Here is a 57671-nt window from a genome sequence, read left to right on the forward strand (position 1 = left end):
CGAGTGCGGGGTGTTCCTGGTCGGTCGCGAGCGCGGTCAAGGCGTCGAGGGCTTGGTCGCGGTCGTCCGCCAGCACCACCCCACGATGCTCAAGACCTGCCCGCCCCCGGTACAACGCCGAAGCGACCTGGGCGGGTTCGACTTCCGGGTGGTCCACGACATACGCACGCAGCCGCTCGGCCTGCTCGCGCAATGAACGGGTGTTCTGAGCGGACAGCGGCCACAACACCGGCTCGCTGTCGTCGGATTCGGGCACGGCCGGGGCTGACTCCCGGGATTCAGGGGCCTGTTCCAGGATGACGTGGGCGTTGGTCCCGCTGATCCCGAAGGAGGACACCGCTGCCCGGCGCGGCCGGTCGTGCTCCGGCCAGGGCGCGTCCTCGGTCAGCAGGCGCACCGCGCCCGCCTCCCAGTCCACATGCGGGGACGGGGCGTCCACGTGCAGGGTGCGGGGCAGGACGCCGTGGCGCATCGCCTCGACCATCTTGATGATGCCGCCCACCCCGGCCGCCGCCTGGGCATGCCCGATGTTCGACTTCAACGAGCCCAGCAGCAGTGGCTGTTCGGCAGGGCGGTTCTGTCCGTACGTGGCCAGCAGGGCATCGGCCTCGATCGGGTCGCCGAGACGTGTGCCCGTCCCGTGTGCCTCCATGGCGTCCACATCGGAGGTGCCGAGGCCGGCATGGGCGAGTGCCTGGCGGATGACCCGCTCCTGCGAGGGGCCGTTCGGCGCGGTGAGGCCGTTGCTCGCCCCGTCCTGGTTGACGGCGGAGCCGCGCACGACCGCGAGCACCTGGTGGCCGTTGCGCCGGGCGTCCGACAGCCGCTCCACGAGCAGCAGTCCCACTCCCTCCGACCACGCGGTGCCGTCTGCGCCAGCGGCAAAGGCCTTGCAGCGCGCGTCCGACGCCAGGCCCCGCTGCCGGCTGAACTCCAGGAACATGCCCGGGGTCGGCATCACGGTCACACCACCGGCGAGTGCCAGATTGCATTCGCCCTGCCGCAGCGCCTGGGCCGCCAGATGCAGCGCCACCAGGGACGAGGAGCACGCCGTGTCCACGGTCACCGCAGGCCCCTCAAGACCGAAGGTGTACGCGACACGCCCCGAGGCGACACTTGCCGTGCTGCCGGTGAGCAGATAGCCGTCCAGCCCCTCGGCCGGTTCGTGCAGGCGGGGCCCGTAGTCCTGGGCGGTCGCGCCGATGAACACACCGGACGCGCTGCCGCGCAGACTGTCGGGTGCGATCCCGGCCCGCTCGAAGGCCTCCCAAGCCGTGGTGAGCAGCAGCCTCTGCTGCGGGTCCATGGCCGCAGCCTCGCGCGGACTGATCCCGAACAACGCGGCATCGAACTCGCCCGCCCCGTAAAGGAATCCACCCTCCCGCACATAGGAGGTTCCGGGCCGGTCCGGGTCGGGGTCGTACAGCGAGGCCAGGTCCCAGCCCCGGTCCGTGGGAAACGGGCCGATGGCATCCGTGCCCCCGGAGACCAGATTCCACAAGTCGTCGGGCGAGGCCACACCACCGGGGTAGCGGCACGCCATGCCCACGATGGCGATCGGCTCGTCCATTTGGCCCGCCGCACCCGTGCGGGCTACTGGCAGACCGGCCGTCGCCCGCCCGGAGGGCCCGTCGAGCCGTTCGCGCAGCAGCCGGACGACGGCCTCCGGCGTCGGGTGGTTGTAGACCAGGGCCGACGGCAGGGAGAGGCCGGTCGCGGTCTGGAGCCGGTCGCGCAGCTCCACCCCGGCCAGCGAGTCGAAGCCGAGGTCCTTGAACGCATGGCCCGGATCGATCGCGTCGCCCGTGACATGGCCCAGCACGATCGCGACCTGCGTACGGACGAGATCCAGCAGGTCCGTGTCCGAGGCCGCCTCAGGAGTGTCCTCGGGTGCGGGGGCGGGATCAGCCACCCGCACCGGCACCGCCGCGTCGGGCGCCTCGACCGGACCGTCCAGCCAGTGGCGGTCCCGCTGGAAGGCGTACGTCGGCAGCGGTACGGCCCTGCCGCCCCACCCCGCCAGCGTGTCCGCCCAGCCCACCCGGGCACCCCGCGCCTGCGCCTGCGCCAGTGCGGCTGTCAGGGTCTGCGGTTCGGGGCGGCCGCGCCGCAGGACCGACAGCAGCGCGGACTCGCCGTCGGCGAGCGTTGCCCGGGCCAGGGCGGTGAGGACGGCGTCCGGGCCCAGCTCGACGAAGACGCTCACACCGTCGTCCCGCAGCGTGCGCAGTCCGTCGTGGAAGCGGACGGCGTCGCGGATGTGCCGCGTCCAGTAGTCGGGTGAGGCGAGATCCTCGGCGGTCGCGAAGTCACCCGTGACGTTGGAGACGACCGGGATCCTCGGCGCACGGAACTCCAGCTCCCCGGCGATCCGCCGGAACGCGTCGAGGACCGGTTCCATCAGCGGCGAGTGGAAGGCATGACTGACGGTCAGCTGCCGGGTGCGGCGGCCCTGGGAGGCGAAGGAATCCTTGATCCGGAGGACATCGGCCTCGTCGCCCGAGACGACGACGGCGCGCGGTCCGTTGACGGCCGCGATCGAGACCCGGTCGGTGAGGAGAGGGGTCACTTCCTGCTCGGTCGCCTCCACCGCGGCCATCGCTCCGCCGGCCGGAAGCTCCTGCATCAGCAGGCCCCGGGCGGCCACGAGGCGAGCGGCGTCGTCGAGCGAGAGCACACCGGACACATGGGCCGCGGTCAGCTCACCGATCGAATGCCCGGCGAGCCGGTCCGGCCTCAGGCCCAGGTGCTCCACCAGCCGGAAGAGCGCCGTCTCGACGGCGAAGAGCGCGGGCTGCGTATAGCGCGTCTCGTCCAGCAGCGCGGCCTCCGGCGACCCCTCCGCCGCGAGGACGAGCGCTTCGAGCGGGCGGTCCAGGTGCGGGGCGAAGGCGGCGCAGACGCGGTCGAAGGCGTCGGCGAACTCCCCGTACACGGCGTACAGTTCGCGCCCCATTCCGGCGCGCTGACTGCCCTGCCCGGTGAAGAGGAACGCCGTGAGGGACTGCGTGCCTGCCCTGCCGCGTACGAGAGCGGGGTCGTCCCGGCCCTCGGCCAGGGCCTCGACCGCGCGCAGGAGCCCGTCCCGGTCGGCGGCCACCGCGACGGCCCGTTCGTCGAAGAGGGTGCGGGTGGTGGCGAGGGAGTAGGCGGTGTCGAGCGGCGAGGTCGCGGGGCCGGCGGCCGTCAGGTGGTCGCGGAGCCGGGCGGCCTGTCCGCGCAGGGCCCGGCCGTCGCGGGCGCTCAGCAGCCAGGGGACCGGCCGCGGCGCATCGGCGGCCGGCGCGTCCACGGCCTCCCGGGAATCCCTGGAGCCCCCGGCCGCGTCGACGGCCTCGCCGGCATCCGCATCCACCGCATCGACCACCACCACATGGCAGTTGGTGCCGCCCATGCCGAACGAGCTGACCCCCGCGATCAGCGGGAGTTCCTCGCTCGGCCAGGGGCCGTCCTCGGTCCGGACCCGCAGGCCCAGGTCCGCCAGCGGGATCGCCGGGTTGGGCTCGTCGAAGTTCAGGCTGGCCGGGATCCGGCGCCGGTCGATGGACAGCGCGGCCTTCAGCAGACCCACCAGACCCGCTGCACCCTCCAGATGACCCACGTTCGTCTTCGCGGAACCCACCTGGAGCGGCGAGCCCGCGGGCCGGCCCGTACCGAGGGCGGCACCGAGCGCGGCGGCCTCCACCGGGTCGCCCACGGGCGTGCCCGTGCCGTGCAGCTCGACGTACTGGACATCACTGGCCGTGACACCCGCACGGGCACAGGCCTCGCGCAGCACCGCCTCCTGCGCACCCTGGTCGGGGACCGTGAGTCCGTCGGACGCGCCGTCGTTGTTGACCGCGCTGCCCAGGATCACGCAGTGCACCCGGTTGCCGTCTGCCCGGGCCCTGTCCAGCGGCTTGAGCACGACGGCGACGCCGCCCTCGCCTCGTACATAGCCATTGGCCCGCGCGTCGAACGTGAAGCAGCGGCCGTCGGGCGACAGCGCCCCGAACTTCGCGCTGTCCGCGCTGCTGCCGGGGGAGAGGATCAGATTCGCACCGCCGACCACGGCGAGATCGGACTCACCGCTGCGCAGGCTCTCGCAGGCGAGATGGACCGCGACCAGCGACGAGGACTGGGCCGCGTCCACGGTCAGACTCGGACCGGTGAGGCCGAGCACGTACGACAGCCGGTTGGCGAGGATGCCCCGGTGCAGCCCCGTCACCGAATAGCGGTCCCCGCCCGTCCCGCCCCTGCGGTGGTGGAGCGCCGCGTAGTCGTCCCAGATGGCGCTGGCGAAGACGGCGGTACGGCTTCCGGCGAGCACACCGGGGACGATCCCGGCCTCCTCCAGCGCCTCCCAGCCCAGTTCCAGCAGCAGCCGCTGCTGGGGGTCCATCGCCGCCGCCTCACGGGGCGGGATGCCGAAGAAGCCGGCGTCGAACCGGTCCACCTCGTCGAGGAAGGCGCCGTGGGCGGGGGCGCCGGCGGACCGACGGCCGGCGGGCGCCTCACCGACGGCGTCCTCACCGCGGCTGAGCAACTCCCAGAAAGCGGCGGGATCGGGTGCCCCGGGGAGGCGGCAGGCGAGACCGATGACGGCGATAGGTGCGGAGTGGGCGCTACGCATGATCTGTGACGTACTCCCTCGTCGAGAACGACCCGGCGAGACCCACCCTCCCCAGCCGCGCTAACGGCGGCCTTTGCGCGTTCTAAATCGTCCCGGAGCCGTCGGGGGCCACCTCCGCCGCGTGCAGCCCGCGCCGCAACGCCGTCAGGTGCTCCAGCGCGATGCGATGCTGCTCCTCCGGGTCCGGCGGGCCCTCCGACCCGCCGAACGCGTGGTACGCCCCAGGGAAGTTGTGCAGCTCCACCGGCACCCCGGCCTGCGCCAGGCGGAGCCCGTACAGCAGCCCCTCGTCGCGCAGCGGATCGAGACCCGCGGTCGAGATGTACGCCGGGGGCAGCCCGCCCAGGTCCCCGGCGCGGGCCGGGGACGCGTGCACGGGGGCCTCGCCCCCGCCCGCGCCCAGATAGAGCTCCCAGCTCTCCTGCGCCAGCCGGCGGTTCCAGATGGGCGTGTCCAGGAACGCCGTCATCGACCCCGTCTCCAGCCGGTCGTCCAGCACCGGAGTGCTCAGGTGCTGGAAGACCAGCCCGGGCCCGCCCCGGTCCCGGGCGAGCAGGGTGAGCCCGGCGGCGAGACAGCCCCCGGAACTGGCACCCGCCACCGCGAGCCGTGCCGGATCCGCCCCGATCTCCTTCGCGTTCCCGGCGGTCCACTCGAGCGCGGCCCAGCAGTCGTCGAGCCCGGCCGGAAACGGATCCTCCGGCGCCAGCCGGTACGCCACCGCGACGACCACCGCCGAGGCGAACGACGCCGCCCGGGCCGCGGAGTGGTGGACCGAGTCCACATTGCCGAGGACGAAGCCCCCGCCATGGATCCACAGCACGGCGGGCAGCGCGGACCCAGCCCCGGCCGGGCGGTACACCCGCACCTGGACCTCCGGGGACCCGGGCGGCCCCGGAATCCACCGCTCCGTCGCCTCGACCCCCGGGACCGCCGGAAGTTCACGCAGCGGCCGCGGACCCGCCCGATGGTCCGCGACCGCGTCGGCCAGCCGTCCCGTCACCGGCATGCTCAGGCCTCCAGAGCGATGGCCTGCGAGGGGCAGAGCGCCACGGTGTCCCGCAGCCTCGCCTCCTCGGCCGCGCCGTCCACCCGGTCCTCCAGGACGAGGACCGTGCCCTCGTCCGACTGGTCGAAGCGGTCGGGGGCGGACAGGACGCACTGACCCGCGCCCAGACACCGCTGTGTATCGGCCTTGATGTGCATGGCTCCGGTTCCCTTCTGATCACCATGTGACGGGCAGGCGCCAGATGCCCTGGACACCGCCCGGTTCCTTGACCGGCAGCTGCCCGGGGGGTTCGGCGAGGCGCAGCCCCGGCAGCCGGCGGAAGAGTGTGGACAGCGCGATCTCCATCTCGGCCCTGGCCAGGTTCTGGCCGATGCACTGATGGACACCGTGTCCGAAGGAGATGTGGTGGCGTGCGCCGCGCCCGACGTCGAAGGCGTCGGCGGCGGGGAACGCCTCGTCGTCCCGGTTGGCCGACGCGATGACGACGATCACCCCGTCGCCCGCCCTGACCCGGTGCCCGCCGAGCTCCGTGTCGACCGTCGCGAACCGGGCGACGCCGTCCGCGATCGCCATGTACCGCAGCAGCTCCTCGACCGCGCCCGGCAGCAGCGACTCGTCGGCGCGCAGGGCCGCCAGCTGCTCCGGGTTCTCCAGCAGGGTGAGGACGCCGAGCGCGATCGCGCTCGCCGTGGTCTCGTGCCCGGCGACCAGCAGCAGCAGGGCGATGTCGACCAGATCGCGGCGGGTGAGCGCGCCGGTGGACAGCTGCTCGGCGATCAGGGTGTCGAGCAGCCCGTCGCCCGGCTCCTCCTCCTTGCGCTGGATCAGCCCGTCGAGGTACGAGGCGAGCTGTGCGAACGCGTCGGCGCTGTCCTCCAGGCTCGTCGTCCCGGTGACCACCCGGCGTGACTGCTGTTCGAAGAACCCGTGGTCGGCGTACGGGACGCCGAGGAGTTCGCAGATGACGACGGACGGCACCGGCAGGGCGAAGTCCGGAACCAGATCGGCGACCGGGCCCTTGGCCTCGATCGCGTCGATCAGTTCGTCCACCAGCCGCTGGATGCCGGGCCGCAGGGCCTGCACCTTGCGGACGGTGAAGTTGGTGAGCAGCATGCGCCGCTGCACGGTGTGCTCCGGCGGGTCCATGCCGATGAAGTTGCGGACCTTGCGCGCCGACTCGAAGCGCGGCGCGGTGGCGGGGTAGTGCGGATGGACGCGGTCCGAGGAGTACGTGGCCGCGTCGAGCAGGACCTGACGCGCCTCCGCGTGCCCGCTCACCGCCCAGACCCGGCGCCCGTTGTACAGCTCGACCAGGGACACCGGACCCTGCTCGCGGTACTCGTCGTAGCCGGCGGGCGGCTGGAAGGGGCAGCCGCGTGCCTGCGGATACGCGGGCAGCTCCTGCCCGTTCGTCGGAGCGGTGATGCTGGTCTCGGTCATTCCCCGGCCTCCAGGACAGTGTGCGGGACGACGGCAGGTGCCGGTGCGGCCGGGGGAGCCGCTTCGGGCGCTGCCGGATTCTTCGCGCGCGGAGCACTGAACCGCTGTACGGCGGGGGCCTCGACCCAGGTGAACAGGGCGTGGGCCAGGGCCAGGGCGGCCAGCAGTGCGGCGAGCAGCAGGGCGGCCGCCGCGGCACCGGACAGGTCCTTGCCGGCGACGAGCCACTTGTGGCCGTATGTCACCACCAGCCCGTGCACCATGTAGAACGCGAACGAGAGCTCGCCGAGCCGCACCAGCACCCGCCCCCGGAACGGCGAGGCGGTCTGCCGGACATCGGCCTGCGCGGCGGCGACCACCAGCGGGGTGAGCCACAGGGCGCCGGTGCCCGCGACACCGTACAGATACGGCACCGACGAGTTGAGGACGTAACCGCCGACCGCGATCGCGGCGGCGGGCAGCAGCCCGATGCGCGGGAGCGCACCGGTCAGCACCAGCCGGGCGGCGATCATGCCGAGGACGAACTCGATGGCCCGGACCGGCGGGAAGAAGTAGACGGACCAGATCTGCTCGAAGGACAGCGAGCCGTCGGCGATGAAGGGCAGTGGGGTGCCGGCCACCGTCCAGCTGCTGACGGCAGGCACCAGGACGGTGAGTGCGGCGAGCACACCGGCGACCGTCCACAGCCGGCGAGCCGTCAGCCGCTCCAGGACCGGCAGCAGGAACGGGAAGGCGAGATAGAAGAACAGCTCGCACGACAGCGACCAGCTGACGGCGTTCATCGTGTTCGGCACCTGGATCTCGGGTATCCACGCCTGCACGAGGAAGAGGTTGGCCAGCACACCCTTGGTGGTGAACACCTCGGACGCGGTCACCATCAGGACGGCGGCGGCCACGAAGGTGACCAGGTGGTTGGGGAAGATCTTCACCAGTCTGCGCCGCCAGACGCGGGGCGCCCCCTCGGCGGGCCGCGCCGACCAGGTCAGGACGAAACCGCTGAGGACGAAGAAGAACGTCACCCCGTAGAAACCGGCGTTGGCGAAGATGTCGCCCAGCGTGTCGCCCACCCCGCCCCCGAAGAACCGGGTCTGGAAGGTGGTGTGGAACGCGAAGACCAGCAGGGCCGCCAGGAAGCGCATCCCGGTGAGGGACGGCAGTCTGGCGGCCCGCGGCAGGTCCGGGGCGGACGGTGACGCGGTGGACGGTGCTGGTGAGCCTGGCATGACTGATGACCTCCGGCTTGTCCGAAACTGGCCCGTCGAGGCTCGCAGTCGCGTGTTGGCCGGTTCTAAAGCCGCTCTTGTGCGGTACGCGCACGCCGTGGCACCGCCTCCAGCAGGGCGCGGGTGTAGGGATCCGCGGGCTTGGCGAACACCTCCTCCACGGGTCCGGACTCCACGATCCGGCCGTCCTTCATCACCAGCACCCGTGCGCAGATCTCCCGGACGACCGCGAGGTCGTGCGAGATGAAGAGCGTCGCCAAGCCCAGGTCCTCCTGTAACTGCCGCAGCAGATCCAGCACTTGCGCCTGGACGGACACGTCCAGCGCCGAGACCGGCTCGTCGCACACCAGCAGCCGGGGCGAGGGGGCCAGGGCGCGTGCGATGGCGACCCGCTGGCGCTGACCACCGGACAGGGCCGGCGGCCGCCGCTCCAGGTGCTGCGCCGACAGACCGACCTGCTCCAGCAGTTGTACGGTGCGGGCCTGCCGCTGGCCGCGCCCGACGCCGGCCGTGGCCAGGGCCTCTCCCACGATCCGGGCCACGCTCCAGCGCGGATCGAAGGCGCTGAGCGGGTCCTGCGGCACAAGTTGCAGGGTGTGCCGCAATTGCCTGCGTTCGCGCTCCCGCAGGGTGTTCCACGGGGTTCCGGCCAGCCGCACCGCGCCGCTGTCCGGGGCCACCAGGCCAAGGACCATGCGGGCCAGGGTGGACTTGCCGGAGCCGGACTCGCCGACCAGGCCGAGCGTCTCACCCGGCCGCAGCTCGAAGGACACGTCGTCGACCGCGGTCCGCCGGCTGCCGCGCGCACCCTTGAACACCTTGGCGGCACGGCGGACCTCAAGAAGAGGCTCGGCACCGGCCGTGTCCACCGCCGGACGGGCCGCCCGGGGGCTGCTGCCCGGAATGGCCGCCAACAGGGCTTTGGTGTACGGGTGTTCAGGTGACTCCAGTACCCGGCCGGCCGGGCCCGACTCGACGATCCTGCCGCCCTTCATCACGGCCACCTCGTCGGCCAGCGCCTCCACGACGGCCAGATCGTGGCTGATCAGGAGGAGTCCGGTGCCACCCCTCTTCAGTTCGCCGAGGAGCGCGAGGATCCGCGACTGGACCGAGGCGTCCAGCGCGGTCGTCGGCTCGTCCGCGATCAGGAGGTCAGGCTCGGCCGCGATCGCCGAGGCGATCAGGGCCCGCTGCCGCAGTCCGCCCGACAGCTGGTGGACATGGGCCCGAGCCCGTTCGGCGGGTTCGGGCACACCGACCCGTTCCAGCAGGGCGAGGACGCGTGCCCCGGCCTCCTTGCGGGAGACGATCCTGTGCGTCAGCAGCGGTTCGGCGATCTCCTTGCCGACGGGGCGCAACGGGTCCAGGGCGACGAGCGCGTCCTGGGCGACCAGACCGACGCGTCGGCCCCGGACCGCACGCCACTGGCGGGGGCCGAACTCCCGGGCCTCCCGGTCCGTGATGCGCAGCCGGTCCGCTGACACCTCTGCGGTCGGCCCGGCGAGCCCGAGCAGACTGCGGGCCAGCGCGCTCTTGCCCGAGCCCGACTCACCGACGACGGCGAGGCACCGTCCGCCGGCGAGGGAGAGCGATGCGTCCCGCACGGCGTGCACCTGACCTGGACCGGTGCCGAACCGTACGTTCAGCCCGGCGACATCGAGCAGCGGGGCCTCCGGCCTGGCGGGGGCCCCGTCCGGTGCTCCCGTGGAGGTCTCGGCCGGGGCCGTGCCCCGGGACGATGCGGTGGTCATGAGGCGGCCCGTCCTTCGGCTCGTGCCTGTGCGTGGCGGCCCACGACGGTGAACGCGAGAACCGTGCCGACCAGCAGCAGGCCCGGAAAGAGCGCGATCCACCAGGCCTGGTCGAGGAAGCCCTGGCCCTCCGTGAGCATCGCGCCCCACTCGGGGGTCGGCGGCTGGGCGCCGAGCCCCAGATAACTCAGCGCCGCCCCGGTCGAGATGGACGCCCCGAGCGTGACGGTCGCCAGCACCAGGAGCGGCCCCAGCGTGTTGGGCAGGACATGGCGCAGCACGATCAGCGGACGCGGCACGCCCAGCGCCACCGCGGACTCGACATAGCCGGACCGTCTGACCACCAGCGCCTGGGCCCGCACGACCCGGGCGAACCCGGGCGCGGTCCCCACCGCGACGGCGATCGTGGTGCCCAGCACCCCCTTGCCCGCGATGAGGACCACCATCAGGGCCAGCAGCAGCCCCGGCAGCGCCAGCAGCGCGTCGGCGGCGCGCATCAGCACGGCGTCGCCGAACCGGCCGGACAGCGCGGCGGCCAGCCCCCACACCACCGCGAGCCCGACTCCGGCACCCGTCGCCGCCGCCCCGATGGCCAGCGAGTAACGGGTGCCGTGCACCACCCGGGTGAAGACATCACGGCCCAGCTGATCCGTACCGAACCAGTGCGTCCCGCCCGGCGGTTGCAGCGCGTGCACCGGATCGGTGTCTGTCGGACTGCCGCCCGCCAGGAGCGACGGCACCAGCGCGGCCAGCAGGATCAGCCCCAGCAGCACGGCGGCGGCCAGCACCCCCGGCCGCACCCGTCCCCTGCGGAGCCTGCCGACCGCCGCGACCGGTGCCCCGGCCCGTACGTCCTGTTGCACGCTCATGCGGCGGCCACCCCCGTTCCCTTGCGCAGCCGGGGATCCACAACCGCGTACAGCACTTCCACCAGCGCGCCGACCAGCACGAACACCACGGCCGACAGCGCCACCACGCCCTGCACCACGGGCAGATCGCGATCGCTCACCGCCTGCAGGGTGATCCGTCCGATGCCCGAGCGGGCGAACACGTTCTCCACCACCACGGCCCCGCCGAGCAGGGTTCCGGTGAACCAGCCGGCGAGCGTGAGCGCCGGCAGCGCGGCATGGCGCAGCGCGTGGCGCGAGCGCACCGTGTGCTCGGCGAGCCCCCGTGACCGCGCGGTCAGGATGAAGGGCTGCTCCAGCGCGCCGAGCAGCCCTTCCCGCATCACCTGCGTGAGCACCGCCGCGATCGGCAGCGCCAGCGTGATCACCGGAAGGACCAGCGAGCGGGCGTCGCCGCTGTCGGAGACCGGCAGCCATCCCAGACGGAACGAGAACACCGTCAGCAGCATGATGCCGAGCCAGAACGACGGCGTGGACACCACGATCAGCTCCACCGCCGTCGACACCCGGCGCGGCCACCGGGCGCGCCCGGAGGTCAGCACGGTCACGGCGGCGGCCAGCACCACGGCCACCAGCGAGGACCACAGGGCGAGTTGGGCGGTCGATCCGATCTGGTCGGCGAGCAGCGAGGAGACCGACTGCTGCAACTGGTAGGAGTCGCCCAGCTCGCCCGAGACCAGCTTCTTCAGATATGAGCCGTACTGCACGGCCAGCGGCCGGTCCAGCCCATAGTGGTGGCGTATCTCCTCGCGCTGCTCCGCGCCGACCAGCGCGTTGGAACCGACGATCGCGCTGACTGGATCGCCGGGAATGAGCTGCAGCGCCAGGAAGGCACAGGTGGCGGCCCCCCAGACAACGAGGACGGCCGCCCCGACCCGGGCCGTGACGGCCCGGATCGCGGCGGGTACGGCGGGTATGCGCGGGACCGTCATCAGCCGGCCTCGACCCAGGCGCCGTAGAACTCGGGCCACGCCGACAGCGAGAGCCGCAGCCCGTGCACCTTCTTGTTCACACCGACCGACGCCGTCTGGACATAGGCGGGCACCACCACGGCCCGGTCGATCGTCCACTTCTGCACCTGCGCGTAGTACGCGGCACGCTGGTCCGGGGCCGTGGCGCCCTGTGCCTTCTTCAGCCAGGTGTCGACCTGTGGGTCGGCGACCTTCGCGAAGTTGTGCCCGCCGCCCTCGGACGACTCGGTGGAGAGGAAGAAGCTGCTGAGGATGTCGCCGTCGCCGCGCGCCCAGGACGTCTCGACCACGTCGTAGCGGCCCTCGTCCAGCTGGGCGGAGACCGCGGTGGCGTCGGTGGACGCGGCGAGGTTCAGATAGATCCCGGCCTTCTTCAGAGCACCCTGCACGGCCTGGGAGAACACCGAGGCCTTGCCGTAGACCGGGGCGACCACGGTGAGCCGCTTGCCGTTCTTCGTCCGGTAGCCCGCGGCGTCACGGCCCGTCCAGCCCGCCTGGTCAAGCAGCCGGCCGGCGAGCGCCCGGTCGTAGGGCCAGCTCTTCTCCAGCGCGGAGTCGTAGCTGTGCGGGGTGGCGGGGGACAGGGTGCTCCAGGCCCGGGTTCCGGTGCCCTGGAACACCGACTTCACCAGGGCGTCCAGATCGATGGACCGCTGGAACGCCTTGCGCACCCGGGCGTCCGAGAACAGCGGGCTCTTGGTGTTCAGATAGAACGTGTCGACCGCGCCGGGGACATCCTTGCTGGTGACGCCCAGCCGCGCGTTCCGGCGTACCGCCGCTATCTGGTTGGCCGGGACGGCGGCCGCCCCGTCGACCTGACCCGAGGTCAGTGCGCCCACCCGGGTGGCGTCCTCGGTGATGAAACGGACGGTGAAGGAGTCCAGGCGGGCGGGCCCGCTGTGACCGGCCCCCTTCGGCGCCCACGCGTAGGCGGCGTTCTTCGTGTAGCCGCGCTTCTGGCCCCGGGTGTAGGAACCCGCCTTGAAGGGGCCGGAGCCGACGGAGTCCGTACCCGCGCAGAGCTTGTCGGCCCCCGCCTTCAGCGACGCGGGCGAGGCTATCCCCAGATAGGTGGTGCTCGCCGCCTGGAGGAACGGCGCGTACGGTCGGCTGAAGCGGACCTCGACCTCGTACTTCCCCTTCACGGTGGTGCCGGAGTAGGGACCGAGCAGCCCGGCCGCGTACTGCGACTGGGTCGCCTTCGCCGTGACGTGGTCGAAGTTGGCCTTCACCGCCGCCGCGTCCAGGTGCTTCCCGTCGTGGAAGGTGACGTCCTCGCGCAGGTCGAAGGTGTACGTCCGGCCCCCCTCCGAAGTCTTCCATGACTTCGCCAGCCACGGCTCCAGTTCACCGTCCGGGGTCTGGTAGACGAGCGAGTCGAAGACCGGCCGCTGGACGAAGGCGGTCACGTCCTGCGCGCTGGTGTGCGGGTCCCAGCAGTCCGGCTCCTGCTGCGCCGCGTAGGTGAGGCTGCCGCCGGACCGGGGCTTCGCCTGCGCGGCGGAGGCGGAGCCGCCGTCGGAGCTGCAGGCGGAGACGGCGGCGAGCAGCAGGACGGACAGCAGAGCGGCTCTTCGAGGTGTACGGCGCGGGTGCATATGGTGACTCCGGGGCATGGAAACGAGGTGAGGGGGGCCAGACGTACTGTCGCGAGTGCGTCTAAAGCCGGGCTGAAACGCCCTCGGGGGAGCCGGGACGTACGTCCTGGGCCGCCAGCGCCAGCAGTTCGAACGAGCGCAGCCGCTCCTCCTGGTCCGGGACGACGGTCAGCGCCATCAGCTCGTCGGCCCCGGTGCGCTCCACCAGCTCGGCCAGCTTGTCGCGGACGGTGTCCGGTGCGCCGATCAGCTGGCGCTCCGCCAGTTCCTCCAGGAACTGCAGCTCGGCCTCGGAGTACGTGTAGCCGGACGCCGTCCGCGCGGACGGGAACGCGTCGAAGCGCCGCACCGTACGCATCTTTATCTTGCCGAGCAGATAGGGCGCGGCGACCTCGCGGGCGGCCCGGTCCGTGTCGGCGACGGTGGTCAGCGCGGAGATCAGGGTGCGCGGCCGGTCCAGGTGGGGCGAGGGCCGGAATGCCTCGCGGTAGCGGTCCAGCGCGTAGGCCGTGGCATGCGGGTTGATCTGGTGGGCGAAGGCGTACGGGAGTCCCAGCGAGCCGGCGAGTTCGGCGCTGGCCGGGCTGGAGCCGAGCATCCACAGGTCCGGCCTGCCGTCGGCGGCGGGCACGGCGGTGATCGGGGAGGAGGTGTCGCCGGGCGCGAAGTAGCCGCTCAGCTCCGCGACCTGGTGGAAGAAGTCGTCCTCGCCCCGCTCGGGCGCCCGGCGCAGGGCGCGTGCGGTGTGCGGGTCGGTTCCGGGGGCGCGGCCGAGACCGAGGTCGACGCGTCCGGGGTGCAGCGCCTCCAGGGTGCCGAACTGCTCGGCGACCACCAGCGGGGCGTGGTTGGGCAGCAGCACGCCGCCGGAGCCGACCCGCAGGGTGGTCGTGGCGGCGGCCAGGCGTCCGGCGAGGATGGCGGGCGCGGAGGTGGCGAGGCTCGGGGTGCTGTGGTGTTCGGCCACCCAGTAGCGCAGATAGCCGAGTTCCTCGACGCGCGGGGCCAGGGCCACGGTGTCACGCAGCGCCTGGGTCGCGGAGCCGCCCTCGAAGACGGGCACCACGTCGAGAACGGACAGGGGAACGCCGAGGGGTCGGCTCATGGGGACCTCCGGAAGGAGCGCGCCGCCGGATGGGCGTCCGGCGGCGCGGGCTGGACGGACATGCACATGCGGGAGGAGCAGAGGAGCACCGGGCGCCCCGTACCGGGACGGGCGGCTCAGGCGTGGTCGGTGACCGGTTCCGACTCGGCCGGCGTCTCGGGCGAGGCCTCGTCCGCGGCCGGTTCGGGCTTGGGCCTGCCCGGCAGCAGCAGACCCGCGGCGAAGACCACGACGGCCGCGGCGACCGGCCACCAGAAGGCGTTGCCGAAGGAGTCGGCGGTGGGGGCCGCGTGGGAGCCGCCGCCCTGCAGGATCAGCGCCACCACCGCGATGCCCAGCGAGGCGCCGATCTGGTTGAGGATGAAGACCGCACCGGTGGCGCCCGCGACCGCCTCGCCCGGCACCGTCTTGTAGACCGAGCCCATGGTGGGCGCGCCCACCAGGCCCATGCCGAAGCCGGCGGCGAACTGGGCGGCCGTGAGAGCGACCTGCGAGGTGCCGGTGTCCGAGCCGGTGAAGACCAGGGCGCCGGCGCCGATGAGCAGGGCACCGGTGGGCACCAGTCGGCGGGCGCCGAGCTTGTCCGCGAGGTTGCCCGCGATCGGCATGCCGATCAGCGTGCCGAGGCCCAGCGGGGCGAGCAGCAGACCGGACTCGAGGACGCTGTGGCCGTGGACCTGCTGGTAGTACAGCGGCAGCAGGAAGAGCAGCGAGAAGAGTCCGCCGCCGAGCAGGAACATCGTGGTCACACTCGCGCTGAAGCCCTTGCTGCTGAACAGCCGCAGATCGAGCAGCGGGGTGACGGTGGTGCGCAGGGCGTGCACGGCGTAGGCGACGAACAGGGCGACACCGACGGCAAGACCGGTGATCACCTTGGTGCTGCCGAAGCCGTCGCCGCCCGCCTGCGACAGGGCGTAGACGAGCGCGGCGAAGCCGGGGGAGAGCAGCGCGACACCAAGGGCGTCGAGCGGCACGGGGTCACCGCTCGGCGGCGGGTCAGCCGGCAGCACCCGGATCGCCAGCACGATCGCGGCGAGCGCGAAGGGGATGTTGACCAGGAACATCCACTCCCAGGAGAAGTTGTCCAGCAGCAGCCCGCCGATGACGGGGCCGACCACCGGGCCGAGCGTGATCGGTACGGAGACCAGGCCCATGACCCGGCCGATCCTGGCGGGCCCTGCGGCGCCCGCGACGACGGTCATCATGATCGGGTCGACCATGCCGCCGCCGAAGCCCTGGACGATGCGGAAGGCGATCAGGCTCTCCGCGTTCCAGGCGAAGGCGCAGAGTGTCGAGCCGATCAGGAAGACCGAGAGGCCCAGCAGCCACATGCGCTTGGCGCCGAACCGGACCACCGCCCACCCGGCCAGCGGAATCGCCAGGGCGACCGCCAGCAGATAGCCGGTGGTGACCCACTCGATGGTGGCCAGCGTCGCGTGGAACTCGCCGCCCAGCGTGCTGATCCCGACGTTGACGATCGTCGCGTCCAGGTAGGACATCATCCCGCCGAGCACCATGACGCCGACGAGCGTGAGCAGAGCGGCATCGAGCCGGGCAGGCCCGCTCCCCGCCGCCTTTGTTTCAGACACGGCAACTCCTTTTAACCACTCTACCCAGAAGATTTTACTGGGTAGTTAAATTCTGTGGCTGGCACGGTAGCATGGCCGCATGAGCGTTGGCGAGAACGAACAGACGGCCGGGAGCCCGGTGGACCGAGGGCGGCTGGACAAGCGCCGGGCGATCGTGGAGGCCGCTCTGCGGGTCTTCGCGCAGGTCGGATACGCACAGGCGAGCCTGGACGTGATCGCCGCCGAGGCCGGGGTGTCCAAGCCGACGATCTACAACCACCTGGGGTCGAAGGAGAAGCTGTTCCGGCACGTGATGACGGAGACCGCCGCCCGGTCCAACGCCAAGACCCTCGACGTCCTCACCGCCTTCCCGACCGACCCGGACGAGCTGCGCCCGGGCCTGGAGGATGTCGCCACCAAGCTCGTCGACTGCTACTGCGACGAGCAGTCCGAGTCCGTGCGCCGGCTGCTGTACGCGGAGGCCGTGCGCTTCCCGGACCTCTTCGACGCGGTGCGGGCCAGCGGGCCCAACCAGTTCACCGAGGCACTCGCGGGCCGGCTCGCCCGGCTGGCGAACGCCGGGCACCTGCGGGTCGAGGACCCGGTCAGGGCGGCCAACCAGTTCATCGCGCTGGTCTACGAGGAGCTGCCGGGGATGAGCGCGCTGGGCACCCGGCCCCTCGACCCGGCAGACGTCGCGAAGGTCGTCACCGCCGGAGTCGACACCTTCCTGCGCGCCTTCGGTAGGGAGCCGTCCGCCGACGCTGCCCCCGGGCGGGCGGCGTCGACGGGCCCGGGGGGTGTCAGCGGCTGAGCCGCCCGTACGCACCGCGGAAGAACAGCAGTGGGTCCCCGTCCTCCACCGCGTCGAGCCGGCGCACCCGGGCGACCACGATCACATGGTCGCCCGCCGGGTGCTCGGCCTCGACCGAGCACTCCAGCCAGGCCAGCGCACCCTCCAGGACCGGCGCCCCGTCCGGCGACGAGCGCCAGGGCATGCCGTGGAACTTGTCGCCGCCGGTCACCGCCAGCCGCGCCGCGGCCTCCCGCTGCCCGACCCCCAGGATGCTGATCCCCAGCAGCCCGCCTGTGCGGATGCGCGGCCAGCTGGTGCTGGTGTCCGCGACACAGAACGAGACCAGTGGCGGATCGAGGGAGACCGAGCAGAAGGAGTTCGCCGCGAGCCCCGACCGGCTCCCGGTCGCGGGATCCTTCGAAGCAACGGCGACCACTCCCGTCGCGAACCGTCCGAGCACATTGCGCAGACATCGGGTGCCGCCCTCAAGGGCTCTCGTCCCGGTCATCCCTGCTTCCCCCTGCCGTACCGCAGACGTGCGAATTCCCTCGTCAGCGCTGCCCGCTGGTCGCCGTACCCGCCGCGCATCCGGAGCACCGACAGCAGCGTCCACAGCCGGGTCTGTGCGAAGTACAGGGGCGATCCGTGCACATCGTCGTGGGCCAGCAGCCGCACCCCGCGCACCCGCTCCCGCAGCAGCCGGGCATCACCCGGCGGAATGATCTCGTCCCGCAGGCTCGTCACATGCGCCACCGGTATCCGCAGCACGGCCAGCTCCTCGGGCGAGAGCGCCCAGTCCCGGATCAGCCCGTAGACCTCGTCGGGTTTCGTCCGGGTGAGATGGGCCAGCGTGTCCGTCGTCACCCGGGGCACCGTGCGCTGCCACTCCGCGTCGGTGAAGAAGTCGTGCAGCGGCGCCCCCGCACCGACGACGCCGCTGATCCGCGAGTCGTGAAGAGCGGCCCGCAGCGCGAGATGACCGCTGAAGCTGAGCGCCAGGGCATACGTACGGGAGGTGTCGGCCCGGTCGCCGACCGCGTCCAGGACGGCGGAGAACATCTGCCAGCTGTCGGCCCCGTAGGGCAGGGAGTTCTCGCCCACGCCCGGCATCTCGGTGACCACCCCGGCGAATCCCAGCGCCCCGAGCTGGAGCAGCACCGGCGCCCACTGCTCCTTGACGGAGACGATGCCGCCCGTCATCACCAGCAGCGGTTTGGGATCCGCGGCGTCCAGCCCCGCCGTCCAGCAGCGGATCCGGCCGCCTGCGAGTGTGACGTCCAGCCGCTGCACGGCCGGGAAGTCCGACCGCCAGGTATCGAAGGACGCGGTGCACCGGTCCAGCGCCTCCTGCCTCGCCGAACCGTTCACGAAGGGGAACCGGGCCATGTTGTAGTGCACACAGGCGTCCAGCGGCTTGCCGTCGGCCTCCAGCCGCGCACCTTCGGCGCTCCACTCGTGCACCCAGGACCCAGGGGTGCCGTTCTCGTCGTCGCCGATCCGGGCGAGCAGCGGATCGTAGTGCTCGGGCGGCAGCCCCTGCGAACGGGTGTGGGCGACGACGAAGTTCTTCAGTTCCGCGATGTCGTTCATACGCTCTCCAGCGCCTCCTTGACCTCGGTCAGTACGTCCGCCGCCTCCGCCCCGTCGATGACCCGGTGGTCGAAGGCGAGACTGAGCCGCAGCACAGGTGCCACCACGATCCGGCCCTCCCGCACGACGGGCCGCTCCAGCACCCGGCCGACCCCGAACGTGGTCGTGGTGCCGCCCACCGAATGGAAGGAGTCGACCGCGCGGTGACCCAGCGAGGTGACCGCGAAGGTGCCGTTGAGATGGGGCCGCAGGGCGAGCGAGTCCGCCGCGCTGCGGAAGATCTTGCGGCCCTCGGCCAAGGAGGACCGGTGCAGCTTCCGTACCCCTTCGAATTCGGGCAGCTTCTCCGGGTCGCCGTCCCTGACGCGCGCCAGGTGCTCCTGGATGGCGGGCAGTTCGGCCTCGTGGACATCGGGCACGATCGTGCCGAGCACCACCCGGCGCCCGTCCAGCGTGCGGTCGAGGGCGACCTTGCCATTGACGAACGGATAGTGCGCGATCCTCAGGCGGTGGGGCCCGCCGCGCACCGCAGCGTTGGCGTCCGGGTGCTTGGCCAGCACCCGGCCGGCGGCCCGCAGCACATACGTGGTGGTCGCATAGCGCACCCCCTCGCTCTCCAGCGCCGCCGCGCGGTGGGCGAGCACCCCGCTCATGTCGACCTCGGTGTCGAGGAACACGGGCGAGAAGTCCCGGGTCACCTCCAGGAAGAACAGCGTGTGCCGGCGCTGGCGGGGGAGCGGCTCACCGGCCTCGGCAGCGGTCACGGCGCGACCGCCAGCAGGTACACGTCCTTCAGACGGGTCGCCTCCAGGACATCCGCCAGCGGCAGCGAACGCCCGGTCTCCCGCTCCAGGACCGTGCACAGCGCCAGCAGATGCACCGAGTCCCAGGACTCCACGGTGTCCAGCCCGCGCTCGAGGTCATCGGCGGTGACGGGCAGGGCGAGTTCGTCCCGCAGCAGTGTGACGAAGTCATCGACGGTCTTCACGGGAGGTCCCTTCGAAACGCGCGGTCAGTCGGATGTGATCGACGGCTGCGGCGGACGGCCGGGACGCGAGCCGGAAGTCGGCCGAGGCCGCGTCGGCGCGGACCGTCTCGAACCCGGACCGCGGATAGAAGTCCGCCACCTTGCCGTTGCGGGCGGTACGCAGATACGCGGCCCGCACCTCGGTGGCACCGCTGTCGAAGGCGTGCTCCAGCACGGCGCCGAGCACGGCATGCTCGATGCCGCGCGAGAAGACCCGGCAGCTCAGCAGGAAGTTCTCGATGTGCAGCACCCCGGCCTCGCGCCGCAGCAGCACCACGCCGACCAGGCCGTTGTCCCCGAACCGGTCGGCGGACTCGATCGCGAGCACCTGCGCCGCCGGGTCGTCGTGCAGCGCCCGCACCTCGGCGGGCTGCAGCCGCCGCGTGGTGAGATTGAACTGATTGGTACGCAGGGTGAGCTGGGAGACCCGGTCGAGCCGGCCCGCGTCTACGGGCGCGAGCGTCACGGAGATGTCCAGCTCCCGCAGATAGCCGTCGAGCGACTCGAAGGTGTGCAGGAAGTCCTGCCGGGCCCGCTCCTCGCGGTAGCGGGCCGGGCGGGCCCGGTCCTCGGAGGTGAGGGCACGCACATCGAACCAGCCGTCCCGCAGCAGCCGTTCGACATGGAGCGCGGGCTCCTCGCCCACCTGGAGAACCGAGACGCCGGGCAGCTCACGGCGGACGAGGCCGCATTCGAAGGCGCTGTCGTCGACGAAGACGAAGCTGTCCGGGGCGAGATTGAGGTCGGCCGCCAGATCGGCGAGATTCTCGTGCTTCGGCCGCCAGTTGGCCCGCACCTGTACGAAGTCCTCTTCGCGCAGGGTCAGTTCGGGGTGCTCGCGCAGGGTCTTCAGGACCGGTTCCCGGTCGTTCTTGCTGACCGCGGCCAGGAGCACCCCCTGGGAGCCCAGTTGCTTCGCCACCGCCTGGAAGCGCCGGAACGCCTCCCCGCGATGACTTCCTGCGACCTCGATGCCCTCAGGCCCGGCCTCACCGAGCACACCGCCCCACACGGTGTCGTCCAGGTCCAGGGCGAGCACCTTCTTCGCACCGCCCGTCGACTGGCGCGCCAGATGGCCGACCTCGCGGGCGTAGCCGGCCAGCAGCCTGTCGGACAGATGTGCCTTGGCGTACACGCTCTGCCGTACGTCGTGGGCGGCGATCCCCTCGGCGAGCAGCGGGTCGAGATCCACGGTCACCACCTCGGGCCGCGTCTCCACCAGGCGCAGCAGGCGGGTGTTGGCCTCCCGCCACAGGGCCCCGAGCCGGGCCCGGGAGCCGAGGTCGACGAGCTGCGCGGTCAGCGAGCGCGGCAGCGGGAGCGTGTTGAGCACGAGCGTGGCGCCCCGGGTCGTCGACGCGAAGACCTTGGCGGCGCGCTCGACCAGCGCCGTCTTCTCGTTCAGGACCTGCTCCACGTCCTCCACCCGCCAGGGCAGCGGCAGTTCGTCGGTCACCAGCGCCGGGTCGAGGACGCAGAGCACGATCGAGGGGGCGGCCGCGTAGAGCTCGCTGCCCGGGTCCGCGAGGTCGAAGACCCAGCTGTCGAAGTCGGAGAGCCGCACCCGCGCCAGCTGCCCGTGCCGGGCCAGCTCGCCGGTGAGGGCGGGCACCAGGGCGGACAGGGTGCCGTGCCCGGTCACGGCGATCAGCGGCGCGGGGGTGTCGGGGTGCGCGGCGAGCACCTTGCCGGGCTCCAGCCGGGCCAGGACCCTGCCCGCCCGGACCAGCGCGTCCCCGGACAGGCCGGCCACCAGGCCCCGCACGGCGGGGTAGTCCTCGGCCGTGACCTCCCGCAGCAGGTCCGCAGTTGCGTCGGTCACGATGTCAGTTCCCTTCCAGGGCGAAGCCCGCCTTGAGCCATTTGCTGGACTCGATGGAGATACCCACCGCCCGCCGGCCGCCGGCCAGCCGGGCGAGTGCCCGCTCCAGTTGGAGGAAGACGATGGCGTTGCCGCAGTTGCCCGCGTCGTCGACACAGGAGACGGCCTCGGCGTCCGGCAGGCCGAGCCCTTCGGTGATCAGCCGGGTCATCCGGCCGGACAACTGGGGAGGCAGCAGAAGATCCACGTCCTCGCGGGCCCACCCCAGCCCGCCCAGCAGTTCGTCCAGCACCTCGCCGGCCATGACCGGCACATGCTTCTCGATGGCCTTGTAGTCCTCGGTCGCGGCGGGCCGGTCGCTGTCCCGGTCGGCGGGGCCGAACCACTCAAGGACCGCGCCGGGCTCCCTGCCGAGCCCCACCAGCCGGGTGAACAGCGCCCGTACGGACACGGCGCCGGGCCCCGGCTCGGTGGAGAGGACCGCGGCGCCCGCCGCGTCCCCGAACAGGACGTAGTTGACCAGTTCGGCGGGGTCCGTGGTGCGCAGATCGGTGTCCAGGTCGTAGAACCGGGCGATCACGTCACCGCCGAGCACCAGCACCGTACGGGCGCTCCCGCCGCGCAGCAGCTGCTGGGCGACGTCGAGCGCCTGGACCGCGCCGGAACATCCCGACTGGAGCTGGAAGCTGCGTACGTCGTCGATGCCCAGCCGGTCCGCGACCACATTGACCGTCGCCGGCATCAGCCGGTCCGGTGTCGCGGTGCCGAGCACCACCGCGTCCACCTCGCCCGGGGCCAGACCGGCGCGGTCCAGCGCGGTGCGGCCCGCCTCCTCCGCCAGATCCGCCAGCGAAGCGGTGAGCTTGCCGGACTCCAGATCCAGTGCCAGGTGGCGCGATGCGGTGCCGATGAAGACATCCACCCACTGCTGCCACAGCGCGTCCATGCCGAACCGCTCCGCCAGCGTTGCGTTGTCCAACGGCGGGCCGGGAAGCGCGGAGGCCGCCGACCGTATGTACACGTCCCGACCCGTCATGAGGGCCCTTCCTCGCTTGTTCGAACAGGGCTCAGTCGGACAGCAGGATCCGTGCCTCGGCGGAGGCGCGGACCCCGGTCATGCGCCAGGTGCGGAAGCCGCGCAGACCCTCGTAGCGGCCGCTCGTCCCGGTCGCGGGATAGTGCACCCATTCACTGGTGCGCACGTCGTTGAAGTCCGCCCACCCCTCGGCGTGGATGGTGCCGTCGTCGAGGGTGATGTCCTCGGTGTAGTAGGTGAGCAGCCCGCCGTCTCCCGGCCGGATGTACTCGATGCGGAACGAGCCGTGCGAGGTGCCGATCAGCTTCCCGTCCTCGTCGTACAGTTCGTCGTCGAACGTGCCGGTCTGGCCGGTGCTGGGATCGGCGACCTCGACGTCGTCGACCACCTTGACCACGACTTCCCGCGGTACGCGCAGCACGATCTGGTCAGCCATCTGACGGTTCCTCTCGATGAAGGGGACGGACATCCCGGGACGGTGGCGCCCAGGCGATCAGGGGTGGGGTGGCGAGGAGGGCACCCGGGCCGGTGAAGGCGTCGGCCGCGGCGGTGGCCGCCTCGTCCGGAGAACCGGACGGGGGGAAGAACAGCGCCGGGGCGGGCACGTGCGGGCGGGCGAGGACGGACCAGAATCCGTGCCGGGTCCATGTCCCGCTGTTCACCGGGTCGTTGTCGGAGAAGGTGTAGGGGGCGTACTGCACGCCGGTGGGGTCGGGCTGGGTGAAGCGCCCCCAGAACCCGTTGTAGAGGTGGTGGTCGAGGAGGTGCGCGCTGCGCAGCAGCTGGTACGCGCCCCGGTAGCGGAACGGGTTCACCGTCGCCGCGTCACCCGAGGCGGTGACCGCGCCGTGCGCGGTGTAGCGGTAGCGGGCGGCGACGGTGCCTTCCTCGTCGATCAGCGCGAGCACGGAGCCCTGCTGGTCGGTCACCGCCCAGTAGTGGCGCCCTGTGTCCGTGAGAACGGCGAGAAGGTTGCCGTCGGGTGTGCGCACATAGTCGGTCGGCACTCCGTCGTCCGTCGTCCGCACGATGCCCAGGGGTGAGTGGGTCAGCACATGAACGACGGTGCGTCCGTCCACGGTGGTCTCGGTGATGTGCCGCGGTGTCTCCTGGCCCAGCCCGTCGTAGCGCACGTCCACGACCTGGACGCCGCCGAACACACCGGTCAGGGTCTGGTTGGTGGCGCTGTAGCGGAACGAGCCGGTCGGGTCGGTCTCCTCGGTGAAGTTGCCCGCGCCGTCGTAGGCGAACGCGGTGTCGCCGAACCGCACCACCTGGCCGGCCTCGTTCAGGGTGAACTCCGTGGCCCCCAGCCGGCGCAGATGATGGGCGTCGTCGTAGGCGAATTCGGCGTCACCGGCGCGCACGAGGCGCTTGAGCCCGTCGTAGGCGAAGCCGGTGAACTCGCCGTCCAGTACGGCGGATCGCAGCACATCGCTGTCGGCGCCGCCGCCCGAGCTGTAGCCGTACTCCGCCGACAGCAGCCTCTCGCCCCCGGGCCCGCGCACCGTCAGGGCGGTCCTGCGACCGGAGGCGTCGTAGCGGATCTCCTGTACCGCCGCGCCCAGTTCGATCCGTACGGGACGTCCGGCCGCGTCGAGGACGAACCGGGCCGTGCGGCCGGCCGGCGTGGTGACGGACTCGGCACGGCCCGCGTCGTCCAGCGTGTAACGGGTGGTGCCGCCCGGGGTGGTGAACGAGGTCAGCGCTCCCGCGGAGTCGTACTCCGAGGCGATCCGCTCGGGGGCGGAGTCCGCCTCCTCGGTGCGCACCGAGACCGCGGGACGGTCGCCGCGTGCCGTCCTGACCCAGTCGAACGCGTACGACCAGGCGGGCCCGGCCTTGCGGACCACCCGGCCCAGCGCGTCGCGCGTGAGCACCAGCAGCGTCTGGCCCGCGTTCTCGTCCGTGACCTCGGTCAGCCGCCCCGCCGGGTCGTACCGGTAGCCGATGCGGTCACCGGCCCCACTGGTCACCGAGGTGATCCGGGACAATCCGTCGTACCCGAAGACCGTGCGCCCGAGCGGGGCGGGCGGGGTGACGGTGGTGAGGTCACCGTCCTCGTCGTAACCGAAGCGGGTGGTGGCACCGTTGCCGTAGACGATCCCGGTGAGCGCGCCGTGGACCGGGTCGTAGCTCCGCGTGTCCACGTCCGTGTCCCGGCCCGGGGTGCGGCTGCGGACCAGTCGGCCCGACGCGTCGTACTCCAGCAGGAGTTCGTTGCCCAGCGGATCACGCAGCGTGGTGAGCGTCCCGCCGCCGTCCAGCGAGGTGTACGAGGCCCGGGAGAGGGCGCCGGTCGGCAGCCGCAGCGAGGTCGGGCGTCCCACTTCGTCGAAGGTGTGGGTGAGCGTCGCGCCCGCCGCGTCGGTGACGGAGAGCGGCCTCCCGTCCGCGTCCAGGGTCCGGCTGCTGACATGACCCGACGGGTCCTCGATCGCCGTCGGCCGGCCCTGTGCGTCGAAGACATAGCCGGTGCACAGACCGGTCGGCCCGGTGACGAGGGTGCGGTCCGGCCCGTAGTCGAATGCCGTACGGGCCCTGCCGCCCGGCCCGGTCCAGGAGAGCTCCGAGACGGCGAACATCCCGTCGTAGGCGATCCCCACGGCCTCGCCGAGCGGATCGGTGATGCCGACCAGCCGCCCGTCCGCGTCCCAGAGGAAGGCGGTGGTGCCCCCGTCCGCCCCGGTGTGCCGCTGCAGCCGTCCCGAACGGTCGTACACGAACGACGCCGCCTCGGCCCCCAGCGGATCGACGATCTTCGACACCAGACCGTCGGAGTCACGGTGAAGGGTCACCACCCGGCCCCGGGCGTCGGTGAACGTCACCGGTTCGCCCTCGGTGTCCGGTTCGAAGCCGGGGCCGGCGGAGTACGACCAGCCGGTGCCGAATCCCAGGTTCGCCGAGGAATGGCTGCGGTACTCGCGGACCAGCCGCAGATGACGGCCGGTCCCGGCGACGACCAGATCCAGCTGGCGCACGATCAGTTCGCCCTCGTGCAGATCGACCAGCACCTCGCCGAGATTTCCGAGGGACAGGCGCCGCACGGCGCGATGGGCGGGCAGGTCCCGGGGCGTGGGCACGGGCGGCTCCTCAGCTGGACCGACTGGACTGCGGATCGAGGGGGTTCGGACGGTGGCCAGGCTGCCGGGGCCGTCTAAAGCACTCCTAAGGCCACCGGCCGCGCGCTTCCGGAGCAGTCCATGAACGTTCTGTTACAGAACGATTCATCCCGTCACCCGCGCCTACTCTGGCGAGGGTCACAGCTGTTGGGTGTCTCTCAGCGTCGAGAGCGCGGGAATTCAGACCGGGGGAAGGGAACCTGCGACATGGGCATCACCACCATCACCGGGCCGAACACCGGAGTGACCGTACGCGCCGCCGAGTTGGCGCGGCTGACGGCACTCGTCCGGGCGGCCCGCGAGGGGCGGCCGGCCATCGTGGAACTGACGGGCGACCCGGGAGTCGGCAAGACCAGGCTGCTCACCGCACTGACCCAGGAGGCCCGGGGGCACGGGCTCGCCGTCCTCCACGGCCGCTGCTCCGAGGCGGAGGCGCAGGTGCCCTTCCACCCCCTGGTACAGGCACTGGCCATCTGGCAGGGCGCAGCGGAAGAGGCCGGAGCCGGAGCCGCGGCGACGGCGGCGCTCGTCGAGGCGCTCACGGACGTTCCGCCCCGCGCCGAACAGTCCGTCTGGCGCTCCCCGTTCTTCGCCGGAGTGCGCAGTCTGCTCGCCGCCGGGCCCGCCGCGTCCCCCGGCGGGGCACTGCTCGTTCTCGACGACTTCCACTGGGCCGACCCCGGCTCGGCGCGGCTCCTGGAGACCCTGATCCGCTGGCCCGTCGACGGCGGACTGATGGTCGTCGTCGCGCACCGGCCGCGGCAGGCCCCCGTGGCCCTGCGCGCGGTCCTCCAGCAGGGCGGCGAACTGGGCGCCGTCGAGACCGTCGACCTCGGGGCGCTGCCGGCGCACCGGTGCGCCGAGGTGCTCGGCCTGTACCCCGACGCCCCGGAACTGCCGCACCTGCACGCGCACAGCGGCGGCAACCCGCTCTACATCACCGCCCTGGCCGAGGCCGGGGCCCTGACCGGGGACGCCCTCGACCTCTGGACGTCCAGCTCGCTCGGGGCCCGGCTGCTCGCCGAGACGGCGCTCCTCGCCGACATGCCCCGCACGGTGGTGCACGCGGCGGCGGTGCTCGGCAGCGTCTTCGACATCGACGCCGTCGCCGAGGTGGCCGAGGCGTCCCGGGACGAGGCCTGCCGGGCGCTCTCCGAACTGCGGCGCCGCGACCTGGTCCGCTCGACGGACCGGCCCGGCGTGCTGGCGTTCCGGCACGCGCTGCTCAGAGGATGCCTGTACGCCGACGCCGACTCCTGCTGGCGTTCCGGAGCACACCGCCGGGCCCGTGACCGGTTCGCCCGGCTGGGCTTCCCGGCCCTCGACATCGCCCCGCACATCGAGCGCGCCGGATCCGGGGTCCGGCCGGCCGACGGCGAGGTCCTGGCCGCCGCCGCGCGCGCCTGTGTGCAGGCCGGCAGAGCAGCGGAGGCGGCCCACTGGCTGACGTCCGCGCTGCGCCTGTGGCGCAGGACCGGCAACGTCCGCGGCGCCGGTCCCGCCGGCACCGAACTGTGGAAACAGGTGGTACGGGCCCTGGCCGTCGAGGGCGACGCCGAGCGGATCGTCGCGCTCCGGGTCGACGTGCTAGCGGGACCCGACGGACGGACACCCGAGGTCCGCGCCCGCACGGTCGCCTTCCTCGCCGACGTGCTCGCGGCGATCGGCCACGACGAGGGGGCGCAGGCGCTGCTGGCCGCCGAACTCCCCGCCGCGCAGGCCGCCTCACCCGGCGCCGGACTGCTCCTCCGGGTCCATCAGCAGCTCGGGAAGGTGCTCGCCGGCCAGGTCCCGGCCCGCACCGACGTCGAGGTGGTCGTGCACCGCACGGACGGCGCCGACCCGGTCACCCTGGGCGGAGCCCTCAGCCTCGCAGGGCTGTGCGCCGTGCTCGACGGCGACATGTGCGCGGCCGAGATGTCCCTCGACGCCGCCGCCCACGCCCTGGACGAACTGGACGCGGGACGGCCGGCGGGGGACCAGGAGGCCGGCTATCTGCTGGTCCTGAGCTGGGCCGAGGCACTGATGGGCTGGTACGGACCGTCGTACGGCCATGCCGAGCGGGCACTGACCGCCGTACGCGGTCGCGGCGACGTGCACTTCCTGCCGCCGCTGCTCGACACGCTCGGCTATGTGCACTACCAGAGCGGCCGGCTCGCCGACGCCCTGGGCGCCGTCCAGGAGGGCAGCGCCGCCGCCCGCACCATGGGGCGCGGCGACCACGTGGCCCTGGCGGACGCGATCACCGCCGCCGCCTGGGCCCAGCTGGGCCGGACCTCCCCGCGCCCCGCCGCGACGGGATCCTCCGGCCCGGCCGCCCCGAAACCCCGGACGCCGCTCAACGCCCTGCTCCTCGCCGAGGCCGCGCTCGCCTCGGGCGAGGCCGGCACCGCACTGGCGCTCCTGCTGCCCGAGCGGGAGGCCTGGCGGGTCTCCGAGCCCGTGGCCGTGTTCGCCGCCCGGAACTACGAACTCCTTGCCGCGGCGGCGGTGCAGACGGAGGCCGGCGCGGACAGCCTGGACGCCTGGGCCGAGCGGGCGACGGAGGCGGCGTCCGCCGTGGGGCTGGTCGAGCAGAGCGGGCACGCGCTGCTGGCCCGCGGCCATGCCCTGATGGGCCGGGAGCTGACGGCGGAGGCCGCCCGGTGCTACGAGGAGGCGCAGCGGCTGTTCGGCGACGCCAGCCCGGCAGGTGCGCGCGCTCGGGAACTGGCCCGGTCCGCCGTCCGGCTGACGGGCAGGAGGGAGGACAGCGGTCTGGGTGAGCTGACGCTGCGGGAGCGGGAGGTCGCCGAACTCGCGGGCGAGGGGCTGAAGACGAAGGACATCGCCGGCCGGCTGCGGGTGAGCCCGCGCACCGTGGACGTCCATCTGACGCACATCTACAGCAAGTTGGGCGTGAACTCCCGTGCCGCGCTCGTCCGGCTGATGGCCCTGGCGGGCTGAGGCACCCCGATCGCGGTGGCCAGCAGCCCGCCGCCGGCCGCCCACCGGCCGTGGAAGACCCCGACCGCCCGGCCCCCGACCACGGGGCCGGGCACCAGGAGCACCGCCCGGAACGTACCCCCGGCGTCGATCCGGATCTCCGCCTCCGGGAAGTCGAGCAGCAGCCCGGTCAACGGGAACCACGCCTTGTACACCGCCTCCTTGGCGCTGAACAGCAGCCGGTCCCAGGCCAGGCCGGGGCGGTGCGCGGCCAGCTCGGCCACGCGTTCGCGCTCCGCCGGAAGGGAGACCGAGGCGAGCATGCCGGGCCGCAGAGGACGGTCGGGTTCGGCGTCGATGCCCAGCGACGCCAGCACCTCCGCCCGGGCCACCGCGGCCGCCCGGAAGCCGGCACAGTGCGTCATGCTGCCGACGACACCCTCCGGCCAGCCGGGCGCGCCCCGGTGCCCCGGTACCAACGGCTCGTAACGGAAACCCAGTTCGCTCAGAGCCGCGCGGGCACAGTGGCGCACGGTCGTGAACTCCCTGCGGCGCGACTCCACCGCCTGGGCCATGGCGGCCTCCTCCGCCGGATGGAGCCGGGCCTCCGGTGGATCGCCACATGCCTCGGCCCCCACGGCCCCCGGCGGCAGCAGCGCGGCGATCACCGCAGTACCTCCGGCCCGCCCACCCGGGTGGCCGCGTCCGGGCCGGGCAGAACGAGCCGCGGCCCGCACGGTCCGTTGCCGCGCCGGCGCCACTCGCGGGGGTAGCCCACCGACACCTCCTCGAACCGGACCCCGTCGTACCAGGTGGTGCGGGGGATGTGCAGATGTCCGTACACCACGGCCCGGGCGTTGAACCGGGTGTGCCAGTCGGCCGTGGCCCTGGTGCCGCACCAGAGCGCGAACTCCGGATGACGCAGGATGCGGGTGGGCTCGCGCACCAGCGGGAAGTGGTTCACCAGCACTGTTTCGGTGCCGGGGGCGAGAGCCGCGAGCCGGCGCTCCGTCAGGGCCAGGCGCGCCCGGCACCACGCGTCGATCGAGGGGTACGGATCGGGGTGCAGCAGCGCCTCGTCGGTGCCCACGATCCCGCTCGCCCTGGCCCGTTCCAGTGCCTCGGCCCGGGTCCTCGTACCGGACGGCCGGAAGGTGTAGTCGTACAGGACGAACAGCGGCGCCACCGTGACCGGGCCCGTCGGGCTCCGCCATACGGGATAGGGGTCCTCCGGCGTCAGCACGCCCAGGTCCCGGCAGATCCGCACCAGATGCTCGTACCGGCTGCGGCCCCGCAGGGTCACCGGGTCCTGCCGATGGGTCCACAGCTCGTGGTTCCCCGGCACCCACACCACTTTCGCGAAGCGCCGGCTCAGCAGTTCCAGGGCGCGGCCGATGTCGCCGGATATCTCGCCCACGTCACCGGCCACCAGCAGCCAGTCGTCCGGGTGGTCGGGGCGGAGTCCGTCCAACACCGCCTGGTTGTCGTCGAACGCCACATGCAGATCGCTGATGGCCAGCAGGCTTCCTGACCCGCTCATGACGGCGTTACCGCCGGCCCGCCGGGGCGGCGGCCGACAGCGCGACGGCGAGGTCCGCGACGGCCGGCAGGTGGTCGGCCAGGAAGAAGTGCCCGCCCGGGAAGACCTGCAGCTCGAAGGGACCGGTGGTGTGATCACGCCACGCGAGCACGTCCTCGACCGGAGCCTCCGGGTCACTGTCGCCGGTCAGGGCCACGACCGGGCACGCCAGGGACACACTCGCGGACGGCACATAGGCCGCGAGCCCCGCGTAGTCCCCGCGCAGTGCCGGCAGGATCAGGTCGAGCAGCTCGGGGTCGTCCAGCACGGCGGGCACGGTGCCGCCCAGCGAGCGGACCCTGGCGAGCAGCGCCGCGTCGGTGTCGAGCCGCTCCGCGCCGGCCACCGTGCGGGACGGCGCCCGGCGGCCGGACACGAGCAGCGCCACCGGGCCGCGGTCCGGCGTCCCGGCCAGCCGCAGGGCGACTTCGTGGGCGAGGGAGGCCCCCATGCTGTGGCCGAGGAAGATCCGTGGCCCGGCCGGCGGCGGACCGTCGCTCAGCGCCTCGGCGATCTGGTCGGCGAGCCGGTGCAGATCGCGGATGGCCGGTTCGCGATACCGGTCCTGCCTGCCGGGGTACTGGACGGCGCGTACACCCAGGGCGGGGAGGACGGCTGCGGAGAGGGGATACCAGAACCCGGCGGAACCGCCCGCGTGCGGAAAGCAGATGAGCTCCGCCCGGGCATCCGTTTCGTGGTAGCGGCGCAGCCAGGTGCCCTGACGCTCCGTGGCCACCGTCAGCTCGCCACGGGGAGATCGAGGAGCCGGTCAGAGGTGAGGATCGCCTGGTGCAGCCGGCGCAGCGACCGGCAGGGCTCCAGGCCCAGTTCGGACCGGAGGACGCGCTGTGCGGAGCGGTACACCTGGAGCGCCTCCGCCTGCCGCTCCGAGCGGTACAGCACCAGCATCAGCTGGCGGTAGAAGGACTCCCGCAACGGGTACTCGGCGGTGAGGGTGTTCAGCAGGCTGATGACCTCGCGGTGCCGGCCGAGCGCCGTACTGGCCTCCACGGACAGCTCCAGGCAGGCGAGCCGCTCCTCCTCCACCCAGGTGGCGAAGCGGGTCAGCACCGGGCCCTCGGGAGTGCCGTCGAGCACCGGGCCGCGTACGAGCGACAGCGCCCGGCCGAAGGCGTCGAGGGCGGCCTCGAACCGGCCGGCCTGGTGGAGGAAGCGGCCTTCGTGCATGGCCGCGCGGAAGTCGTCGACGTCGTAGCCGGAGCCGTCCAGCCGCATCAGGTAGCCGGACGGTTTGGTGGTGATGGCACTGCCCCGATCGTCCCCCGCGGCGGTCAGGAACTTCCGCAGCTGCGAGAGATAGACATGGACGGCGGCAGACGCGCGCCGCGGCGGCCCCGACCCCCAGAGCTCCTCGATGATTTGTTCCTTCGTGGTGACACGCCCGGCACCGACGAGCAGCGTGGCCAGTGTCATCTCCATCTTGGGGGCGCTCAAAGAGTAACCGTGTCCGCCGTGGGAGACCCGGAGCGGACCGAGCAGCTCATAGTGCATCTTTACCTCATGCGGTAGGGGGAACGTACTTTCGTGTTCCGACTCCAGCCACTGTCGAGGCGCCGCAGCTGTCCGCACATCGGGGAAACTGCGTACGTGTGCCGATTGGCCGAAATGCGTTGGGGCCCTCCGCCTTTGGTGCGGCTTTGGCGACGGTGGGCAGGCTGGGGAACATGCGCATCCTCCTTGCCCGGTACCTGCGATCTGTCGCGTATGCGCTGGTCGCCTTCGGCCAGATCTGGGTCTACATCCCGCCGACCAGGGAGTCGGACGACGTGATCGTCGCCGGGCCGCCCCCGGGCCATCCCGAGCGGTTGTGCCTCGAAGTCCCCCTCAGCGAGGCGGAGATGACGTGGAGGCGGCAGCTGCTCGGGGTTCCCGGTGCAGATCTGTATGACGGGTGACGGCACGGATCCGCCCGGAGCGAAGGGGGCGTCCGATCGGCGACGCAGTGCGTTCAGGGCGGGAACGAGACGCTCCAGGGGGCTGAGACGGTAGGCCGGTTGGGTAGTTGGGCCCAGTAGTCCCGAACTGCCTCGGCGAAGGGCGCGGGTACATGGCTGACCCCCGCTTGGTCGCCTGCTCGCGGGGTGGTTCGCGCAGCCCGAGCTTTCGGCCGGGCGACTCTTCTGGAGCGTGTCTCGAATGTGCTGGTCACAGCCACTCGTTGAGAGCGGCGACGATGGCGGTAGCGTCGTAGTGGACCGCCGACTTGTCGTCCCGAGTCGTCAGGGCCCGGTGTCAGCATGCCTCGCCTTGTAGCCCTCGGGCCCTCGCTCCGGTCACGCCGTTCTGGCGTCCTCACCGGCCAGGAACGGACGCAGCAGCGTGAGGAGGGCGTGCGGCCGGTGCAGCGGGATGATGTGGCCGCAGTCTTCTATGACGTGTCCGGTGAGATCGTAGGTGACCGGGCGGAGCTGGCGTTCCAGTGCGTCACCGACGGGGGCCGGGCGCCCAGTGCCATCGTCGGCACTGTCAGGCGGGCAGCGGCGACTGCCTGCTCGATCTGTACCGCGCTCTCGGGCAGGGCCCGGTAGTACGAGAACGCACAGCTCAACGCCTGCCGACCGGTGTATGCGCGGACGAAGGAGTCCCGGACGGCGGGGCGCACTCCGTCGCCGAGCGTGCCGGCGCGCAAGAACCAGTCGACGTAATCGGCCTCGTGGCCCTCCAGCACGGTCTCGGCGAGTCCGGGCGCGGCGGAATGGAAGCCGAACCACCACGGCGGCCCGTCGGCGAGGAAGCCCTCGGCACCAGGCAGCCTGCCCAGCAGGGACTCCATGACGACCAGGCGCCGGACGAGACCGGGGCGGCGCAGGGCGAGGAGGAAGGCCGGCGGGGTGCCCGCGTCGATGCCCACCACAGCGGCCGAGGACACGCCGAGCGCGGTGAGAAGCGCTTCGGCGTCCTCGGCCAGGGTGCCCGCGTCGTACCCGGAGCCTGCCCGGCTGCTCGCGCCGAACCCGCGCAGGTCCGGTGCGATGACGCGGTAGCGGCCGGACAGATCGGCGATGACGTCCGTCCACAGCTCCCAGGTGTGCGGGAAGCCGTGCAGCAGCAGGACGGCCGGGCCGGATCCGGCGAGGGCGACGTTCAGTTCGACACTGTTGACGGGGATGCGTCGAAGCTCGGGCATGGGGTGCTCCAGGTACTCGGTGAGCGATGGTGACAAGGTCACGTTAGGGAACTAGCCTGGTCGGCCCAAGACGGCACTTTCGCATCAGGTGGTGAGCTCCGGGTGACCACGTCGAGGTCCAGCGGACGTGACCAGCGGCCCGGTGAGCGCGGTGACCTGCTGGATCCGCGCTGCCCGACCCGCCAGCTACTCGACCGCATCGGCACCAAGTGGACGTCGATGGCGGTCAAGGTGCTGGCCGAAGAGGCTCCGGACGAACTCCGCTTCGCGGAACTGCGGCGCCGTATCCCGGGCATCTCACAGAAGATGCTGTCCGTCACTCTGCAGAGCCTGGTCCGCGACGGCCTGGTCGCGCGCCGCGTGGAACCCACCGTGCCGCCTGCCGTCCATTACCGGCTCACCGGGCTCGGCCTGTCCCTCGAAACACCGCTCTCCGCCCTGCGGGGATGGGCCGAGACACACATGCCGGAGATCGACCGCAACAACCAACTCGCCGACGAGTCACCCACCCACTAGGGCTAGTCGCGTATCGAGGTATCGATTTGCAGGCGTGAGCCGACGCGTACTTCCGCATCTATGACGTGCTTTTGCTGCCCGCGCTGCCGGTCCCCACCCACGAACATGGCCTCACTCGTCACCATCAGCGGGCAGATGGTGCCTACTTCTCACATCCAAACCGCCGCCATCCCTCAACCTCACCGGCTGCCCGCCCTGGCCATGCTCTTCGGTAGCGGCAGCGAGGGCCTGCCCATCGCGATGCTGCTGGAATCGATCAGTCCGGGCCGTGACCAGCACCCCACCGTCTCAGCGCCCGGCACCGGCATCCTCCGGGCGCCTCGTGGGTCCCCGAAGCGCCGTGGTGATGCTCGAACTACCCGACACGCTCGTGAGCGATGAACGCAGTCAACGCGTCCACAACCGCCGCGGGCTGCTCGTCAGGGATGAAGTGTCCGGCGTCTGGGATGACGACACCGGTTGCGTTGTCGGCCCAGGGGCTGAGGGAAGCGGCCATGTCCGGGATCGAGCCGTGGGAGCTGGAGATTCCCAGGACCGGGATGGTCAAGTGCTGTCGCCCGAGAGCGTCGAGATTTTTGCGGGCTGATTCCGCGGCGTCGCGGTAGTAGGAGAGAGACGCTCGAAGACCGTCCTCTGCCGCGATGGAGGCGGCGTAATGGTCGATCTCGGCACTGTCGTACGTGGTCGGGGACAGTGCTTTGGCCTTCAGGAACCAGCTGACGTAGTCACGCTCGCGACCGGCGAGCAGTGTCTCGGGAAGACCGGGCACCAGGTGGAACGCGAAGTGCCAGGTCTTCCAGGCCCGGTCGGGATCCGTTGGGATGGCGTCCGGGAGGCTGATGCCGGGAATGCCGGCGTCTAGCAGAGCGACACCGTGCAGGCGCTCTTCGTACTTCAGGGCCAGCGAGAAGGCGACCCAGGCCCCGATGTCGTGGGCGACGAGCCAGTACTTCGGCACGTTGAGCGCGGTGACCGCAGCCTGGATGCGCGAAGCGACCGTATGCGTGTCGTAGCTGCCGTGAGGGCGGTCGGAGTGGCCCTGCCCTGGCAGGTCGATTGCGATCACGCGGAATTGCTCGGCAAGGCCCGGCATCACCTTGCGCCAAGCCCACCAGGTCTGTGGGAATCCGGCGAGCAGGACGACGGCAGGGCCGGTCGGCTGACCGCCTTCCACGGCATGAAGTCGGATGCCGTCCGCGTCGACCCAGCGGTGAGTGAAGTGCGCAAGGTCGTGCAGCGGCAACTCGGAGATCGGGATCTGGCCGGAAGAACGGTTCGTGGTGGTCGCAGCGTCAGTCATGGCTCAAGGCTAACGCATCTTGGACTACCTAGTTCAAGATATGATGGCAGGGCCGACAGCGGCTCGGCTCAGGGACGAGGTGCATGCGTGATGGCCGGGAAGAAGCAGTTCGACGTGGACATCGCGCTCGATGCGGCGATGGTCCAGTTCTGGCGAGCCGGATACGCCGACACATCTGTCGACGACCTCTGCAGGGCTACCGGATTGAACCGCAGTTCTATCTACTCCTCACTCGGCGACAAAGAATCGCTCTATGTGCGCTGCCTGGACCGCTACGCCTCGCGGTATGGAGAAAGGTACGACCAGGCCCTCTCAGGTGCGTCCGCAGAGCCACTGCAGGCAGTACGGGCGTTCTTCGACGTCACACTGAAGCGCATCGCCGACCCCGACGTGCCGGACGGATGCCTGGTCGCCCAAACCGCGATGGCGACACCGGTACTGAGCCCCAACATCGCCGCACGCGCGATCGAAGCTCTGGGCCTTCAGCGTGCGCGGCTGCGGACCGCCTTGATCGCCGCGAAGTTGGCTGACAGCGACGCCGAAGACTTCGCCGTGCACATCGCGGCCGTCAACCAGTCACTGGCCGTTATGAGCAGGGCCGGAGCGAGTCGGAATCAGCTCCACACGATCATCGACATCAGCATGAGCGCGCTCTCCAACGCATTGCGCGCGCCCCGGGACTAGGGAGTATCGCTTCCGGCCAGGAGGCTGGTGCCTGGCTGGCTCCTTCCCCTTCTTCTTTCCCTTCGCCAGACAGGACTGATGTCAGGGTTCGCAGAAGAAGCGGCGGGTCAGATTGACTGTGCAGGCCGCGGAAAGCCGATCCGGGGGTCCGGCGCCTCCTGTGGCCGGAGCGGAGCAGCGAGCGCGTGAACTCCCGTCGTTTGCCGACTGGGCGTCAGCGGGACTCTGTCGGCAGCACGGCTTGCTCCTGCTGTGCCGCCTTCCCTGGTCCGTACCCGTGAGGCCTTGCGTTGCCCCGCTCCGAGGAAGGTCGCGGCAACGGACGCGAGGGCCACCGCGGCGATGCCGAGCCACTGCGCCCAGGCGAGTTGTTGTCCGAGGATGGCCAGTCCGAACACCGCGCCGGCCGCCGGTTCCAGGCTTGTCAGGACGCCGAACACGCGGGGCGGCATCCGGCGCAGGGCCTCCAGGTTGAGGGAGTACGGCAGCACGCTCGACGCGACCGCGACGAGCGCCGCCACCCCCAGGACGCCCGGGTCGAGCAGGGCGGTGCCACCTTGGGCCATGCCGTACGGCGCCGTGAGCACCGCCGCCCACACCACGGCCAGGGCCAGACCCTGGCCGCCGCTGAGGCGTCGCGCCATGCGGGCGGAGACGAGGATGTAGCCGCCCCAGCAGCAGGCGGCTGTCGCGGCGAGCAGGAGACCCACCAGGTCGAGGGGGACACCTCCGCCACCGAGCAGCATGACGCCGCCGGCCGCCATGCCCGCGGGGAGCAGGTCGATGGCCCGCCGTGAGCCGGCGAGCGCGATGGCGAACGGGCCGAGGAACTCGATCGTGGCCACCGCGCCCAGGGGGATGTGGTCGACCGCCTCGTAGAACGCAAGGTGGTGTCCCGCGACCAGGGCGCCGGCCGCGATCACCGTGCCCCAGGCGCCCTTGACCGAGCTCAGCGCCTGCCGCTGAGGGCGCCACAGCAGACAGAGCAGCACTCCCGCGATCAGCAGGCGTAGGAACACGACGCCCGCGGCGCCGACCTGGGGGTAGACCCGGGGTGCGAAGGCCGCTCCGAACTGGATGCCGCACACCCCGCCCAGCACGAGTCCGGGTGCCGGTATTTGCCCCGTCGCCGCGGAGAACCCCCGGGCCATACTGCTCTGCTTCAATTCTCTGTCTGCATTCCATGGTTCGTGTGCGGCGTGCGATCGGGCGCGGTCAGTCGGCCACGCGCAGCAGCAACTTGCCCGTCGACGTACGCCCGCCCATCAGCCGGTGGGCCCCGGCGGCGTCGGACAGCGCGAACTCCGCGGTCACGGGCAGCGCCACGGTGTTGTCCGTGGCGGTACGGAAGGCACGTTCGGCCAGCGCACGCAGCGCAGCGGGGGCCGACTGTGCCAGCGCCAGGATGGAGAAGCCGCTGACGGAACGGCCCTGCGCATACAACTCGGGCTGTCCGACCTGCCAGGGCTCCGCCCCACTGGCGTTGCCGAAGGACACCAGCCGTCCGAAGACGGCGAGCGCGTCGAGGCCGCGGCGAAGGGTGTCGCCGCCCACGGGGTCGAGCACCAGGTCGACGCCCGCGCCGCCGGTAGCCCGGCGGACGCCATCGGAGAAGGAGTCGGTGAGGAACACCTCGTCATAGCCGTGCTTGAGGGCGTACTCGGCCTTGGCCGCGGTGGACACCACTCCGTACACCGCACCGGCACCGGCTGCCCGGGCCAGCTGCCCGGCCGCCGTCCCGACCCCACCGGCGGCCCCGTGCACCAGAACGCTCTCACCGGCACGCAGCCGGCCCACCTCGTGGAGCAGGGCGTGGGCGGTCGGCAGTACGGTGGGGAGCGTGGCAGCGGTGCGCAGGTCCAAACCGTCGGGGAGCGGGAAGACGGTGGCCGCGTCGGCGACTACGACTTCCGCGTAAGCGCCGCCGTCGACGAGCGCGGCGACCTCCTGCCCGGGACGCAGTCCCTCGACCCCTTCCCCGACAGCGCGGATCCGCCCCGAAGCCTCCAGTCCCGGCCGGAACGGCAGCGCGTCCACCCGATACCCCTCGGCGCGCGCCTTGAGGTCGGCGAAGTTCACGCCCACGTACGCTGCGTCGATCGTGACCTGCCCCGGCCCGGGCTCAGGCGTGTCGGCCTGTACGACCTCCAGCACCTCCGGACCGCCGTACTCCCGGAACTCGACTGCACGCATGCCAGAACGCTCCCCTCGCCAAGTGTTCAATCAAAACCGAACACCGAGAGCGTATGATGCACATCGAACACTAAGCAAGCGACAAGGGCCATCCGGTGCGTCCCACCGTGTGCCGAGCAGCGAGGAGCGGGGTATGTCGGACCAGGCCACCGGAGGAAGCCACCGCCCGGCACCGGTCCACACGCACCCCGACGAGGTCTCTGTCCTCACCGCGCTGTCCGCGGTCTCCGACCCCGTACGCATCGAACTGATCCGGGAGTTGGCCTCGTCTCCCGACTGGACACGCAGTTGCGGCAGCTTCGACGTACCCGTCGGCAAGGCTGCGAAGAGCCACCACTTCACGGTCCTGCGCGGAGCCGGGCTGCTCGAGCAGCGCGACGAAGGGCCCAAGCGGGTCAACCGGCTGCGCCGCGAGGAATTCGACGCACGCTTCCCCGGCCTGCTCGATCTGATCCTGCGCGCCGACAGCGTCACGTGAGGCGGTAGCCGAACGTCTCCGACGGTGGGGAGTCGGCCCTGATGGTGGTGCAGTGGCAGGCCCACGACAGCAGCTACGAAATGAAGCCCCGGGTCACGTGCGTTCCGGTCCCGTCGTTCTCGGCGTGGTAGTTGGACGTGCCGACACAGTCGCTGTACTCGTAGTTGGCTCTGGACGTGCCGCTCAGGCCGCCCGCGTCCGTGGTGGTCGGACCGCCGAACACGGCATCGGACCTGGGCATTTCCGCGCAACTCGGGATCCCGGCGTAGTACTCCACGAAACCGCCTTGTGAGCCCTGGAGTTTTCCGCTGCCCGACGGCAGGTTCCAGGAACCCAGGTGCACTGATACACCGGTGACCGAGTCCGTCGCAGTTCCCTTCCAGGTATCGGTCCCGGTCCGTTCGACTTTGATGTCGTACCGGTGGCCGTAGACGGCGTCGAAGTCCACCGCGCAGGTCACGCCAGGCCCGCCGTCGGCGCCGGCATGGCAGAGCGGGTCGGTCGTGGTCGCTCCGTCGGTGAAGGTGGAGAACCGTGCCGAGAGCCGCTCGTGACCGCCGCTGTTCTCCCGTGGCTGGAGGCCGGTATAGCCGAAGGCGTGCGCGAAGTCGAATTGCTGGGCGAAGTAGATGCCGCTCTGGTGCGCCGTCTCGGGGTTCACGGTGATGGGGAAGGTGATGTTGCTCATCCCGTCGGCCGGGACGTTGGGGATCGACCATCCTATGGAGACATTGCCGCCGCCCACGGCCGCAGACGCGGCCTGCGGAGTCAGTGCGAGCAGACTCGCAGCTGCGCCAACAATGGCACAGCGATGAAGAGTTGAGGTGGTTCGGCGTGACATGTGCTGTCCCTCTCTCGATGTGTGGGGCATCAGGGGCTCGCAGATTCACCGCAGCCGCAAGGAGTGATGACTGCGAGGACGCACTGTCCGGAGAAGGAGGCGCGCGTCATGGGGAGGCTTCGTCCACGCCACCGTTCACCTGAAGGGTGCGCCGTGGCATTCCCTCAGGGCTCCTACCACACAGGTTGTACTCGCTCGCACCTAGCGGCTCCATGGACGAATGTGTAACGGGACTTGGACTCTTCGCTGATTCCTGAAGCGCCGACCGCGAGGCGTGGACGGGTTCCCCACCGCCATGACGTCAGGCGCCGAAAGCGTTCCGCTGCAGTGGAACTTGAGCGGTGCGGTGCCGAGTAATTCGCCGTCGTTCCGATGGCGGGGTTGTGAGGACCGCGCTGCACAACTGCTTGGCAGACAAGCAGGCCGGCCCCCTCGCCGCCGGCCACCCGGCCCTTCCACCGCACGTCATCGCGGAGTTGCTCACTGAAACCGACCGGCAGGTGGTGGAAGCCGCAGCCGCAAACCCGTCGCTGCCGCGCGCCGTGATGTCGGGTCTGTTGCCTCAGCTGTAGTCGTTCTGCCGACCCGCCAGTGGGTCAACATCCTTCAGATGAAGGGGAGTTACGTCACGCGATGCTTCCTGACGGGGCGGCCTGCCGGACCGCGGCCACCAGGGCCGAGCAGCCGAGTACGGCCAGGTCCTTGCTGAGCTTCTCCTGGTGGTCCAGCAACCAACGTGATGCCGATTCCAAGGTCAAGGATGGATGCGGGTGCCCTGGTGCCGCAGGGCTGTCACCATGACCTGCGCCGGGGCGGTGGGGCGCGGCCGGGTGACCGCGCCGGTCGCGCGCGATCGTTCACGGCCTCGCCTCCGTCGCGGCGGGCAGCGGAGTTCCAACTCCTTGAGCAGCCCGGTGCCGGCGCGGGTCCATCACACGAGCCCGTCCCAGTCGACCGGTCCGGCGGCACCACACTTCCCGCGAGGCTGGGGATCAGCCAGCCGTCCGCCATGCGGCTGTGCGGACGGCGGATAGGGTTTCAGTCGGTGATGTACCAATTGCTCTTGAGGTACTCCAGGGTGCTGCTGCCGAGCTCGCTCTCGGAGAAGGTGACGGAGGCCCTGATCGCTTCGGTCGGGATCTCGACCTTGTCGGGGGCCGGCACAGCGACGCGCTGCGGATCGACCGTCGCAGTTTGCAGGGCCTTCTTCTGCGCAGGCGAGATCATCTGGAACGTGACGACGAACGTCGACTTGCACGGGCCGAAGCCCTGGTCCTCTGCCTGCTTCGCGGCGGGCCCGGCCACTTCGCAGACCGTGTTGATGTCCTCACGGCCCACAGCGTGGAGGTACTGCTCGTACCGCTGGATCGCGCCCTCCTTCGTCCTGGGCGCGGGCTGGTCCGCGGTCGGCTCGGCCGACGGCTTCTCGGTCCGAGGGGACGCGGACGGCGTGGCCGACGGTTTTTCGGGCCGCGCCGATTCGGACGACTGCGAAGGCTTCGCGGCCGTGGACGTGTCTTCTTCCGACTTCTCCGGACCACACGCGCACGCCGCCAGCGCCACGCAAGTCGTTACCGCCACGCTCACCAGCGTCCGAACTCGCATCCAGTCCCCCTCAGCAACAGTCGGCAACAAAGGAGGACACGCGAGATCTGGGGGAACGGTTCCTGAGCCGGTCCCGTCCTGCGGGTTGAGGGCGGCCACCGCGGTCGTCGCCGGTCGACCCGGCCGTGGTCAACAGCGGTACAACCTTGCCCTCTTCAAGATCGTCTACTTGTCGAGGAATTGGAGCGTCCGGCTCCCCGACACCCTTGGGGGATGCAATGCACAGAGTCTCCGTCGGCCGCGCCCTGAGGCTGGGAGCGTGCGGTACCGCGGTAGCGGGCCTGTTGGTGCTCGGCCTGGGAGCTGGGACTGCAGCGGCCTCCGACACGCTGTGGATCCAGTCGCCGTACGAGCTGAACGTGCCGCTCGGCGTCGACGGCGGCGAGGCCCCGGCCCGCTCGCTCGACCTCGGGCTCTACCACGACAACAGCAACGTCTCGGTCACCGACGGTCGGTTGACGCTCGACGTCTCCGGGCTCGCCGGAGTGGCCGACATCATCTGGCCGGCGAACTGCACGCCCGAGGGCGCCGTCGCGGTGTGCACGGTCGACGGCGAGATCCCGGTGACCAACGTCGACGCCGTGCACCTGGGGATCCGGGCCGCCACCGGCGCGCTGAAGGGCGCGCAGGGCACCGTCACGTACACGGCGACAGCCACCACGCCGTCCGGCGCGATGAAGTCGCCGCAGGGCTCCAGCACGTCACGAACCGTCAGGGGAACACATTGACCGGCCCAGGGACGCCGCTCGGCCCCGGCGCCACAGGCTCTCACCCCCCGTTCGACCAGCGGCGCTGTCACCAAATGCGGGACCGGGACATCCTGGTCGAACCCGGCTCCCAGTTGGTGATCAACGGCGGTGCGCCGGGGGCCGCCACCGGGTGGGCGCGGTAACGGCTGCCAACCAGCCGCATCTCACCCCCACTTGGCCCGGCTACGTCAACCGGGGGTCCGGATCCGCGTCCCCACTCAGGGCGGCCCTCGCACCGCAGGAGACAGTCGGCGCGCATTCCTCGTCAGCGCGGCCCCATGCGGATCGCGCCGTCGAGGCGGATGGTCTCCCCGTTCAGCATCGGGTTGGCGATGATGTGTTCGGCCAGCGCCGCGTATTCGTCCGGGTCGCCCAGGCGTGCCGGGTGGGGGACCTGGCTGCCGATCGTCGCTCGTGCGTGATCGGGCAGACCGGCGAGAATGGACGTGGCGAACAGGCCCGGAGCGATGCTCACCACACGGATCAGATGCCCGGCGAGGTCCCGCGCGACGGGCAGGGTCATGCCGCTGACGGCCGCTTTGGATGCCGAGTAGGCGGCCTGTCCGATCTGCCCGTCGAACGCGGCCACAGAGGAAGTGGTGATGATGACGCCGCGTTCGCCGGCGACGGGGTGAAGAGCCGCTATGCGCTGTGCGGCGAGCTCGACCACATTGAACGTGCCGAAGAGGTTGACCTCGACGACCCTGCGGAACTCGGCAAGTTGGGCATGGTTGTCCGCCTTCCGTGCCATGCGGAAGGCGGACAGGATGCCCGCGCAGGTGACCACCGCGCGCAGGGGGCCCAGTTGCTCGGCGGCGTCGAGTGCCGCGGTGATCTGTTCGGGGCGCGTGACGTCGGTGGGGATGAACCGGGCCTGGCTGCCGAGCTCGCCTGCGGCATGTGCACCGTCCGTGTTCTCCAGGTCGGCGATGAGTACCTTGCCGCCGGCTCTGACCAGTCGGCGTGCCGTCGCCAGGCCGAGGCCCGAGGCGCCTCCGGTGATCAGTGCGACGTTGTGGGTGATGTCCAAGGGGCAGGATTCCTTCGTGGTGGACGGATGGGGGTCTGGTAGAGGCGCGGGTCGGTCGTGTGGCTATGTCGCTGCCAGGAGCGCGCGCGTGTACGGGTGGGTGGGCCGGGTGAGGGTCTGCGCGGCAGGGCCCTGTTCGACCAGGGCTCCGCCCCGCAGGACCGCGGCGCGGTGGGCCATGTGCCGGACCACGTCGATGTCGTGTGAGATGAACAAGTACGCGATACCCAGGTCCTGTTGGAGCGTGAGCAGGAGATTGAGGATGTGGGCCTGCACGGACAGGTCGAGGGCGCTGGTGGGCTCGTCGCAGATGATGAGGTCCGGCTGCAGGACGAGTGCCCTGGCGATCGCGATCCGCTGGCGCTGACCGCCGGAGAAGGCGGCCGGGTAGCGGTCGGCGGCGTCCGCGGGCAGGCCGATGCGGACGAGGGTTCGGCCGGCGCGCGCCGTGGCCTCGGCGCGAGTGAGCGGGCGGGTCAGATACAGCGGCTCTGTGAGGGTCTGGCCGATGGTGCGCGACGGGTTGAGGGAGCCGTAGGGGTCCTGGAAGACCACCTGGATGCGGTGGGCGAGTTGGCGTCGGCGGGCGGGTGTCGCGTACGTGATGTCCTCTCCTCGAAAGCGGATGCTTCCGGCTGTGGGGCGGACGAGGCCCAGGACCGAGTTGCCGATGGTGGACTTGCCGGAGCCCGACTCGCCGAGCAGGCCGAGGGTCTGGCCCTCGTCGAGGTGGAAACTCACGCCCCTGACCGCGGTCCTGGCGGTGCCGCGGCGGCGTTCCCGGTAGGTGACCTGCAGGTCATGGACATCCAGAAGCGGTGTGGTCACGTCGGTCTCCGGGGGTCAACTCGTGGTGTCTGAGGCAGCGGGTCCGGCGGCCGTCGGCAGGTTCGGCGAGCGGGATGCGCCCCACCGTGCAGTCGGGGACGGCGAGTTCGCAGCGCGGGGCGAAGTGACAGCCCTGCGGCCAGTCGGCGGGGGCGGGGACCGTGCCGTGGATCGCCGGCAGCGTTTGGCCGGGAGCCGTGTGGCGGGGTGCGGAGGCGAGCAGGCCGGCCGTGTAGGGGTGCGAAGGGTGGCTGAACAGGTCGGTGGTGGGCGCCGACTCGACGATGTGGCCCGCGTACATGACGTAGGTGCGGCGGCACATCGCGGCGATCACGTTCCAGTCGTGGCTGATGAGGAGGATGGCCAGGCCGTGCCGGCGCTGCAACTGGCGTAGTAGATCGAGGATGTCGGCCTGCACCGTCGCGTCGAGGGCGGTGGTGGGTTCGTCGGCGATGAGCAGGTCGGGTCCGCCGGCCAGGGCCATGGCGATGGCGACGCGCTGGGCCATGCCGCCCGACAACTCGTGCGGATGGCGTGCGGCGACGCGGTGCGGCTCCGGCAGGTGCACCTGCCGCAGCAGATCGAGGGCGTGGGCGGCGGCGGCCTTGCGGGTGCCGCCGTGGTGTCGGCGGATCAGCTCGGCGACCTGCCGGCCGACCGGGAACATCGGGTCGAGGGAGGCCTGGGGTGTCTGCGAGATGAGACCGATCCGGGTACCGCGCAGTGCGCGTACGGCCGACGGTCCGGAGGCTGTCAGATCGGTGCCGTCGAAGACGATGCCGCCTTGGACGACGCGGCCCGCGCCGGGCAGCAGCCCGAGGACGGCCCGGCCGGTGATGGACTTCCCACAGCCGGATTCGCCGATGAGGCCGACCGTCTCGCCGGGTTCGACGTCGAGGCCGACATCCTCGACGACGGTCGTCATGCCGTTCGGTCCGGGAAGGGCGACCGAGACGCCTCGTAGGGAAAGCAACGCGCTTGTGGATGTGGCGTGTTGAGGAGGGGGTGCCGTGGGCTTGGGGAGTGTGGCGCAGGCGGCTCGTCCGTTCGTGACCCTCGTGGTGCGCTGTGCGGAGGTGTCGCGTACGGCGTCGCCCAGCAGGCCGCAGGCCAGGATGGCGAGGCCCAGGACGAGGCCGGGCGGTACCAGGAGCCACGGCTGGCGGTCGGTCACCGCGGCCGCGTCCGCGATCATGTTGCCCCAGGTCGGAGCAGGAGGACCGGCGCCGAAGCCCAGGTAGGCAAGGCCTGCGTCGATCATCAGGGCGCCGCCCGCGAACAGGGAGATCTGTACGACGACCGTGCCCGTGACGCGGGGCAGCACATGACGCAGCAGGATGTGCCGCCGCGCCAGACCGCTGACGCGCGCAGCCGCCACGTACAACTCCTCACGAACGGCGAGTGTCGAACCGCGCACCACGCGGGCCAGACCCGGGGCCACCAGGACACCGAGTGCGCACATCGCCGCCACGGGGTGGCCGCCGACAACCGCGAGGACGACAAGGAGGGTGACCAGGACCGGGATGGCGAGCATGACGTCCACGACCCAGGTGAAGACCCGGTCGACCCACCCGCCGAGGAACCCGGCCGTCATGCCGCTGCCCGCGCCCACGACCAGGACCGTCACGATCGCCACGGCGGCGTCGAGGAGGCTGGTGCGGCCGCCGTACAGGAGCCGGCTCAGTACGTCCCGTCCCAGGTTGTCGGTGCCGAGCACGTGCTCGGGGCTCGGCCCTGACAGCACGTGGCCGAGGTCGGTCGCCCGCGGTCCGTACGGCGCGAGCCACGGGGCGAGCAGCGCAGCCGCGATGAGCAGGGTCAGGTAGCCGAGCGCTGCGCAGGCGACGGGGCGCCGCAGCAGTGCGGGCAGTCGTGGACGCCGCCGGCGAGGCACCGGGACGGGATCTGTCATGGCACACGCACCTTCGGGTTGAGCCGGCCGTAGGCGAGGTCGACGGTGAGATTGACGACCACGACGATCAGGGTGAAGACGACGACCACCCCCTGGATCACGGGAATGTCGTGCTGAGTGGTGGCCTGGACGGCGAGGGAACCGAGGCCCGGCATGGCGAACACGGCCTCGACGAAGACGGTGCCGCTGAGCAGTCCGACGAAGGTGAGGCCCACGAGCGTGACCACGGGGAGCGCGGCGTTGCGCAGGGCGTGCCGCCAGATGACGGACGTCTCCGAAGCGCCGCCGGCGCGCAGCGCGGTGATGTAGTCGCGGGAGAGCGCGTCGAGCATCGCGTCCCTGGTCTGTTTCGCGAACACCGCGAGTCCGGGCAGGGCCAGGGTCGTGACGGGCAGGACGAGGCCGCGGGCCCAGGCGGCGGTGGAGTCCGTGAACGGGACGTAGCCGGTGGCCGGGAACACCGGCAGGGCCACCGAGAACAGGGAGACGAGGATCAGAGCGAGCCAGAACCCCGGCAGCGCGTAGCCGAGGAGCGAGATGACGTCGACGGCGCGGCCGATGCGCCCGCCGCGTACCGCGCTGAGCACCCCAAGACCGACGCCCAGCAAGGTGGTGGCGGCCGTGGTGCACAGGACCAGGGAGAGCGTCACGGGAAGGCGGCCCGTGATCTCGGCGCCGACGTCGAGCCCACTGACGGGTGACGTGCCGAGGTCGCCGGTCAGGGCGTGCCTGAGCCAGTGCGCGTACTGCGTCAACAAGGGTGTGTCCAGGCCGAGTTGATGGCGTAGTTGGCGGTGGGCCGCGGGGCTGTAGTGGTCGCCGAGGATGGTGCGGGCCGTGTCGCCCGGCGTTGCCGACTGCAGCAGGAAGGCAATGAGGGAGACCACGAGGACCAAGGCGGCGGAGATCAGGAGGCGGCGTGCGAGCAGGCGCAGCATGGGGGTCGGCGTCCGGCTACTTCGCCGGTCGCCAGTCGACCGGGCTGGGGAAGGGTTTGCCCTCTTGCGTGCCGATGTCCACGGTGTCCAGGGAGAAGAGGAACACCGGGCTGAGGCACACCGGCAGGAACCAGGCCTGTTCCGTGACGCGCCGGACGATGTCCCGGTCCAGGCCCGCTCGCGTCGCGCCGTCGGCTGCGGCGGCTTGCCGGTCGAGCTTCTGCACCTGTGCGTCGGAGCTGTGGAAGGGGTTCATGCCGACCGCCTCGCGCAGCCACAGTCCGCGCCCCATGAAGTAGACCGGCAGCGCGCCCCAACCCATGGTGCTTGCCGGGAACTTGGTGATCACCTGGGCGGCCGCGGTCGCCTCCTTGGCGGTGATTTTGAGAGTGACGCCGATCTTCTCCAGGTCGGCGGCCACGGCCTGGGCGATCTCGCCGGGGAAGGCAGGGGCCGAGGGGACGACGACGGGCAGGGTGAAGCCGTCCGAGTGGCCCGACCGGGCGAGCAGTTGCCGTGCCTTGTCCGGGTCGTGCGGGTAGAAGACGGTGTCGTTGTGGCCGTCCTGGCCCGGTACGGCGGGCTGGTCGGTCGCCACTCCGTACGAACCGAGCAGCGCCTTCGTGATCCTTGCCCGGTCGACCGCGTAGTTGAGGGCCTGGCGGACGCGTACGTCGCCGAGGGGACGGCACAACGTGCCTGCGCGGTCGTTGAGTTGGAGCCCCATGATGATGTTGGGGCTCGAGTCGATGCGCATCCCCGCCCGGTGGGCGCCGCCCGCGATGGCGTAGCTGCCGGAGATCACGTCGACCTGGCCGGTCTTGAGCGCGGCCAGGGCGGTGTTCTCGTTGGGCAGGACCTTGATGACGACCTTCGAGTAGCGGCGGTCCTCCGTGTTCCAGTACGTAGGGTTGGGGACGTAGGTGTAGTGGTCGCCGCTCACGCTCTGGGCGGGGGCAAGGGTATAGGGGCCCGCGCCGAAGGTCCGGGCGGAGAGTCCCCGGGGGTCGGCGAGCGCCTTCGGGCTGATCAGGTTGCCGGCGAAGTAGTCCTGGGTGAACAGGGCGGGCAGCTGCGGGTGCGGCTGGGAAAGTGCGAGGTGCACGGTGTGTTCGTCGACGGTGTCCACCTGGGAGACGGGCGCGAGGAAGGCGGCCGCCTGCCCGGCCGCCTTCTGGAAGTACGAGATGTTCTTGCGCACGGCGTCGGCGTTGAGCGGAGCGCCGTCGCTGAAGGCCACACCCTTGCGCAGGATGATCTCGAAGGCCGTGTTGCCGCGGCCGAGGTATCTCCAGGAGGTGGCGAGGCGGGGCTTGAGGCTGCCGTCCGGCGCCCGGTGGATCAGCGGGTCGTAGGCCGGGTTGATGTAGAACAGGGACTCCCCGCCGCCTTTGGCCGGGTCGAGGCTGGCCGGCGGCCAGAACTGGCCGATGCGCAAGGTGGACGTCGAACTGTTCTTGCTTGACGCCGAGTTGGTCTGGCAGGCGGTGAGGGAGAAGCCTGAGGCGAGGAGCGCGGAGCCGGCGGTGAAATGCCGCCGTGAGATCGCGCCGCGTGGCGGCGGCATGGGAATGGTGTCGGTGTCGCTCATGGTCGGGGAACCTTTCCGGGGTTCGGTGGTGCGGTGCGGTTCACGCCTGCCACGTCCGGTCGAGCACTACGGTGCCGTCGACGGTGACCCGCCCGGTGGCCTGCGCCGATGCGGCGGTGGCGGTGATGCTCGCCTGGACGGTGACGCGCTCGCCGGTCTCGGCGTGCACCGTCCCGTCGGCGGTGAGAGCGATCGTGGACTGGCCGGGGCTGGTGCGGTGTGCCGTGGCGACGGTCTCCTGCGTGCCGTGCATGCGGTGGGCTCGGCCGTGCGTGTGCCGGATGGCGGCGCCGTCGTCACTCGCCTTGATACGGACCGAAACGGTGCCGCCCAGCACATCGTTGGCGATCTCCCATACGGGCGGCGTCGCGCCCGGCGATTCGGACGGCACTTCAACAGGTACTGGAAGCAACGCCATCAGGGCGTCCAGGTCCGGCTCCGGAAGCTCGATCTGTTCGGCGTGCGCCGCAGTTCCGGGCGGGATGACGGGAAGCGACAGCTCGGCCACGTCCGGCAGTTCGTCACTCTCGTGCTCCTGCGGCCACACGCGGGGGAAGTCCCCGGGAGCGATGACCACGCGCAGCCGGTGACCTCGGGGGACCTCGTACGAGGTCGGCGCGAGCGCGAACGTGGCACTGGCCCCACCGGTTGCCTCCAGCCCCGCGCAGATGAGGGTGGAGCGCCCCGCGGGATCGACGTCGGCGAGTTTCACCGAGTAGCGCGACCACGCCCCGGTCACGGTCACCCGCGGGCGCCCGCACAGCAGAACCGGCTCCCCGAGCGGCGGCGAGGTCAGACACACGGAGTGGCTGTCGTCCTCGTGCTGGTCCAGGGGCAGCCCGAACGGCCCGGCCGGAACTGCCCACAGGCCGCTGAGTGCCCCGGTCGCCGGATCCGGTGACGACACCGGTTCGGTGCGCTGCCACGCGGCGAGGTCACACCCGGGATCTGTGGTCGTACCCGGTGGCCAGTGGGGGAGACCGAGCCAGCGCGGCCTCTCACCTTGAACGTGGACGCTCACCGGGGCCGCCTTGTCCGCGTCGTTCGGCTCGTCCCGCAGCCACCGGTCCCACCAGGTGAGGGCGAGCTGGAGGAAGTCGACTGGGGCGTGCGGGGACTCGCCCGGCATGGTGTGCAGCCACGGGCCCGCGACGAGCCGTTTGGGCCCGGCCATCTCCTCGTACGCGGCGAGCGTGCCCTCGCAGAACAGGTCGCGCCAGCCCGCGAAGCACAGGGCGGGAACCTCGATGGCGGCAGCGTCGATGCGGCCCCGCTCCCACATGGCCCGATCGGATCCGGTCCGGAAGAGGTCGAGCAGGTGGGGCTCGGTGCGCATCCGGTGCCGCCAGCGCGACTGCTCCATCGGGTCGGCGAAGTCGTCCAGTGGGGGCAGGAGTTGACCAAGGAGCATGGTCATCGACCAGATGCCGAGCGGACCGAGGGCACCGCGGGCACCGCCGGGGCTGACGAAGTCGCGGCCCGGATCGGTGGTGGACTCCAGCACGACGATCGCGCGGAGCGCGGCGGGGCGCAGGGCAGCGGTGCGCATCGTCGTCATCCCGCCGTACGAGCCGCCCCACATGCCGACGGTGCCGTCGCACCAGGGCTGTCGTACGGCCCAGTCGATCGCGGCGAGGGCGTCGTCCGCCTCACCCGGATCGAAGGGCGGGCGCCGCCGGCCGTCGGACGAACCGAGGCCCCGCAGGTCCAGCAGGAGCGAGGGGTAGCCGCGCGACGCGAAGAAGCGGAACGCCGCCGAGCCCGAGAGCGCGGTGACATCACGGCGGTAGGGGAGCACGGTCAGCAGCAAGGGGGCGGGGTCCGCGCCCTCGGGCAGGAACAGGTCGCCGGAGAGCGTGAGGCCGTCGTCGTCGGTGGGGATGCGTACGTCGCGGTAGACGGTGACATCGTGGTGGCGCTCTTCGGTGCCGGTCGACGGCGGGGGAAGGGGGAGCTCGTCCATCAGTGCCTTTCGCAGGGGCGCATCGGGGATGGTGTGGCACTCGGCGGGTTCCGCGGGCCCGTGTCAGGTCGGGCCCGCGGAACGCGCCCTCGCGGCGGCGCGGGAGTCAGGTCACGCGGCGATCGCGTTCATGAGGAGGGCGTACGAACGGTGCAACTCGCGTTCCCAATAGGGCCAGTTGTGGATACCGGGCCCGTAGAAGTCGGTGGTGACGTGCGCCCCTGCCTGCTGCAGTCGTTCCACGAACGCCTTGCCCATGATTTCCATGAGGGGTTCGATGTTGGGGTCCGCGGGCGTTCCGGGCGGCTCGAAGGGGCCGGGCTGACCGTTCCCGCTGGACACGAACAGCGGGATGTCCTTCAGGGCGAACGCGAGATCGGCGGGACTGTGCGCCGCCCACCTCCCCGGGTCGACCGCCGGATCGCCCCACAGCGCGTCCGGGTCGTACCCCTCCAGCTGCACTGTCCCCTGGACCAGCGCGGGACCGTCGAAGGGGCTCGGGTCGTGCGGGCCGGTGTAGGTGGGGTAGACGACGCCACTGAAGGAGGCGGCGGCACGGAACAGGCCGGGGTGGCGGGCCGCGTACGCCATCGTGCCGAGGCCGCCCATGGACAGGCCGGCGATGGCGCGCTGCGGCCCGGCGCCGTAGCCGGTCTCGAGGATGCGGAGCAGTTCCACGAGGTGGAAGTTCTCCCACCGGGGTGGGCCGTCGACGCCGTGGTTCCACCAGTCCGAGTAGAAGCCCGCTCTGCCGCCCGTGGGCATGACGACGAGCACCCCTGTGTCCTGGGTGAGCGTGGTGACGTCGGTGGAGCGCGTCCACGAGGTGTAGTCGTCACCCGCGCCGTGCAGCAGGTACAGCACGGGCCAGGTGCGGGTGGGGTTCGGCGTCCAGCCCTGCGGCAGCAGGAGGCGGACCTTGGCGGCGGGGTCGGCGAGGGAGGGGGAGTCGATGGTCAGGTCCAGTGTTCTGGCGTCGATCCGGTCCTCGGCGACGACGCGCGCGTCGCCGATCGTGGCTTGTGCCTTCGCGTGTGTCTTTGCGTGTGCCGGTGTCTGTGCCTGTGCCGGGGTTCGGCCGAGAGTGACGGCGCCGACCGTGGCCGTGGCGCCGATGAGGAAGGAGCGTCGTCCTATGCGGGGCATCGTTGCCTCCTGGGGACAGGGACTGGGGGACAGTAATGAAGTTCGAAACAGGGGGAGTTGGGCCGGCACACGGCCGGCGATTTACGGCTGCCCGCCGGTGCGCAAGAGGTAGCGCTGCAGCTTGCCGCTCGGCGTACGCGGCAGGTCGCCGACGAAGTGGATCCGGCGGGGGTACACGTGCGCGGCCAGCCGCGTCTTGACGTGCTGCTTGAGTTCACCGGCGAGCGCGTCGCCCGGCTCGACACCGTCGCGCAGGACGACGTGGGCGACCACGACCTCGCCGCGAAGTCCGTCCGGTGCGCCGACCACGGCGGCCGCGGCGACGGCGGCATGTTCTTCGAGGACGGACTCCACCTCGTACGGGCCGATGCGATAGCCCGCCATGAGAATGACGTCGTCGTCGCGCGACGCGAAGGTGATGTGGCCGTCGGCGGCCTTGGCGGCGCTGTCGCCGGTGAGGTACCAGCGGCCGTCTTCGGTGAAGCGCTCGGCGGTGCGCTCCGGTGCGTCCCGGTACCCGGTGAACCACATCAGTTCGCTGGCCGCGCAGTCGACGGCGAGCCGTCCGGTCTCATCCGGGGAGGCCACCTCGTCGGCGTCCGGCCGCAGCACTTCGAGCCGCCAGCCCGGCAGGGCCCGGCCCATGGAACCGGGACGCAGCGGCGAACTCACCTCCGGATGCCAGCCGTTGGCCGCCGCCATCCCGAGCTCGGTCTGCCCGTAGTGATCGCGCACCGGCACCCCGAGGGTCCGGCCGGCCCACTCCACGACATCCGCGCCCAGCGGCTCACCGGCCGACGAGCAGCAGCGCAGGGCGAGTCCTTGCGGTGGGGACACGTCGCCGGCGCGCAGCGAGCGGTACACGGTGGGCCCCGCCGTGAAGTTGGTGACGCCGAACTTCTCGAGGACCGACCAGGTCAGCTCCGGCGAGAACCCACCGTGCAGCAGCAGGCTGGAGCGTCCGAGCGCGAGCGGCCCCACGACCGCGTAGTACAGGCCGTACGCCCACCCGGGATCGGCGGCGTTCCAGAACACGTCGTGCGCCCGGTGGTCCAGGCCGAACTCCTGGTACGCCGCCATCGCGGCGATGGCCCGCAGCGGAATCGGCACGGCCTTCGGGGCGCCGGTGGTGCCCGAGGTGAACAGTTCCACGAACACCCCGTCGCCGCCGACCGCCACCGGCTGCGGCAGCGGGGCCGCGGTGAGCAGCTCGGTGAAGGACAGATCGGTGCCGTACGCCGGGCCCGTGGTGATGACGTTCAGGGCGAGCCGGGCCGAAATTCCGTCTCCCGGATCGAGTTTGGCGCGCTGCGCCGGATCGCAGATCACGGCCTTTGCGCCGCTGCCGTTGACGCGCAGGGCCACCGCGGGCCGGGCGAACGCGGTGAACAACGGGACCTGCACGGCGCCGAGGCGCCAGATGGCGAGGGCGGCAACGACCAGGTCCGCGGACTTCGACATCAGCGTCGCGACCCGGTCGCCCGCGCCGATCCCCAGGCCCTGGAGCGCGGCGGCGAGCCTCGCGGACCGCTCATGGAGTTCGCCGTAGGTGACCTCCCGGCCGGCGAGATCCGGCTCGACCACGGTCAGGGCGACCGTGTCCGGCGGATGCCGGTCGCACAGGAGCCTCGCGGCGCAGGCATCGGGACTTGCGAAGGCTGCCAGATGCTGCGCGATGCGTTCGTGCGGCAGAGGCATTGCGACTCCCCGGATTCGTGGGGCAAGGTGCTTGCCCGACTGTTAACCCGATGTTTCCGGTGCGGTGGACAGCTCGGATACCCCCGACTGAGGGGAGGCGCTCCAGCCTCGCCGCCCTCAACCGGCGCGACTTCAGGAGGCCGCGTGAACCGCTTGGCAGCAGCAGACGATCAGACGCACATCCATCGCACCCTGGCCCGGCTCCGCGCCGCGACGGCTCTGCCGCTCGCCTTCGGCGGTGTGGTCAATGCCGGCATGCAGGTTCAACTCACCCAGTTCGCCGGGGGGATCGCGGGGGCCCTGCGCGGAGCCGTACTCGATCCCGGCCGTGGCCTCGGCGGCAAAGTCGTCGCCTCGCGCCGCCCCCACCTGGTCAACGACTACGTAGCCTCACCCGGCATCAGCCACCACTACGACCACATCATCCAGGCCGAGCACCTGCGCGCCATGGTCGCCGTTCCCGTGGTGGTACGCCGCGAAGTGCGAGGGGTGCTGTACGGCGCCGTGCGCAGCGCCGAGCCGCTCGGCGACCGGATCATCCAGTCCGTCGTCGACGAGGCCAAGGAGCTGGAGCAGAACCTGGCCGTACGTGACGAGATCGCTCACCGTCTCGACCGTCTGGACCAGCCCGACGGCCCCGACCGAGGCGGCAGGCGCGCCGGATCCAGCGGCGAGGAGGCCACCGTCCGCGAGGCGTTCGCCGAACTGCGGATCCTGGCCCAGAGCATCAGCGACCGCGCCGTCCGCGAACGCATCGAAGCGGTCTGCGCCAAGCTGGCACCCGCGCAGGGCACCCACGCCGAGGCGTCGAGCCTTCCGGCCTTGTCCACTCGGGAGTTGGACGTCCTCGCCTGTGTGGCCCTCGGCTGGACCAACCCGCAGATCGGGGAGGAACTCGGTCTCACCGTCGAGACGGTGAAGAGCTATCTGCGCAGCGCAACACGCAAGCTCGGCGCACGCACCCGCCTGGAAGCGGTGGTCGGCGCACGCCGCCACGGTCTGCTGCCCTGATGTGATCTGCGGGTCTGTGGTGTTGCCGGAATCCGGGAGGGGTTGACAGCGGACCGCAGCTGTCGGATACGGTCCGTGGCTCAGCGGGGGAGCGGCGCGTCAGGACGCCGGTTCATCGCTCATATCCCTGGCGCACAGGGCCAGTTCACCCCTGCACGCGGTAGCACCGTTTGTGCAGCGACGCGTGTGTGGTCTTCGCGTACGCATACGCGCTCGCGTGCCGCTGGGCGGACCCCTGTGCACGCACTCCCTCCCACACTCCGCGGAGACGACACCATGGACACCCCTGCGCTGCACGCGGCTGAGATCGACGCGCTCCTCGGCCGGATGACCCCGGAGGAGAAGCTGGGCCAACTCCAGCAACTCGCCTGGACGGGCGACACGGGCCCGACCCGGGGACAGGCGGATCTCATCGAGGAGCTGGCCCGCACGGGCCGAGTCGGCTCCGTACTCAACCTCCACGGCGCCGGGCGTACCAACTACGTGCAGCGCCTCGCGGTCGAGGAGTCCCGGCTCGGCATACCGCTCTTGTTCGGGCTCGACGTCATCCACGGATTCTGGACCACCTTCCCCATCTCCCTTGCCCAGGCGGCGAGTTTCGACCCGGACACCGCGCGCGTCGACGGTGAGATCTCGGCACGGGAGGCTCGGTCCAACGGCGTCCACTGGGCGTTCTCGCCCATGATCGACGTCACCCGCGACCCCCGCTGGGGGCGTATCTCGGAGAGCTGCGGCGAAGACCCCCATCTCGCCTCGGTCTTCGCGAAAGCCAAGGTGCGCGGCTATCAGGGGAGTGGCGCGGTCGGCGGCCCCATCCCGGGGCATCACGTGGCCGCCTGCGCCAAGCACTTCGTGGGCTACGGGGCGATCGAGGGCGGACGCGAGTACAACACCGTGGATCTGTCCGAGTCCCGGCTCAGGAACCTGCACCTGCCGCCGTTCCGGGCAGCGGTGGATGCCGGGGTCGCCACGGTCATGGCCGCGTTCAACTCCGTCAACGGCGTCCCGGCCCATGCCGACCCCCGCACTGTGACCGGCATCCTCAAACAGGACTGGGGCTTCGAGGGGGTGGTGGTGAGCGACTGGACCGGCGTCGAGGAGCTCATCGCACACGGGTATGCCGCGGACCGTGCGGAGGCGGCCCGCCTCGCCCTGAACGCCGGTTGCGACATGGAAATGGTCAGCAGATGCCTGGCCGACCACGGGGCCGGGCTCGTGGCCGACGGTCGCATCGCCGCGGAACGCCTGGACGACGCCGTGGCGCGCGTGCTGCGTCTCAAGTTCCGCCTGGGCCTGTTCGACCAGCCCTACACCGACGAACCATCCGCCCTGAGCGGTCCGACCGCGCACACCCGCCGGGCGGCCCGGCGCGCCGCTGCCCGCTCCATGGTGCTGCTCAAGAACGACGACGCGCTTCTTCCGCTGCCCCACGGCCTCGGCTCCCTTGCGGTGGTGGGCCCCTTCGCCGACTCGACCGACCTGAACGGCGCTTGGGCCGGCCCCGGGGGAACCGCATTCCCGGCCGTCACCGCGTTCGCGGGCATAAGAGAGGCTGCTGGGCGCGCAAACATCCGTTATGTCAGGGGAGTTGAGGCAACGGGCAGCGACACCGCGGGAATCACCGAAGCCGTCGAGGCGGCCCGGCAGGCCGATGTGACCGTGATCGTGACCGGAGAACCCGCCGAGCTCAGCGGCGAGGGAGGCTCACGCAGCGACATCGGTCTACCGGGCGCCCAGGACGCATTGATCGAGGCTGTCGCGCGCACGGGTCGCCCCTTCGTCGTCGTCCTCACCGGCGGGCGTCCGCTCGCGCTCGGTGCCTGGGTCGAGGACACGCCTGCCGTAGTGGCCGCTTGGCACCCGGGGATCGAGGGGGGCCGTGCCCTGGCCGACATCCTCTTCGGCAGGGTCAACCCCGGCGGCAAGCTCCCGGCTGCCTTCCCCCGTGCCACGGGGCAGATCCCGGCCCACTACAACCACGAGAGCACGGGCCGGCCTCTCACCTCCGCAGACCATGCCCCTCGATACGGCTCGCGCTACCTCGACCTGCCGGCCGGCCCGCGCTTCCCCTTCGGCCATGGCCTGAGCTACACCACGTTCGAGATCAGCAGCCCTCGTCTCGGCTCCTCGACTCTCACCACTCAGGACTTGTCGGACGGCGCGACCGTTGACGTCTGGGTGACCGTACGCAACTCGGGCGACCGTAGCGGCGACGAGGTCGTCCAGCTCTACCTCCACGATCCGGTCGCCAGCCTGGTCCAGCCGGTGCGCCGTCTGCGCGCCTTCCGCCGCGTCACTGTCTCCTCGGGCCGGACCCGCACTGTGCGATTCCGCCTCACCGCCGAGGACCTCGGCTTCTGGTCCAACGACCCGACGGGCGAGTTCGTCCTGGAGCCGGGCGACATCCACCTCTACGTGGGTACCAGCTCCGAGTCACCCGCGGAGGCGGGCATCTTGACCATCCTCGCCCCGGGCGACATGTCGCCGACGCACCAGGTGACATGACACTGCGTAAGCCGACCTCAGTCAGTGGCGAGGCACACCCACTCGGGCGGCCGCGCTGCCGGAAGGCCCACATCGGGATCGACGCCGGTGACGTCGGAGGTCACCGGCTCCGTCACCTAGAAGCGTTCACGCCCCGTGTGAGCTCGGCCGGGGAGATCGGAGAACCGAGGATCCGCTCGGCTGCCCGATGCCCTGAGTCGAGCGCGCCGTGGACGGTAGCTGGTTCACGCCCGTAGGTTGCTTCTCCCGCGAAGTGGAGAACGCCGTCGACAGGTCCTGCCATCGCATCGTGGTCGTCGTGCGAGGAGCCGACTGCGACGTAGGAGTATGAGCCGAGAGCGAGAGGGTCGGCGCCCCAGCGTGTGATCCAGTGCGCCACGGGCTCGGGGACGGAGTCGCCGTAGATCTCGCGGAGAGACCTGAGCACCGACGAGACCACCTCTTCATCGGTCTTCTCCTCGATCTCCCGCCCCCAGGCACCGCCGGCGAAGGTCAGCAGCATCGGCTTGCCGCTGATGACGGAGACGTCGTACCAGGAATGCCAGGGGACACCGGCTCGGCCGTGCTGCCGGATCGCGTAGACGTCGTCCTGCCAGAACCGGTCCGGAAACTGGAGGAAGACCTTGTTGAACACGCCCATTCCGAGTCGGGCGATCGGTCCCGCAACGGCTTCGGGCAGCGCGGGCGTGAACTCGATCGTCCCTGCTTTGAGCACGCCCAACGGCACTGTGACGATCACGTGGGCGGCCTCGAACGATTCGTCCTGCGTGTCGACTCGTACCCCTGTAGCGGACCTGGTGATGGCGGTCACGGTCCTGCCCAAACGCACGTCGAGGCCTTCCGCGAGGGCCCGGGGAAGCGCGTCGTAGCCACCCGGGAAGATCACTTCGTCGCCGTCGATGGTGTCTTCGTCGAGTGCGTGAGCGGCTACCTGTTCGATGTCTGCGCCGCATTGCTCTTCCGTGCGATGCCGGTAGAACGCGCGGACCCGGTCGACGCGATCGGGTTCCCAGCCGGTCGCGGCGAGGGCGCGTTCGGCCGCGGTGGCATAACTCTCGTCGTGGCCGGACGCCGCGACGGTCAGCTGGACCAGGTCATCTGCCGTGTCGACGTCGGTGGTCCATTGCCGCGTCGCCGCGTCGTCCAGCAGGCGCCGGGATTCGTCGAAGTCGGCGATGGGCCGCCCGCCGGCCTGGAAACTCCCGACCGTGAACTCGCGCGTCTCCATCTCGAGTGCGGTGACAAGTCCCGTGAGCGGGTTGCCGGTGAGGCCATGGATCCATGAGGCGCCACGGTCGACGGAGAAGCCTGCCGTGCGTTCCGTCCAGATCCGCCCACCGACACGGTCTCGCGCCTCAAGCACGACCACACGTTGTCCTGCGGTGTGAAGCAGTCGAGCTGCGGTGATGCCGGCGATTCCCGCGCCGACGACGATGGTGTCCATCATCTTCTC

At 71.3% G+C, this 57671-nt stretch carries 46 protein-coding genes and 2 pseudogenes; 10 read left to right on the plus strand and 38 right to left on the minus strand.

The window, feature by feature from the left end:
* From ACWIGU_RS42190 to ACWIGU_RS42240, 11 genes are all read right to left on the minus strand, one after another.
* Nucleotides 1–4612 (minus strand): beta-ketoacyl synthase N-terminal-like domain-containing protein (locus tag ACWIGU_RS42190; RefSeq protein ID WP_454407175.1); only part of this gene is annotated, 4612 nt, incomplete at its 3' end.
* 82 nt (nucleotides 4613–4694) lie between these two features.
* Nucleotides 4695–5621: an alpha/beta hydrolase gene (locus ACWIGU_RS42195; protein WP_454407176.1), complete on the minus strand. Its 927-nt coding sequence runs from the start codon at nucleotides 5619–5621 to the stop codon at nucleotides 4695–4697.
* Nucleotides 5622–5623: 2 nt separating this feature from the next.
* On the minus strand, nucleotides 5624–5818 hold the full coding sequence (locus tag ACWIGU_RS42200; protein WP_136326119.1) for a ferredoxin: 195 nt from the start codon (nucleotides 5816–5818) through the stop codon (nucleotides 5624–5626).
* Between the two features lie 19 nt (nucleotides 5819–5837).
* A complete protein-coding gene (locus ACWIGU_RS42205) occupies nucleotides 5838–7061 on the minus strand; it encodes a cytochrome P450 (RefSeq protein WP_454407177.1) in 1224 nt (407 codons plus the stop codon).
* Nucleotides 7058–8284, minus strand: a complete 1227-nt coding sequence (locus ACWIGU_RS42210) for an acyltransferase family protein (RefSeq protein ID WP_454407178.1) — start codon at nucleotides 8282–8284, stop codon at nucleotides 7058–7060. Before ACWIGU_RS42210 ends, ACWIGU_RS42205 begins: the two co-directional genes overlap by 4 nt.
* A gap of 65 nt (nucleotides 8285–8349) precedes the next feature.
* Nucleotides 8350–10035 (minus strand): dipeptide ABC transporter ATP-binding protein, encoded by a 1686-nt coding sequence (locus tag ACWIGU_RS42215; protein WP_454407179.1) that lies wholly within the window; start codon nucleotides 10033–10035, stop codon nucleotides 8350–8352.
* Nucleotides 10032–10904: an ABC transporter permease gene (locus ACWIGU_RS42220; RefSeq protein WP_454407180.1), complete on the minus strand. Its 873-nt coding sequence runs from the start codon at nucleotides 10902–10904 to the stop codon at nucleotides 10032–10034. Before ACWIGU_RS42220 ends, ACWIGU_RS42215 begins: the two co-directional genes overlap by 4 nt.
* Nucleotides 10901–11875 (minus strand): ABC transporter permease, encoded by a 975-nt coding sequence (locus ACWIGU_RS42225; protein WP_454407181.1) that lies wholly within the window; start codon nucleotides 11873–11875, stop codon nucleotides 10901–10903. Before ACWIGU_RS42225 ends, ACWIGU_RS42220 begins: the two co-directional genes overlap by 4 nt.
* Nucleotides 11875–13512 carry an ABC transporter substrate-binding protein gene (locus ACWIGU_RS42230; RefSeq protein WP_454407183.1) on the minus strand — a complete coding sequence of 546 codons (1638 nt, stop codon included), beginning with the start codon at nucleotides 13510–13512 and terminating at the stop codon, nucleotides 11875–11877. The genes ACWIGU_RS42225 and ACWIGU_RS42230 overlap by 1 nt, the downstream gene beginning before the upstream one ends.
* A gap of 61 nt (nucleotides 13513–13573) precedes the next feature.
* Nucleotides 13574–14617, minus strand: coding sequence for an LLM class flavin-dependent oxidoreductase (locus tag ACWIGU_RS42235; protein ID WP_454407184.1), 1044 nt, complete (start codon nucleotides 14615–14617; stop codon nucleotides 13574–13576).
* A 116-nt stretch (nucleotides 14618–14733) separates the two neighbouring features.
* Nucleotides 14734–16206: a DHA2 family efflux MFS transporter permease subunit gene (locus ACWIGU_RS42240; protein WP_454407185.1), complete on the minus strand. Its 1473-nt coding sequence runs from the start codon at nucleotides 16204–16206 to the stop codon at nucleotides 14734–14736.
* Nucleotides 16207–16285: 79 nt separating this feature from the next.
* On the opposite strand from ACWIGU_RS42240, the gene ACWIGU_RS42245 reads away from it, so the two are divergent.
* Nucleotides 16286–16999, plus strand: coding sequence for a TetR/AcrR family transcriptional regulator (locus tag ACWIGU_RS42245; RefSeq protein WP_454407186.1), 714 nt, complete (start codon nucleotides 16286–16288; stop codon nucleotides 16997–16999).
* Here ACWIGU_RS42245 and ACWIGU_RS42250 read toward each other — a convergent pair.
* The 8 genes from ACWIGU_RS42250 to ACWIGU_RS42285 are packed head-to-tail and all read right to left on the minus strand — an operon-like array spanning nucleotide 16989 to nucleotide 25539.
* Nucleotides 16989–17489, minus strand: a complete 501-nt coding sequence (locus tag ACWIGU_RS42250) for a flavin reductase family protein (RefSeq protein WP_454407187.1) — start codon at nucleotides 17487–17489, stop codon at nucleotides 16989–16991. The two genes, ACWIGU_RS42245 and ACWIGU_RS42250, sit on opposite strands and share 11 nt — an antisense overlap.
* On the minus strand, nucleotides 17486–18571 hold the full coding sequence (locus ACWIGU_RS42255) for an alpha/beta hydrolase (RefSeq protein ID WP_454407188.1): 1086 nt from the start codon (nucleotides 18569–18571) through the stop codon (nucleotides 17486–17488). Before ACWIGU_RS42255 ends, ACWIGU_RS42250 begins: the two co-directional genes overlap by 4 nt.
* Nucleotides 18568–19335 carry a 2-oxo acid dehydrogenase subunit E2 gene (locus ACWIGU_RS42260; RefSeq protein WP_454407189.1) on the minus strand — a complete coding sequence of 256 codons (768 nt, stop codon included), beginning with the start codon at nucleotides 19333–19335 and terminating at the stop codon, nucleotides 18568–18570. The genes ACWIGU_RS42255 and ACWIGU_RS42260 overlap by 4 nt, the downstream gene beginning before the upstream one ends.
* Entirely contained in the window at nucleotides 19332–19559 is a 228-nt protein-coding gene (locus ACWIGU_RS42265; protein WP_454407190.1) for an acyl carrier protein, read from the minus strand. Before ACWIGU_RS42265 ends, ACWIGU_RS42260 begins: the two co-directional genes overlap by 4 nt.
* Nucleotides 19543–21420: an HAD-IIIC family phosphatase gene (locus tag ACWIGU_RS42270; RefSeq protein WP_454407191.1), complete on the minus strand. Its 1878-nt coding sequence runs from the start codon at nucleotides 21418–21420 to the stop codon at nucleotides 19543–19545. Before ACWIGU_RS42270 ends, ACWIGU_RS42265 begins: the two co-directional genes overlap by 17 nt.
* A 4-nt stretch (nucleotides 21421–21424) precedes the next feature.
* A complete protein-coding gene (locus ACWIGU_RS42275) occupies nucleotides 21425–22456 on the minus strand; it encodes a 3-oxoacyl-ACP synthase III family protein (RefSeq protein ID WP_454407192.1) in 1032 nt (343 codons plus the stop codon).
* A 31-nt stretch (nucleotides 22457–22487) separates the two neighbouring features.
* Nucleotides 22488–22892, minus strand: a complete 405-nt coding sequence (locus tag ACWIGU_RS42280) for an allene oxide cyclase barrel-like domain-containing protein (RefSeq protein ID WP_311313828.1) — start codon at nucleotides 22890–22892, stop codon at nucleotides 22488–22490.
* Nucleotides 22885–25539, minus strand: coding sequence for a DUF6531 domain-containing protein (locus ACWIGU_RS42285; RefSeq protein ID WP_454407193.1), 2655 nt, complete (start codon nucleotides 25537–25539; stop codon nucleotides 22885–22887). The genes ACWIGU_RS42280 and ACWIGU_RS42285 overlap by 8 nt, the downstream gene beginning before the upstream one ends.
* A gap of 246 nt (nucleotides 25540–25785) precedes the next feature.
* On the opposite strand from ACWIGU_RS42285, the gene ACWIGU_RS42290 reads away from it, so the two are divergent.
* Nucleotides 25786–28524, plus strand: coding sequence for an ATP-binding protein (locus ACWIGU_RS42290; RefSeq protein ID WP_454407194.1), 2739 nt, complete (start codon nucleotides 25786–25788; stop codon nucleotides 28522–28524).
* On the opposite strand, the gene ACWIGU_RS42295 is transcribed toward ACWIGU_RS42290, so the two are convergent.
* The 4 genes from ACWIGU_RS42295 to ACWIGU_RS42310 form a co-directional block, all read right to left on the minus strand.
* Nucleotides 28461–29078, minus strand: coding sequence for a 4'-phosphopantetheinyl transferase family protein (locus tag ACWIGU_RS42295; protein ID WP_454407195.1), 618 nt, complete (start codon nucleotides 29076–29078; stop codon nucleotides 28461–28463). The genes ACWIGU_RS42290 and ACWIGU_RS42295 overlap by 64 nt on opposite strands.
* 89 nt (nucleotides 29079–29167) lie before the next feature.
* Nucleotides 29168–30043: a metallophosphoesterase family protein gene (locus ACWIGU_RS42300; protein WP_454407196.1), complete on the minus strand. Its 876-nt coding sequence runs from the start codon at nucleotides 30041–30043 to the stop codon at nucleotides 29168–29170.
* 7 nt (nucleotides 30044–30050) lie between these two features.
* Entirely contained in the window at nucleotides 30051–30824 is a 774-nt protein-coding gene (locus ACWIGU_RS42305) for a thioesterase II family protein (RefSeq protein WP_454407289.1), read from the minus strand.
* Nucleotides 30821–31537: an AfsR/SARP family transcriptional regulator gene (locus tag ACWIGU_RS42310; protein WP_454407197.1), complete on the minus strand. Its 717-nt coding sequence runs from the start codon at nucleotides 31535–31537 to the stop codon at nucleotides 30821–30823. Before ACWIGU_RS42310 ends, ACWIGU_RS42305 begins: the two co-directional genes overlap by 4 nt.
* Before the next feature lie 230 nt (nucleotides 31538–31767).
* Here ACWIGU_RS42310 and ACWIGU_RS42315 point away from each other — a divergent pair, with 230 nt between their 5' ends.
* The gene (locus tag ACWIGU_RS42315; RefSeq protein ID WP_454407198.1) at nucleotides 31768–31998 is read left to right on the plus strand and encodes a DUF6059 family protein; all 231 of its coding nucleotides are present in this window, start codon (nucleotides 31768–31770) and stop codon (nucleotides 31996–31998) included.
* A gap of 378 nt (nucleotides 31999–32376) precedes the next feature.
* Here the strand turns inward: ACWIGU_RS42315 and ACWIGU_RS42320 are convergent.
* Nucleotides 32377–33230 (minus strand): annotated as a pseudogene (locus tag ACWIGU_RS42320) (alpha/beta fold hydrolase).
* Between the two features lie 102 nt (nucleotides 33231–33332).
* On the opposite strand from ACWIGU_RS42320, the gene ACWIGU_RS42325 reads away from it, so the two are divergent.
* On the plus strand, nucleotides 33333–33746 hold the full coding sequence (locus ACWIGU_RS42325; RefSeq protein WP_454407199.1) for a winged helix-turn-helix transcriptional regulator: 414 nt from the start codon (nucleotides 33333–33335) through the stop codon (nucleotides 33744–33746).
* Between the two features lie 355 nt (nucleotides 33747–34101).
* On the opposite strand, the gene ACWIGU_RS42330 is transcribed toward ACWIGU_RS42325, so the two are convergent.
* Nucleotides 34102–35046, minus strand: a complete 945-nt coding sequence (locus ACWIGU_RS42330; RefSeq protein ID WP_454407200.1) for an alpha/beta fold hydrolase — start codon at nucleotides 35044–35046, stop codon at nucleotides 34102–34104.
* A gap of 90 nt (nucleotides 35047–35136) precedes the next feature.
* Between ACWIGU_RS42330 and ACWIGU_RS42335 the strand changes: the two genes are divergently transcribed.
* Nucleotides 35137–35730, plus strand: a complete 594-nt coding sequence (locus tag ACWIGU_RS42335) for a TetR/AcrR family transcriptional regulator (RefSeq protein WP_454407201.1) — start codon at nucleotides 35137–35139, stop codon at nucleotides 35728–35730.
* Nucleotides 35731–35837: 107 nt separating this feature from the next.
* Here the strand turns inward: ACWIGU_RS42335 and ACWIGU_RS42340 are convergent, their stop codons facing one another.
* Complete coding sequence (locus ACWIGU_RS42340; protein ID WP_454407202.1) at nucleotides 35838–36896, minus strand: EamA family transporter; 1059 nt, start codon at nucleotides 36894–36896, stop codon at nucleotides 35838–35840.
* 49 nt (nucleotides 36897–36945) lie between these two features.
* A complete protein-coding gene (locus ACWIGU_RS42345; protein ID WP_454407203.1) occupies nucleotides 36946–37923 on the minus strand; it encodes a quinone oxidoreductase family protein in 978 nt (325 codons plus the stop codon).
* Between the two features lie 133 nt (nucleotides 37924–38056).
* Between ACWIGU_RS42345 and ACWIGU_RS42350 the strand changes: the two genes are divergently transcribed.
* The gene (locus ACWIGU_RS42350) at nucleotides 38057–38401 is read left to right on the plus strand and encodes an ArsR/SmtB family transcription factor (protein ID WP_406110604.1); all 345 of its coding nucleotides are present in this window, start codon (nucleotides 38057–38059) and stop codon (nucleotides 38399–38401) included.
* A gap of 73 nt (nucleotides 38402–38474) precedes the next feature.
* Here ACWIGU_RS42350 and ACWIGU_RS42355 read toward each other — a convergent pair whose 3' ends face one another.
* Nucleotides 38475–39089 carry a hypothetical protein gene (locus ACWIGU_RS42355; RefSeq protein ID WP_454407204.1) on the minus strand — a complete coding sequence of 205 codons (615 nt, stop codon included), beginning with the start codon at nucleotides 39087–39089 and terminating at the stop codon, nucleotides 38475–38477.
* 545 nt (nucleotides 39090–39634) lie between these two features.
* Between ACWIGU_RS42355 and ACWIGU_RS42360 the strand changes: the two are divergent.
* Nucleotides 39635–39814 (plus strand): annotated as a pseudogene (locus ACWIGU_RS42360) (hypothetical protein); the annotation flags it as partial.
* Nucleotides 39815–40280: 466 nt separating this feature from the next.
* Here the strand turns inward: ACWIGU_RS42360 and ACWIGU_RS42365 are convergent.
* Nucleotides 40281–40823 (minus strand): hypothetical protein, encoded by a 543-nt coding sequence (locus ACWIGU_RS42365; protein WP_454407206.1) that lies wholly within the window; start codon nucleotides 40821–40823, stop codon nucleotides 40281–40283.
* Nucleotides 40824–41065: 242 nt separating this feature from the next.
* Here ACWIGU_RS42365 and ACWIGU_RS42370 point away from each other — a divergent pair, with 242 nt between their 5' ends.
* The gene (locus ACWIGU_RS42370) at nucleotides 41066–41575 is read left to right on the plus strand and encodes a hypothetical protein (protein WP_454407207.1); all 510 of its coding nucleotides are present in this window, start codon (nucleotides 41066–41068) and stop codon (nucleotides 41573–41575) included.
* A gap of 286 nt (nucleotides 41576–41861) precedes the next feature.
* Here ACWIGU_RS42370 and ACWIGU_RS42375 read toward each other — a convergent pair whose 3' ends face one another.
* The 8 genes from ACWIGU_RS42375 to ACWIGU_RS42410 form a co-directional block, all read right to left on the minus strand.
* Nucleotides 41862–42626 (minus strand): SDR family NAD(P)-dependent oxidoreductase, encoded by a 765-nt coding sequence (locus ACWIGU_RS42375; protein WP_454407208.1) that lies wholly within the window; start codon nucleotides 42624–42626, stop codon nucleotides 41862–41864.
* 63 nt (nucleotides 42627–42689) lie between these two features.
* Nucleotides 42690–43454 carry an ATP-binding cassette domain-containing protein gene (locus tag ACWIGU_RS42380; RefSeq protein WP_454407209.1) on the minus strand — a complete coding sequence of 255 codons (765 nt, stop codon included), beginning with the start codon at nucleotides 43452–43454 and terminating at the stop codon, nucleotides 42690–42692.
* On the minus strand, nucleotides 43426–45366 hold the full coding sequence (locus ACWIGU_RS42385) for a dipeptide/oligopeptide/nickel ABC transporter permease/ATP-binding protein (protein ID WP_454407210.1): 1941 nt from the start codon (nucleotides 45364–45366) through the stop codon (nucleotides 43426–43428). Before ACWIGU_RS42385 ends, ACWIGU_RS42380 begins: the two co-directional genes overlap by 29 nt.
* Nucleotides 45363–46304 carry an ABC transporter permease gene (locus ACWIGU_RS42390; RefSeq protein ID WP_454407211.1) on the minus strand — a complete coding sequence of 314 codons (942 nt, stop codon included), beginning with the start codon at nucleotides 46302–46304 and terminating at the stop codon, nucleotides 45363–45365. The genes ACWIGU_RS42385 and ACWIGU_RS42390 overlap by 4 nt, the downstream gene beginning before the upstream one ends.
* A gap of 16 nt (nucleotides 46305–46320) precedes the next feature.
* Nucleotides 46321–47895 carry an ABC transporter substrate-binding protein gene (locus ACWIGU_RS42395; RefSeq protein ID WP_454407213.1) on the minus strand — a complete coding sequence of 525 codons (1575 nt, stop codon included), beginning with the start codon at nucleotides 47893–47895 and terminating at the stop codon, nucleotides 46321–46323.
* A gap of 40 nt (nucleotides 47896–47935) precedes the next feature.
* Nucleotides 47936–49858 (minus strand): CocE/NonD family hydrolase, encoded by a 1923-nt coding sequence (locus ACWIGU_RS42400; protein WP_454407215.1) that lies wholly within the window; start codon nucleotides 49856–49858, stop codon nucleotides 47936–47938.
* Between the two features lie 111 nt (nucleotides 49859–49969).
* Entirely contained in the window at nucleotides 49970–51004 is a 1035-nt protein-coding gene (locus ACWIGU_RS42405; RefSeq protein ID WP_454407216.1) for an alpha/beta hydrolase, read from the minus strand.
* A gap of 81 nt (nucleotides 51005–51085) precedes the next feature.
* Nucleotides 51086–52702 carry an AMP-binding protein gene (locus ACWIGU_RS42410; protein WP_454407217.1) on the minus strand — a complete coding sequence of 539 codons (1617 nt, stop codon included), beginning with the start codon at nucleotides 52700–52702 and terminating at the stop codon, nucleotides 51086–51088.
* A 144-nt stretch (nucleotides 52703–52846) separates the two neighbouring features.
* On the opposite strand from ACWIGU_RS42410, the gene ACWIGU_RS42415 reads away from it, so the two are divergent.
* Together ACWIGU_RS42415 and bglX are read left to right on the plus strand one after the other, a co-directional pair.
* A complete protein-coding gene (locus ACWIGU_RS42415; RefSeq protein ID WP_454407219.1) occupies nucleotides 52847–53713 on the plus strand; it encodes a response regulator transcription factor in 867 nt (288 codons plus the stop codon).
* 276 nt (nucleotides 53714–53989) lie between these two features.
* A complete protein-coding gene (gene bglX, locus ACWIGU_RS42420; RefSeq protein ID WP_454407220.1) occupies nucleotides 53990–56218 on the plus strand; it encodes a beta-glucosidase BglX in 2229 nt (742 codons plus the stop codon).
* 112 nt (nucleotides 56219–56330) lie between these two features.
* On the opposite strand, the gene ACWIGU_RS42425 is transcribed toward bglX, so the two are convergent.
* On the minus strand, nucleotides 56331–57665 hold the full coding sequence (locus ACWIGU_RS42425; protein WP_454407221.1) for a flavin monoamine oxidase family protein: 1335 nt from the start codon (nucleotides 57663–57665) through the stop codon (nucleotides 56331–56333).
* Nucleotides 57666–57671 lie beyond the last annotated feature (6 nt).

Source organism: Streptomyces sp. NPDC055400 (genome assembly GCF_053644375.1).

Coding starts and splice junctions, on each gene's coding strand:
- ACWIGU_RS42195 (WP_454407176.1), bottom strand. CDS start 5,621: ATGCCGGTGACGGGACGGCTGGCCGACGCGGTCGCGGACCATCGGGCG.
- ACWIGU_RS42200 (WP_136326119.1), bottom strand. CDS start 5,818: ATGCACATCAAGGCCGATACACAGCGGTGTCTGGGCGCGGGTCAGTGC.
- ACWIGU_RS42205 (WP_454407177.1), bottom strand. CDS start 7,061: ATGACCGAGACCAGCATCACCGCTCCGACGAACGGGCAGGAGCTGCCC.
- ACWIGU_RS42210 (WP_454407178.1), bottom strand. CDS start 8,284: ATGCCAGGCTCACCAGCACCGTCCACCGCGTCACCGTCCGCCCCGGAC.
- ACWIGU_RS42215 (WP_454407179.1), bottom strand. CDS start 10,035: ATGACCACCGCATCGTCCCGGGGCACGGCCCCGGCCGAGACCTCCACG.
- ACWIGU_RS42220 (WP_454407180.1), bottom strand. CDS start 10,904: ATGAGCGTGCAACAGGACGTACGGGCCGGGGCACCGGTCGCGGCGGTC.
- ACWIGU_RS42225 (WP_454407181.1), bottom strand. CDS start 11,875: ATGACGGTCCCGCGCATACCCGCCGTACCCGCCGCGATCCGGGCCGTC.
- ACWIGU_RS42230 (WP_454407183.1), bottom strand. CDS start 13,512: ATGCACCCGCGCCGTACACCTCGAAGAGCCGCTCTGCTGTCCGTCCTG.
- ACWIGU_RS42235 (WP_454407184.1), bottom strand. CDS start 14,617: ATGAGCCGACCCCTCGGCGTTCCCCTGTCCGTTCTCGACGTGGTGCCC.
- ACWIGU_RS42245 (WP_454407186.1), top strand. CDS start 16,286: ATGAGCGTTGGCGAGAACGAACAGACGGCCGGGAGCCCGGTGGACCGA.
- ACWIGU_RS42250 (WP_454407187.1), bottom strand. CDS start 17,489: ATGACCGGGACGAGAGCCCTTGAGGGCGGCACCCGATGTCTGCGCAAT.
- ACWIGU_RS42255 (WP_454407188.1), bottom strand. CDS start 18,571: ATGAACGACATCGCGGAACTGAAGAACTTCGTCGTCGCCCACACCCGT.
- ACWIGU_RS42275 (WP_454407192.1), bottom strand. CDS start 22,456: ATGACGGGTCGGGACGTGTACATACGGTCGGCGGCCTCCGCGCTTCCC.
- ACWIGU_RS42280 (WP_311313828.1), bottom strand. CDS start 22,892: ATGGCTGACCAGATCGTGCTGCGCGTACCGCGGGAAGTCGTGGTCAAG.
- ACWIGU_RS42290 (WP_454407194.1), top strand. CDS start 25,786: ATGGGCATCACCACCATCACCGGGCCGAACACCGGAGTGACCGTACGC.
- ACWIGU_RS42295 (WP_454407195.1), bottom strand. CDS start 29,078: ATGGCCCAGGCGGTGGAGTCGCGCCGCAGGGAGTTCACGACCGTGCGC.
- ACWIGU_RS42300 (WP_454407196.1), bottom strand. CDS start 30,043: ATGAGCGGGTCAGGAAGCCTGCTGGCCATCAGCGATCTGCATGTGGCG.
- ACWIGU_RS42315 (WP_454407198.1), top strand. CDS start 31,768: ATGCGCATCCTCCTTGCCCGGTACCTGCGATCTGTCGCGTATGCGCTG.
- ACWIGU_RS42330 (WP_454407200.1), bottom strand. CDS start 35,046: ATGACTGACGCTGCGACCACCACGAACCGTTCTTCCGGCCAGATCCCG.
- ACWIGU_RS42335 (WP_454407201.1), top strand. CDS start 35,137: ATGGCCGGGAAGAAGCAGTTCGACGTGGACATCGCGCTCGATGCGGCG.
- ACWIGU_RS42345 (WP_454407203.1), bottom strand. CDS start 37,923: ATGCGTGCAGTCGAGTTCCGGGAGTACGGCGGTCCGGAGGTGCTGGAG.
- ACWIGU_RS42350 (WP_406110604.1), top strand. CDS start 38,057: ATGTCGGACCAGGCCACCGGAGGAAGCCACCGCCCGGCACCGGTCCAC.
- ACWIGU_RS42355 (WP_454407204.1), bottom strand. CDS start 39,089: ATGAGCAACATCACCTTCCCCATCACCGTGAACCCCGAGACGGCGCAC.
- ACWIGU_RS42370 (WP_454407207.1), top strand. CDS start 41,066: ATGCACAGAGTCTCCGTCGGCCGCGCCCTGAGGCTGGGAGCGTGCGGT.
- ACWIGU_RS42385 (WP_454407210.1), bottom strand. CDS start 45,366: ATGACAGATCCCGTCCCGGTGCCTCGCCGGCGGCGTCCACGACTGCCC.
- ACWIGU_RS42390 (WP_454407211.1), bottom strand. CDS start 46,304: ATGCTGCGCCTGCTCGCACGCCGCCTCCTGATCTCCGCCGCCTTGGTC.
- ACWIGU_RS42395 (WP_454407213.1), bottom strand. CDS start 47,895: ATGAGCGACACCGACACCATTCCCATGCCGCCGCCACGCGGCGCGATC.
- ACWIGU_RS42400 (WP_454407215.1), bottom strand. CDS start 49,858: ATGGACGAGCTCCCCCTTCCCCCGCCGTCGACCGGCACCGAAGAGCGC.
- ACWIGU_RS42405 (WP_454407216.1), bottom strand. CDS start 51,004: ATGCCCCGCATAGGACGACGCTCCTTCCTCATCGGCGCCACGGCCACG.
- ACWIGU_RS42410 (WP_454407217.1), bottom strand. CDS start 52,702: ATGCCTCTGCCGCACGAACGCATCGCGCAGCATCTGGCAGCCTTCGCA.
- bglX (WP_454407220.1), top strand. CDS start 53,990: ATGGACACCCCTGCGCTGCACGCGGCTGAGATCGACGCGCTCCTCGGC.
- ACWIGU_RS42425 (WP_454407221.1), bottom strand. CDS start 57,665: ATGATGGACACCATCGTCGTCGGCGCGGGAATCGCCGGCATCACCGCA.